Annotated in this window: 49 protein-coding genes and 1 pseudogene (2 of these 50 only partly in view); 28 read left to right on the top strand and 22 right to left on the bottom strand. The window is 71.6% G+C overall.

Annotated elements, in window-relative coordinates; translation table 11 throughout:
* The 4 genes in view from ACZ4MU_RS19400 to ACZ4MU_RS19385 are tightly spaced (each overlapping or abutting the next) and all read left to right on the top strand, a layout consistent with a single transcriptional unit that may run on beyond the window.
* Positions 1–655 carry the 3' portion of an ABC transporter substrate-binding protein gene (locus ACZ4MU_RS19400; RefSeq protein ID WP_467877827.1) on the top strand. The gene continues 638 nt to the left of window position 1, outside the view, so only the last 655 of its 1,293 coding nucleotides appear in the window; the start codon falls outside the window, past its left edge; its stop codon occupies positions 653–655.
* The gene (locus ACZ4MU_RS19395) at positions 652–1,548 is read left to right on the top strand and encodes a carbohydrate ABC transporter permease (protein ID WP_467877824.1); all 897 of its coding nucleotides are present in this window, start codon (positions 652–654) and stop codon (positions 1,546–1,548) included. The genes ACZ4MU_RS19400 and ACZ4MU_RS19395 overlap by 4 nt, the downstream gene beginning before the upstream one ends.
* The gene (locus ACZ4MU_RS19390) at positions 1,548–2,366 is read left to right on the top strand and encodes a carbohydrate ABC transporter permease (RefSeq protein ID WP_467877821.1); all 819 of its coding nucleotides are present in this window, start codon (positions 1,548–1,550) and stop codon (positions 2,364–2,366) included. The genes ACZ4MU_RS19395 and ACZ4MU_RS19390 overlap by 1 nt, the downstream gene beginning before the upstream one ends.
* Positions 2,363–4,762: a beta-xylosidase/alpha-l-arabinosidase gene (locus tag ACZ4MU_RS19385; protein ID WP_467877818.1), complete on the top strand. Its 2,400-nt coding sequence runs from the start codon at positions 2,363–2,365 to the stop codon at positions 4,760–4,762. Before ACZ4MU_RS19390 ends, ACZ4MU_RS19385 begins: the two co-directional genes overlap by 4 nt.
* A gap of 122 nt (positions 4,763–4,884) precedes the next feature.
* Here ACZ4MU_RS19385 and ACZ4MU_RS19380 read toward each other — a convergent pair whose 3' ends face one another.
* Positions 4,885–5,691 (bottom strand): GNAT family N-acetyltransferase, encoded by an 807-nt coding sequence (locus ACZ4MU_RS19380; RefSeq protein WP_467877816.1) that lies wholly within the window; start codon positions 5,689–5,691, stop codon positions 4,885–4,887.
* Between the two features lie 360 nt (positions 5,692–6,051).
* The gene (locus ACZ4MU_RS19375) at positions 6,052–6,525 is read right to left on the bottom strand and encodes a hemerythrin domain-containing protein (RefSeq protein ID WP_467877813.1); all 474 of its coding nucleotides are present in this window, start codon (positions 6,523–6,525) and stop codon (positions 6,052–6,054) included.
* A 297-nt stretch (positions 6,526–6,822) separates the two neighbouring features.
* Here ACZ4MU_RS19375 and ACZ4MU_RS19370 point away from each other — a divergent pair, with 297 nt between their 5' ends.
* Together ACZ4MU_RS19370 and ACZ4MU_RS19365 are read left to right on the top strand one after the other, a co-directional pair.
* Entirely contained in the window at positions 6,823–7,275 is a 453-nt protein-coding gene (locus ACZ4MU_RS19370; RefSeq protein WP_467877810.1) for a carboxymuconolactone decarboxylase family protein, read from the top strand.
* A gap of 56 nt (positions 7,276–7,331) precedes the next feature.
* Positions 7,332–8,612, top strand: coding sequence for an MFS transporter (locus tag ACZ4MU_RS19365; protein WP_467877807.1), 1,281 nt, complete (start codon positions 7,332–7,334; stop codon positions 8,610–8,612).
* Here the strand turns inward: ACZ4MU_RS19365 and ACZ4MU_RS19360 are convergent.
* Positions 8,503–10,992, bottom strand: coding sequence for a tetratricopeptide repeat protein (locus tag ACZ4MU_RS19360; RefSeq protein ID WP_467877804.1), 2,490 nt, complete (start codon positions 10,990–10,992; stop codon positions 8,503–8,505). The genes ACZ4MU_RS19365 and ACZ4MU_RS19360 overlap by 110 nt on opposite strands.
* 312 nt (positions 10,993–11,304) lie before the next feature.
* Between ACZ4MU_RS19360 and ACZ4MU_RS19355 the strand changes: the two genes are divergently transcribed.
* Together ACZ4MU_RS19355 and ACZ4MU_RS19350 are read left to right on the top strand one after the other, a co-directional pair.
* Positions 11,305–12,756 carry a phosphatidylinositol-specific phospholipase C domain-containing protein gene (locus tag ACZ4MU_RS19355; protein ID WP_467877802.1) on the top strand — a complete coding sequence of 484 codons (1,452 nt, stop codon included), beginning with the start codon at positions 11,305–11,307 and terminating at the stop codon, positions 12,754–12,756.
* 246 nt (positions 12,757–13,002) lie between these two features.
* Entirely contained in the window at positions 13,003–13,485 is a 483-nt protein-coding gene (locus ACZ4MU_RS19350) for a hypothetical protein (protein ID WP_467877800.1), read from the top strand.
* 120 nt (positions 13,486–13,605) lie between these two features.
* Here ACZ4MU_RS19350 and ACZ4MU_RS19345 read toward each other — a convergent pair whose 3' ends face one another.
* The 3 genes from ACZ4MU_RS19345 to ACZ4MU_RS19335 all read right to left on the bottom strand — a co-directional run bounded on the left by ACZ4MU_RS19345 (position 13,606) and on the right by ACZ4MU_RS19335 (position 16,165).
* Positions 13,606–14,481, bottom strand: a complete 876-nt coding sequence (locus tag ACZ4MU_RS19345; protein ID WP_467877796.1) for a tetratricopeptide repeat protein — start codon at positions 14,479–14,481, stop codon at positions 13,606–13,608.
* A gap of 278 nt (positions 14,482–14,759) precedes the next feature.
* On the bottom strand, positions 14,760–15,257 hold the full coding sequence (locus ACZ4MU_RS19340; protein ID WP_467877793.1) for a YbaK/EbsC family protein: 498 nt from the start codon (positions 15,255–15,257) through the stop codon (positions 14,760–14,762).
* Positions 15,227–16,165, bottom strand: coding sequence for a DMT family transporter (locus ACZ4MU_RS19335; protein WP_467877791.1), 939 nt, complete (start codon positions 16,163–16,165; stop codon positions 15,227–15,229). Before ACZ4MU_RS19335 ends, ACZ4MU_RS19340 begins: the two co-directional genes overlap by 31 nt.
* 65 nt (positions 16,166–16,230) lie before the next feature.
* Between ACZ4MU_RS19335 and ACZ4MU_RS19330 the strand changes: the two genes are divergently transcribed.
* The 3 genes from ACZ4MU_RS19330 to ACZ4MU_RS19320 all read left to right on the top strand — a co-directional run bounded on the left by ACZ4MU_RS19330 (position 16,231) and on the right by ACZ4MU_RS19320 (position 20,998).
* Positions 16,231–17,148 (top strand): LysR family transcriptional regulator, encoded by a 918-nt coding sequence (locus ACZ4MU_RS19330; RefSeq protein WP_467877788.1) that lies wholly within the window; start codon positions 16,231–16,233, stop codon positions 17,146–17,148.
* A gap of 68 nt (positions 17,149–17,216) precedes the next feature.
* Complete coding sequence (locus tag ACZ4MU_RS19325; protein WP_467877786.1) at positions 17,217–17,720, top strand: hypothetical protein; 504 nt, start codon at positions 17,217–17,219, stop codon at positions 17,718–17,720.
* A gap of 107 nt (positions 17,721–17,827) precedes the next feature.
* Positions 17,828–20,998: a tetratricopeptide repeat protein gene (locus tag ACZ4MU_RS19320; protein WP_467877784.1), complete on the top strand. Its 3,171-nt coding sequence runs from the start codon at positions 17,828–17,830 to the stop codon at positions 20,996–20,998.
* 69 nt (positions 20,999–21,067) lie between these two features.
* Here ACZ4MU_RS19320 and ACZ4MU_RS19315 read toward each other — a convergent pair whose 3' ends face one another.
* Complete coding sequence (locus ACZ4MU_RS19315) at positions 21,068–21,283, bottom strand: hypothetical protein (protein WP_467877782.1); 216 nt, start codon at positions 21,281–21,283, stop codon at positions 21,068–21,070.
* Positions 21,276–22,340 (bottom strand): hypothetical protein, encoded by a 1,065-nt coding sequence (locus ACZ4MU_RS19310; RefSeq protein ID WP_467877779.1) that lies wholly within the window; start codon positions 22,338–22,340, stop codon positions 21,276–21,278. The genes ACZ4MU_RS19315 and ACZ4MU_RS19310 overlap by 8 nt, the downstream gene beginning before the upstream one ends.
* Positions 22,341–22,508: 168 nt before the next feature.
* On the opposite strand from ACZ4MU_RS19310, the pseudogene ACZ4MU_RS19305 reads away from it, so the two are divergent.
* The 3 genes and pseudogenes from ACZ4MU_RS19305 to ACZ4MU_RS19295 form a co-directional block, all read left to right on the top strand.
* Positions 22,509–23,333 (top strand): annotated as a pseudogene (locus tag ACZ4MU_RS19305) (PP2C family protein-serine/threonine phosphatase); the annotation flags it as partial.
* Positions 23,334–23,668: 335 nt separating this feature from the next.
* Positions 23,669–24,880: a PP2C family protein-serine/threonine phosphatase gene (locus ACZ4MU_RS19300; RefSeq protein ID WP_467877777.1), complete on the top strand. Its 1,212-nt coding sequence runs from the start codon at positions 23,669–23,671 to the stop codon at positions 24,878–24,880.
* A 21-nt stretch (positions 24,881–24,901) separates the two neighbouring features.
* Positions 24,902–25,141 carry a MarR family transcriptional regulator gene (locus ACZ4MU_RS19295; protein ID WP_467877982.1) on the top strand — a complete coding sequence of 80 codons (240 nt, stop codon included), beginning with the start codon at positions 24,902–24,904 and terminating at the stop codon, positions 25,139–25,141.
* Between the two features lie 399 nt (positions 25,142–25,540).
* On the opposite strand, the gene ACZ4MU_RS19290 is transcribed toward ACZ4MU_RS19295, so the two are convergent.
* The 3 genes from ACZ4MU_RS19290 to ACZ4MU_RS19280 form a co-directional block, all read right to left on the bottom strand.
* Positions 25,541–25,912, bottom strand: a complete 372-nt coding sequence (locus ACZ4MU_RS19290) for an STAS domain-containing protein (protein WP_467877774.1) — start codon at positions 25,910–25,912, stop codon at positions 25,541–25,543.
* A complete protein-coding gene (locus tag ACZ4MU_RS19285; protein ID WP_467877771.1) occupies positions 25,909–27,279 on the bottom strand; it encodes a PP2C family protein-serine/threonine phosphatase in 1,371 nt (456 codons plus the stop codon). The genes ACZ4MU_RS19290 and ACZ4MU_RS19285 overlap by 4 nt, the downstream gene beginning before the upstream one ends.
* A 420-nt stretch (positions 27,280–27,699) precedes the next feature.
* A complete protein-coding gene (locus ACZ4MU_RS19280; RefSeq protein WP_467877768.1) occupies positions 27,700–28,089 on the bottom strand; it encodes an ATP-binding protein in 390 nt (129 codons plus the stop codon).
* A gap of 623 nt (positions 28,090–28,712) precedes the next feature.
* On the opposite strand from ACZ4MU_RS19280, the gene ACZ4MU_RS19275 reads away from it, so the two are divergent.
* Positions 28,713–28,853 (top strand): hypothetical protein, encoded by a 141-nt coding sequence (locus ACZ4MU_RS19275; protein WP_467877765.1) that lies wholly within the window; start codon positions 28,713–28,715, stop codon positions 28,851–28,853.
* Between the two features lie 51 nt (positions 28,854–28,904).
* Here the strand turns inward: ACZ4MU_RS19275 and ACZ4MU_RS19270 are convergent, their stop codons facing one another.
* The 3 genes from ACZ4MU_RS19270 to ACZ4MU_RS19260 form a co-directional block, all read right to left on the bottom strand.
* Entirely contained in the window at positions 28,905–30,086 is a 1,182-nt protein-coding gene (locus ACZ4MU_RS19270) for a spore photoproduct lyase family protein (protein WP_467877762.1), read from the bottom strand.
* A gap of 160 nt (positions 30,087–30,246) precedes the next feature.
* On the bottom strand, positions 30,247–30,420 hold the full coding sequence (locus tag ACZ4MU_RS19265; protein WP_467877760.1) for a CsbD family protein: 174 nt from the start codon (positions 30,418–30,420) through the stop codon (positions 30,247–30,249).
* Between the two features lie 90 nt (positions 30,421–30,510).
* A complete protein-coding gene (locus tag ACZ4MU_RS19260) occupies positions 30,511–31,578 on the bottom strand; it encodes a MerR family transcriptional regulator (protein WP_467877757.1) in 1,068 nt (355 codons plus the stop codon).
* 222 nt (positions 31,579–31,800) lie between these two features.
* On the opposite strand from ACZ4MU_RS19260, the gene ACZ4MU_RS19255 reads away from it, so the two are divergent.
* On the top strand, positions 31,801–32,385 hold the full coding sequence (locus ACZ4MU_RS19255; protein ID WP_467877979.1) for a sigma-70 family RNA polymerase sigma factor: 585 nt from the start codon (positions 31,801–31,803) through the stop codon (positions 32,383–32,385).
* 84 nt (positions 32,386–32,469) lie between these two features.
* Here ACZ4MU_RS19255 and ACZ4MU_RS19250 read toward each other — a convergent pair whose 3' ends face one another.
* The 3 genes from ACZ4MU_RS19250 to ACZ4MU_RS19240 are packed head-to-tail and all read right to left on the bottom strand — an operon-like array spanning position 32,470 to position 35,976.
* Entirely contained in the window at positions 32,470–34,029 is a 1,560-nt protein-coding gene (locus tag ACZ4MU_RS19250; RefSeq protein WP_467877755.1) for an FAD-dependent oxidoreductase, read from the bottom strand.
* Complete coding sequence (locus tag ACZ4MU_RS19245; protein WP_467877752.1) at positions 34,026–34,757, bottom strand: class I SAM-dependent methyltransferase; 732 nt, start codon at positions 34,755–34,757, stop codon at positions 34,026–34,028. The genes ACZ4MU_RS19250 and ACZ4MU_RS19245 overlap by 4 nt, the downstream gene beginning before the upstream one ends.
* A 25-nt stretch (positions 34,758–34,782) precedes the next feature.
* Positions 34,783–35,976 carry a lycopene cyclase family protein gene (locus ACZ4MU_RS19240; RefSeq protein ID WP_467877977.1) on the bottom strand — a complete coding sequence of 398 codons (1,194 nt, stop codon included), beginning with the start codon at positions 35,974–35,976 and terminating at the stop codon, positions 34,783–34,785.
* Positions 35,977–36,212: 236 nt separating this feature from the next.
* On the opposite strand from ACZ4MU_RS19240, the gene ACZ4MU_RS19235 reads away from it, so the two are divergent.
* The 11 genes from ACZ4MU_RS19235 to ACZ4MU_RS19185 all read left to right on the top strand — a co-directional run bounded on the left by ACZ4MU_RS19235 (position 36,213) and on the right by ACZ4MU_RS19185 (position 51,966).
* A complete protein-coding gene (locus ACZ4MU_RS19235) occupies positions 36,213–37,589 on the top strand; it encodes a polyprenyl synthetase family protein (RefSeq protein ID WP_467877749.1) in 1,377 nt (458 codons plus the stop codon).
* Complete coding sequence (gene crtI, locus ACZ4MU_RS19230) at positions 37,586–39,121, top strand: phytoene desaturase family protein (protein WP_467877747.1); 1,536 nt, start codon at positions 37,586–37,588, stop codon at positions 39,119–39,121. The genes ACZ4MU_RS19235 and crtI overlap by 4 nt, the downstream gene beginning before the upstream one ends.
* A complete protein-coding gene (locus tag ACZ4MU_RS19225) occupies positions 39,118–40,134 on the top strand; it encodes a phytoene/squalene synthase family protein (protein ID WP_467877745.1) in 1,017 nt (338 codons plus the stop codon). Before crtI ends, ACZ4MU_RS19225 begins: the two co-directional genes overlap by 4 nt.
* Entirely contained in the window at positions 40,131–41,147 is a 1,017-nt protein-coding gene (locus ACZ4MU_RS19220) for a DUF5914 domain-containing protein (RefSeq protein ID WP_467877742.1), read from the top strand. The genes ACZ4MU_RS19225 and ACZ4MU_RS19220 overlap by 4 nt, the downstream gene beginning before the upstream one ends.
* Positions 41,148–41,342: 195 nt before the next feature.
* Positions 41,343–41,687 carry an effector-associated constant component EACC1 gene (locus tag ACZ4MU_RS19215; RefSeq protein WP_467877739.1) on the top strand — a complete coding sequence of 115 codons (345 nt, stop codon included), beginning with the start codon at positions 41,343–41,345 and terminating at the stop codon, positions 41,685–41,687.
* A complete protein-coding gene (locus tag ACZ4MU_RS19210; RefSeq protein WP_467877737.1) occupies positions 41,684–44,305 on the top strand; it encodes a caspase, EACC1-associated type in 2,622 nt (873 codons plus the stop codon). Before ACZ4MU_RS19215 ends, ACZ4MU_RS19210 begins: the two co-directional genes overlap by 4 nt.
* A gap of 166 nt (positions 44,306–44,471) precedes the next feature.
* Positions 44,472–44,930, top strand: a complete 459-nt coding sequence (locus ACZ4MU_RS19205; protein WP_467877734.1) for a hypothetical protein — start codon at positions 44,472–44,474, stop codon at positions 44,928–44,930.
* A gap of 344 nt (positions 44,931–45,274) precedes the next feature.
* Positions 45,275–45,628, top strand: a complete 354-nt coding sequence (locus ACZ4MU_RS19200; protein ID WP_467877731.1) for a beta/gamma crystallin domain-containing protein — start codon at positions 45,275–45,277, stop codon at positions 45,626–45,628.
* Between the two features lie 303 nt (positions 45,629–45,931).
* A complete protein-coding gene (locus ACZ4MU_RS19195; protein ID WP_467877729.1) occupies positions 45,932–46,369 on the top strand; it encodes a VOC family protein in 438 nt (145 codons plus the stop codon).
* 519 nt (positions 46,370–46,888) lie between these two features.
* The gene (locus ACZ4MU_RS19190; protein ID WP_467877726.1) at positions 46,889–48,433 is read left to right on the top strand and encodes a tetratricopeptide repeat protein; all 1,545 of its coding nucleotides are present in this window, start codon (positions 46,889–46,891) and stop codon (positions 48,431–48,433) included.
* Between the two features lie 2 nt (positions 48,434–48,435).
* Positions 48,436–51,966, top strand: coding sequence for an ATP-binding cassette domain-containing protein (locus tag ACZ4MU_RS19185; RefSeq protein WP_467877974.1), 3,531 nt, complete (start codon positions 48,436–48,438; stop codon positions 51,964–51,966).
* Between the two features lie 6 nt (positions 51,967–51,972).
* Here ACZ4MU_RS19185 and ACZ4MU_RS19180 read toward each other — a convergent pair whose 3' ends face one another.
* On the bottom strand, positions 51,973–52,773 hold the full coding sequence (locus tag ACZ4MU_RS19180; protein WP_467877723.1) for an AfsR/SARP family transcriptional regulator: 801 nt from the start codon (positions 52,771–52,773) through the stop codon (positions 51,973–51,975).
* Between the two features lie 148 nt (positions 52,774–52,921).
* Positions 52,922–53,929: an ArsR/SmtB family transcription factor gene (locus tag ACZ4MU_RS19175; protein ID WP_467877720.1), complete on the bottom strand. Its 1,008-nt coding sequence runs from the start codon at positions 53,927–53,929 to the stop codon at positions 52,922–52,924.
* A 221-nt stretch (positions 53,930–54,150) separates the two neighbouring features.
* On the opposite strand from ACZ4MU_RS19175, the gene ACZ4MU_RS19170 reads away from it, so the two are divergent.
* Positions 54,151–54,978: a GNAT family N-acetyltransferase gene (locus ACZ4MU_RS19170; RefSeq protein WP_467877716.1), complete on the top strand. Its 828-nt coding sequence runs from the start codon at positions 54,151–54,153 to the stop codon at positions 54,976–54,978.
* On the opposite strand, the gene ACZ4MU_RS19165 is transcribed toward ACZ4MU_RS19170, so the two are convergent.
* The 3 genes from ACZ4MU_RS19165 to ACZ4MU_RS19155 all read right to left on the bottom strand — a co-directional run.
* On the bottom strand, positions 54,959–55,156 hold the full coding sequence (locus ACZ4MU_RS19165) for a hypothetical protein (RefSeq protein ID WP_467877713.1): 198 nt from the start codon (positions 55,154–55,156) through the stop codon (positions 54,959–54,961). The two genes, ACZ4MU_RS19170 and ACZ4MU_RS19165, sit on opposite strands and share 20 nt — an antisense overlap.
* A gap of 117 nt (positions 55,157–55,273) precedes the next feature.
* A complete protein-coding gene (locus ACZ4MU_RS19160; RefSeq protein ID WP_467877710.1) occupies positions 55,274–56,842 on the bottom strand; it encodes an alpha-L-arabinofuranosidase B in 1,569 nt (522 codons plus the stop codon).
* Between the two features lie 319 nt (positions 56,843–57,161).
* Positions 57,162–57,354, bottom strand: the end of a protein-coding gene (locus ACZ4MU_RS19155; protein ID WP_467877707.1) for an alpha/beta hydrolase family protein. 1,262 nt of this gene lie beyond the right edge of the window; the window shows 193 of its 1,455 coding nt (coding positions 1,263–1,455); the start codon falls outside the window, past its right edge; it ends in the stop codon at positions 57,162–57,164.

Raw genomic sequence — 57,354 nt, 5'->3', positions numbered from 1 at the left:
CCTGTTCTCCCGGGCCGTCAGCGGCGACCGGGCCGCCTGGGCGAGCGAGGACAGCCGCAGGGCACTGGCCGCCCTCCGGCAGCTGGCCGACTCCGGCGCCTTCGGCCGTACCTTCGACTCCGTGAAGTTCACCGACGGCGGCTCCCCGGCGCTGGTGGCCAGGGGCCGGGCCGCCTTCGAGCTGATGGGCTCCTGGTACTACTCCACCCAGCAGGACGCCAACCCGGACTTCGCCAGGACCGGCCTCGGCTACACCGGCTTCCCGGCCGTGAGCGGGGGCAAGGGCGACCCGGCCGACGTGGTGGGCAACACCAACAACTTCTACTCGATCCTGAAGAAGACCAAGCACCCGGAGGCCGCCGCCGCGTTCCTCAAACTGATGTACTCCGAGGAGTTCGTCAAAGCCCAGCTCGCCATCGGCAACCTGCCCACCACCGTCAACACCGTCGACTTCCTGGACAAGTCGGCCAGTCCCGCGTACTCCAAGTACCAGTACGAGCTGGTCAAGGCCGCCCCCGCGTTCCAGCTCTCCTGGGACCAGGCGTACCCGCCGAGCGCGTCCACCCCGATGCGCACCGCCGTCCAGCGGTTCTTCGACGGCAAGCTCGACGCCGACGGATTCATCAAGGCCATGCAGGCCTTGCCCGCTTCATGAGGGCCGCCGCGAAGGCCGGTACGGGCGTCAGCCGCCCCGGCTTCGTATGGGCGGCGCCCGCCGCGGTGTTCTTCCTGCTCTTCGCGATCCTGCCGCTCGTCCTGGTCGCCGTGCTCTCCTTCACCAGCTGGGACGGCATCAGCGATCCGCACTTCAACGGCCTGGCCAACTGGACCGCGCTGGTCCACGACCCGGTGATGACCCAGTCGGTCGGGACCACCCTGCTGCTCACCGGCCTCGGTGTGGTCACCCAGACGCCGGTCAGCCTGCTCCTCGGCGTCTGGGCCGCCGGACATCAGCGCAACCGGGCCGTGCTCTCCGCGATCTACTTCGTGCCGCTGCTGCTGTCGGCGACCGCCGTGTCCGTGGTGTGGCGCGCCGTCCTGGACCCCAACTTCGGCGTGCCCTCCCAGCTGACCTGGCTCTTCGGCGACGGCAACCTGCTCGGCAGCCGCAGCGGCGCCCTCGCGGTCCTCACCTTCGTGGGCGTGTGGCAGTTCACTCCCCTGCACGCCCTGATCTACCAGGGCGGCGCCCGCGCCATCCCCCAGGTCCTCTACCAGGCCGCCGCGGTCGACGGCGCGGGCACCGTACGGCAGTTCTTCCACATCACGCTGCCGCAACTGCGCAACAGCATCATCACCTCGACGGTCCTGATGGTCGTCGGCGGCCTCACCACCTTCGACACGGTGCTCATCATCACCCAGGGCGGCCCCGGCACCGACACCACGGTGAGCGCCTACTACATGTACCAAAAGGCCTTCAAGAGCTACGACTTCGGCGCCGCGTCGGCCATCGCCCTGGTTCTGGTCGCCGTCGCCACCCTCATCTCATTGGCCGTGGTCAAGTTCTCCGGCTACGACCGGATGCGCGGCACGACGGAGGGGCTGTGATGCGCGGGCGCCCCAACTACCTCGCCGGTCTGGGCTCGTTGGTCTGGTTGCTGCTGGTCGGCCTGCCGCTCTACGTGCTGGTACTCGCCACCGTGCGCACCCGCGCCGACTACTCCACCAAGGGCCCGCTCAGCACGCCCGACCAGTGGACCGTGCGCAACTACCTCACCGACCTGTCCAACGGCTTCGGCCAGGACTTCCTCAACACCTTCACCGTCACCGCCAGCGTGGTGGCGATCGTGCTCCTGGTCGTCCCCCCGCTCGCGTACGCCATCGTACGAGCCCGGGGCCGGGCCACCGGCTGGGTGTTCCGGCTGTTCCTGCTGGGCCTGGCGATCCCCGCCCAGGCGGTGATCGTGCCGATGTTCTACCTGATCAGCAAGGCCGGGCTGTACGACCACCTCATCGGCGTCATCCTGCCGACCGCCGCCTTCTGCCTCCCGGTCTGCACCCTCGTCCTCACCGGGTCGATGCGTGACATCGGCCCCGAGCTGTACGAGGCGATGGCGATGGACGGGGCCTCACCGGCCCGGGTCTTCCGGCAGCTGGTGCTGCCGCTGTCCAGGGGCGGCCTGTCCTCCATCGTGGTCTTCGCCGCCCTCCAGGCGTGGAACGGCTTCCTGTTCCCGCTGATCCTCACGCAGTCCGAATCCACCAAGGTCATCACCCTCGGCCTGTACGAGTTCCAGACCGAGCACGGCGTCGACGTACCCGGACTGCTCAGCGCCGTGGTGCTGTCCATGCTTCCCATCTTCGTCGTCTACCTGTTCGCCCGCCGCGCCCTGGTCCAGGGTCTGACGGGCGTGGGAGGAAAATGAGCGGCACCCTGAACCCCGACCGCGACACCACCGCGACAGCCGCCCCGGACGGCGTTCCCGCCTGGCGGGACACCGGGCTCGGCCCGGAGGCCCGGGCCGACGCCCTCATCGCGGCGATGACCCTGCCGGAGAAGGCCGCCCAGCTGGTCGGCGTCTGGGCGGGCGCGAGCGACGAGGGCGGCGACGTCGCCCCGCACCAGCACGAGATGGAGGAGCCGCCCGACCTCGACGCACTGCTGCCCTACGGGCTCGGACAGGTGACCCGGCCGTTCGGCACGGCGCCGGTCGACCCGGCGCTGGGCGCGCTCTCGCTGCTGCGCTCGCAGCGCCGGATCGCCGCCGCCAACCGTTTCGGCATCCCCGCCCTCGCCCACGAGGAGTGCCTGGCGGGCTTCGCCGCCTGGGGCGCCACCGCCTACCCCGTACCCCTCTCCTGGGGCGCCGCCTTCGACCCGGCGCTGGTGCGCCGGATGGCCGCCGCGATCGGCCGCGACCTGCGGGCCGTCGGCGTGCACCAGGGTCTTGCGCCCGTCCTCGACGTGGTGCGCGACGCCCGCTGGGGGCGGGTGGAGGAGACCATCGGCGAGGACCCGTACCTGGTCGGCACCATCGCCACCGCCTACGTACAGGGTCTGGAGTCGGCCGGCGTCGTCGCCACCCTCAAGCACTTCGCCGGGTACTCCGCCTCCCGCGCCGGACGCAACCTCGCCCCCGTCGGCATGGGTCCGCGCGAGCGCGCCGACGTCATCCTGCCGCCCTTCGAGATGGCACTGCGCGAAGGCCGCCCCGGCTCGGTCATGCACGCCTACACCGACACCGACGGTATCCCCGCTGCCGCCGACGAGGCCCTGCTCACGGGCCTGCTCCGGGACACCTGGGACTTCGACGGAACGGTCGTCGCCGACTACTTCGGCATCGCCTTCCTCAAGACCCTGCACGGCGTGGCCGAGGACTGGTCGCAGGCCGCCGCCCTGGCACTCGGCAGCGGCGTCGACGTCGAACTGCCGACCGTGAAGACCTTCGGGCAGCCCCTGCTCGACGCCGTCGCCTCCGGTCTCGTACCGGAGCGGCTGGTCGACCGGGCGCTGCGCCGGGTGCTGGTCCAGAAGATCCGGCTCGGGCTGCTGGACCCGGACTGGGACCCCGTTCCCGACGCCCTCGCCGACGCCGATCCGAGCACCCCCGAAACGCTGCGCGGCCTCGTCGACCTCGACCCGCCCGCCAACCGCGCACTCGCCGCCGAACTCGCCGAAGAGGCCGTGGTGCTGCTGCGCAACGACGGTGTACTGCCCCTGGGCCGCCCCGCCCGGATCGCGGTGATCGGCCCCAACGCCGACGAGCCCACCGCGGTACTGGGCTGCTACGCCTTTCCCGTACACGTGGGGAGCCAGCATCCGAAGGTGCCGCTCGGCATCGAACTGCCCACCCTGCGCGAGGCGTTGCGGGCGGAGTTTCCCAACTGCGAGCTGCGGACGGTACGCGGCGTGGGGATCGACGACGAGGACGCGAGCGGCATCGACGAGGCCGTCCGGGTCGCGGACGGGGCAGAGGTGGTGGTGCTGGCCCTGGGAGACCGGGCCGGGCTCTTCGGCCGCGGCACCAGCGGCGAAGGCTGCGACGCCGAGTCCCTGGAACTCCCGGGCCGACAGCGCGAGTTGCTGGACGCCCTGCTGGACCGTGGCGCCCCCGTCGTGGTCGTCCTGCTGGCGGGTCGGCCGTACGCGCTGGGGCGGGCGGTGGGCGAGGCGGCGGCGATCGTGCAGTGCTTCTTCCCGGGGGAGGCGGGCACCCAGGCCGTGGCGGGCGTGCTCAGCGGGCGGGTCAACCCGTCCGGGCGGCTGCCGGTCAGTATCCCCGCACACCCCTGCGTACAGCCCTCGACGTATCTCGCCGCGCGGCTCGCCCAGGCGAGCGAGGTCTCCAGCACCGACCCGACCGCCGCCTATGCCTTCGGGCACGGACTCGGCTACAGCGAGTTCACGTGGTGGGGGCTGGAAGTCGAGACCGCGGAAACCGGTACGGACGGAGCGTTCCGGCTCGCCTTCGACCTGCGGAACACGGGGGACCGGACCGGCAGCGAGGTCGTCCAGCTCTACCTCCACGATCCGGTGGCCACCGTGGTGCAGCCGGTGCAGCGGCTGGTCGGCTACCGCCGTATCGCACTGGAGGCGGGCGCGGGGTGCCGAGTGGAACTCGTGCTCCCCGCCGACCTGGCCTCCTTCACCGGTCGCGAGGGCCACCGGATCGTGGAGCCTGGCGCGCTGGAACTGCGGATCGCCGCCTCCAGCACCGACGCCCGCTTCCGCGTACCGCTGCGCCTGACCGGCCCCGTACGGCCAGTCGACCACACCCGCCGGCTCCACCCGGCCATCACCGTACGGGCCACTCCGCCATGAACGGCTCTCGACGGGCGCGGGAAGCGGCGTCGCCGTTCGCGGAGGGGATGAACCAGGAGGAGTAGCACCTGGTGCGCCGCCCGGGACGGCAGCGGCCCGCGACGGTCACGCCCCGGCGGTGGTCAGTGGGAGGACGACCACCAGGTCGAGGAGGTGACGGCGGTGAAGCCCAGCGACTCGTACAGCGGACGTCCGAGCCGTGAGGCGGTGAGCGTCACCGGCAGGTGGGCCATGGGCGCCAACGATCCGAGCATGATGGCGCGCCCGGCGCCGCGGGAGCGCTGGGTCGGCGGCGTGGCGACCCAGTAGTGGCTGCCGAACCCGTCGTGAACGACGGTGACACCGGCTCCGACCGTCTCACCGTCCAGGACGGCGAGGTACACGTCCACGCCCGGCTGCTCGGTCAGTGTCGTGGGGAACAGCTCGCCGGGACGGTAGGGGGTGAATCTGGTCAGCTCGAATCCCGCGATCACGATCCGCTCGGCAGTCTCCAGTTCCCGCGCCCCCTCGGCCCGGACCACCTCGATCGCGGGGGCGGGGACGGGACCGGGCGGGCGCACCATGATCGGCATCTGCCAGTTGCGCATGCCCAGATGGTTCAAGTCGGTGGAGCTGAACGGGTCCTCGGCATCCACCGGTCCGCTCGCCCGACGGGCCAGCTCGGTCAGCTCGCCGACCTCGTGCGCGTCGAGGCCGGGTTCCTGGATCAGGAACCGCGTCCCGGCACGCTCGTCGCCGAGTACGGCGAGGAAACCGCGCCGCTGAATCACCTCGTGGCCACGGGACTTTCCGGTCGCCGCCCAGAACGCGGCGGAGTTGCGGGCCTGGTGTATCGCGGCGTCACCGGGGGCTCCGCGATGCCCTGGACCGTCCTGCCCGATCTGCTCCTCGGCGCGGGGGCGGGGGTGGGCCTGCGAGATTTCGCCCATGGGTGGCTCCTGTTCGGTCGTGGTGCGGCGGTCCGGGCAAGGGGTGTGCGATGCCCGGAAAGTCGCCCGGGGCTTACGCCATGCCTCCAACCCAACAGCGCAATGTCCCGCACAACTGGACCGATCTCAACCGAGTTTCGTCGGAGCAGGGTGGGGCGGCAGGGGGCGACCGGCTCTACGGAACGGCGCTGGCTGTCAGCAGCCAGGTCCGGGGTCGCCCCCCCGGCTACGGTCCCTACGCCTCCGGCCCCTCCCGCGCAAGGATGGGCATCTCCGCAGGCTCCCCCGTCGTGGCCTCATCGCCTGGCGCGTGCCTGCGGCGCTTCAGCGGATGAGGCCGTTCGGCTTGCTTCGGGAGGGCTACTCGGTGGCGCTCGGAACGTCGAGCGGGTTGGCGGGGGCCTTCTTCTTGGCGGTCTGCATCTGCTCGCCGAGCTCGGTGAGGCGGTTGCGCCCCATGGCCTTGCGGACGTCGGGGAACCAGTCGTCCTCTTCCTCTTCGACGTGGTGGCGAACGTTCTCGATGAGGACGGTCATCTTGGCCTTGAAGCGCTCGTCGGACGGATCCATCTTCTTGAGCTCGGCCAGCATCCACACGACGGCATGGTGTTCCTCGACGCTTTCGAGGATGTGGTCGGTGGTGTCGGGGGCGGACTCGCGGGCGGCGGGGTAGAAGATCTCTTCCTCGATGTACGCGTGAGCGGTCAGTTCTTCGATGATCTTGTCCGCGAGCTCGCGGCGTTCGGCGTGATCGTCGTCGCCGGTCTTCTCGAACTGCTTGAACAGCTTCTCTACGTTCTTGTGGTCCTCACGCAGCAGCACGATGGCGTCCATGAAGGAGCTTCCCTTTCCTGTTCTGGCCCCGGTCGCGATTCCGACCCCGGTTCCATTCGCTTCCGGTGTTCTGTGAGGAGTCCGGTTCCCCGGTTGCGGACATTGATGCGCCGGACGTGGTGGGGTCACCCTCATGCGTTGATCCGGGCCGGAGCCGATGGCTCCACGGAGTGGGCGCGTCGATCGGTCGCACTCACCCTCCAGCGGACAGGCCACGCCCGTCGGCAGAATTGACCCAAGGATTCGACGTGAGAATGCACCACGCCGAGGGGCTAATCCGTTCCTAGGGTTCTTGGCATGACAACAGTTCACATCCCCCAGCGCATGAACTTCGCCGCCGTCGCTCCCAAGGTCTTCAAGGCCGTCCTCGCCCTGGACGCCGCCGCCCGCCAGGGCCTCGACCCCGTGCTGGTCGAGCTCGTACAGATCCGTGCCTCCCAGATCAACCGGTGCGCGTACTGCATCGACTACCACACGCGTGACGCCCGCCAGGCAGGAGAGAGCGAGGACCGCATCCACCAGCTCAACGGGTGGGCCGAGTCCAGCCGCTACACGGCCAGGGAGCGCGCCGCGCTCGCGCTGACCGAAGCGGTCACCCGGTTGCCCGACGGGGTTCCGGACGCCGTGTACGACGAGGCCGCCCAGCACTTCGCGGAGCAGGAGCTGGCCCAGCTCATCGCGCTCGTCTTCACGGTCAACGCGTGGAACCGGATGAACGTCACCACGCGCAAGACCCCGGGTACCGAGTAACCCCCGTTCCCGTACCCGTATCCACACCCTCGCCCGGAAGGACGGCCGACACCGTCATGGCCTCCACCGCCCTCAACCCGCCCCTGACGCCGCGGCGTTCACCCCTGCGGGGGTGGCTCGCCGTTCTCGCCGTGACCTTGGGCATCTTCTCGCTGATGACCTCCGAGCTGCTTCCGGTGGGCCTGCTCACCCCGGTCGGCAGCGACCTGGACGTGTCCGCGGGCACGGCCGGACTCATGGTGACCGTGCCGGGGCTGGTGGCCGCGGTCTCGGCGCCGCTGGTCACCGTCGCCACCGGCCGCTTCGACCGCCGCCTGGTGCTGGTCCTCCTCGTCGGGCTCGTCGGGGCGGCGAACCTCGCGTCCGCGTTCGCCACCGACTTCACCCTGGTCCTCCTGGCCCGCTTCCTGATCGGCATCAGTGTGGGCGGTTTCTGGTCGCTGGCCGGAGGTATCGCCCTGCGGCTCGTCCCGGAAGACCAGGTCCCACGGGCAACCGCGGTGATCTTCGGCGGTGTGGAGACCGCCTCCGTCCTCGGCGTGCCCACCGGCACCTTCATAGGCGACCTCACGGGGTGGCGCGCCGCCTTCGCGGCCGTCGGTGCGCTGGGGCTGCTGGCCCTCGTCTGCATGGTCCTTCTGCTGCCCGAGCTGCCGCCGCAGCGCACCCTCGCACTCCGTGACCTGCCGGCGGTGTTCAAGGCCAACTCCGGTGTACGCGTGGGCATCGCTCTGACATTCCTGATCATCACGGGACACTTCATCGCGTACACGTTCGTCCGCCCCCTGCTGCATGAGCGTGGCGTCGGTGACAGCAGGACCAGCCTGCTCCTGCTGGTCTTCGGGCTGGCCGGAATATGCGGCAACTTCGCCGCGGGCGCCCTGGTCACCAGGCATCTGCGGCAGACCCTCGCCGCCGTGGCCGTACTCCTGACCACGGCCATGGCGCTGCTCGCCCTGACGTCCGCCGGTGCGCTGGTCTCCATGGCAGCGCTCGTGCTGTGGGGCCTCGGTTATGGCGCCGTCCCGGTCACGCTCCAGACGTGGATTCTCAACGCCGAGCCCCGCTCGACGGAGGCCGTGTCCTCGCTCTTCGTCTCGGTGTTCAACCTCTCCATCGCGCTGGGGGCGCTGCTCGGGGGAGTGGTGGTCGAGTCGCTGGCGGTCACGAGCGTGCTGTGGATCGGCTGCGGCCTCTCACTGCTCGCTCTGGCCATGGGCCCGTGGCCTAGGGACCTGCTGACCCGGCGCGCGGCTTCGACGCGTCGGGTCGGGTCCGCGTCACTGCCGCCAGGGTGTGGAGTTCGCCGGCGGCCTCCAGCCGGCGGGGGTTGTTGAGGTGGACGAGGGCGTCGTGGGCGGCCGTCAGAGCGATGTGGGCCTCGTCGTGGCGGGCCAGGTGGCGCAGGACGATGCCCAGGTCGAGCCGGGCAGGTTCGCTCCAGGCGGGCATCCGGGCCGCCTCGAAGTGGCTCAGCGCGTAGCGCAGGGGGGCTTCGGCCTCGGTCCAGCGGCCGAGCGCCGCCAGGTCGTTGCCGATGTGCTGGCGCACCGACGCGAGATAGACGCCGATCAGCTCTGGTGACTCGCCGGGGACGCCGGCGCGGCAGACGGCTTCGCTGCGCCGGTGGATGGTCAGGGCCTCCGAGGCGCGGCCCACCTGGCGCAGCAGCTCACCCAGCACGCTGAGGGAGGTGAGTTCGGCCAGGCGGCTCGGGGCGCAGGCCTGGCGCGCCAGGTGGTCGGCTGCTTCCCGGAACCCGTCGAGGGCTTCGTCGATCCGTCCGAGCCGGCGCAGTGCTCCGGCCGCGTAGCCCAGGGCCCAGCCGACCTGGAGCTCGTCGCCGACCTCGCGCGCGATGTCCAGGGCGGCGCGGGCGGTGGTGAGCGCGGCGGCGTGATCGTACAGGCACAGGTTGTAGGCCCAGGAGAGGTAGTTCAGGTGAACGGCCTCGTCTCTCCGGCTGCCCAGGGCGCGCGCGGAGTCGACGGCGCCCTGGAACACCTCGGCCCACACCTCCCAGTGCTGGGTACGGTCGGAGAACCAGTGCATGGCCTCGGCGGCGTCGATGACCTGTTGGTGCTCGCCGAGGAACTGGGCCCGGCGCAGGGCCGCGAGCCACTGGGCGCGTTCGCTCTCCAGCCAGGCGTGGGCCTGTTCGGGGTTGGTGGGCGCGGTGGCCGGGTCCGGGTCGCCGCCCGGTGCGCCGGAGCCGGAGGTGCTGCGGTCGGCGTCGAAGTGGAGCGCGGCGGCGGTGGCCCGGCGCAGGGTCCAGCGGGCGGCCCGGTCCTCGGCCGCGGCGATCTCGCGCGGGTCGTCCTCCTCGGCGAGTTGCTCTGCGGCGTACAGGGCGAGCAGGTCGTGGTAGCGGTAGCGGTCGGCGCTGGGGTGGGGCTGGAGCAGGCCGGCGTCGGTCAGGTCCTGGGCGCAGCGGGCGGCCTGGCGTCGGGGCAGGTCGGCCAGGAGGGCGGCGGTCTCGGGGCTGAAGTCGGGACCGGCGGCGAGGCAGGCGCGGCGGAAGACGGTACGGGTCTGGGGGCTGAGCCGGCGGTAGGACAGCGCGAAGGCGGCCCGGACCTCCAGCGAACCGGCCCGCAGGGTGTCCAGGCGGCCGCCCTGTTCGGTGAGCTGGGTGACGAGCTTGGCGATGCGGTCGCCGGACCGGGCGGCGAGGCGCTGTCCGGCGATGCGTACGGCCAGGGGGAGGTGGCCGCAGAGTCCGGCGAGGTCGCGGGCGGCCTGGGCCTCCCGGCCGACCCGCTCGGCGCCGATGATGCGGGTGAGGAGTTCGACGGCTTCCTCGCGGCGGAGCAGGGCCAGTTCGGTGCGGTGCACGGATTCGAGACCGGCCAGAGTCTGGCGGCTGGTGATGAGGGTGAGCGAGGCGCCCTGGCCGGGGAGCAGGGGGCGTACCTGGTCCTCGTCGACGGCGTTGTCCAGCAGGAGCAGTACGCGCCGGTCGCGCAGGACGGACCGGAGCAGGCCGCTGCGGTCCTCGGTGGTGGCGGGTACGGCACCGTCGGCGACGCCGAGGGCGCGCAGCAGACGGGCGAGTGCGTCGCGCGGGAGTGTCGGTTGCGCGTCCATGCCGCGCAGGTCGAGGGCGAACTGCCCGTCGGGGAAGTGCGGGGCGAGGCGGTGGGCGGCGTGCACGGCGAAGGCGGTCTTGCCGAGGCCGGGCTGCCCGCTGATCACGGCGACCGGCGGATGGACGGGGCCGGGGTGTGCGGCCAGGGCCGTCAGCCGGGCCAGGGCGGGGCCACGGGCGGTGAAGTCGTGCAGGTCGCGGGGGAGGGTGAGGGTGTGGTGCGGGGGGTTCGCCCGGGGCGGGCCGCCGGTCGGTCCGGGGTGGTCGTGCGCGTCTTCCTCGGCTGCCGGTGGAACGTTCGGGCCGGCATCCGGTTCTTGGGGCTGCGGCTGCGGCTGCGGCTGCGGCTGCGTGTCGGCCGGTCCGGCGGTGCGACGCGTACGGGGCCGGCCGAGGCTGGCGGCCCGTTCCAGCTTGTGGGTGCCGATGGAGTCCAGGGCGAGTGCCGCGGCCAGGGCCGCCACGGTACGGCGTTGCGGCCCCCGGGAGCGGCCGCGTTCCATGTCCGACAGGGCGCGCACGCTCACCCCCGCAGCATGCGCGAGCTCCTCCTGGCTGAGCCCGGCGTCCGTGCGGAGGCGCAGCAGGCGTTCGCCGAAGCCGCCAGTGGCCGGTGTGTCGGTCCCCATGCCTGTACGTCCCCCGTGCCGCGCGTCCGGCACCGGCGCCGAATCGTTCCGGCAGAAGTATGCCGGACGTTACTTCTGCCGGTGGAACTTCCTGGCCCGCTCCTCCTTCCCCACGGTTGGCTAGGGGCACCCGAGCCGGAGGCCTGACCAGCTTTCGGCGGAACGGTCCGTCGCCGCCACGCAGCGCCTTCGCGCGCGGTCGTCGTGTCGGGCCGGGGAGCAGCTCCGTACATCCGGTCGCCGCCGTACCGCGCAGACGGGCGCCGGTGCCCGCTCTTCATCAGGGGAATTGACATGAGATCCAGAGGTGCTGTGCCTCGCCCGGGAGCCGGCCGCCGCGCTCGGTGGCTGCGGCGGTTCGCCCTGCCGTTGCTCCCGTTCGCCGTCCTGGCGTCGGTGCTGACGGCGCCCACGACGGCGGTGGCGGGCGACAGCCAGTACGGGAACGCGCGCTACCACCAGTGGTCGTGGGTGACCACTCACAACTCCTTCGCCAACAGCTGGATGCAGGCGCCGCTGCCGCCGAACCAGTCGCGGAGCATCAAGGAGCAGCTCGACGACGGGGTACGGGGGCTGATGCTCGACACCTACGACCCCAAGGGCACCGGCCCCGTCGAGCTCTGCCACGGTGGCACCTCCCTGTGTTACGAGGAGTTCAAGTCGGCGCTGCTGACCATCGTGAACTTCCTGCAGAAGAACCCGCAGGAAGTGGTGACGGTCTTCCTGGAGAACTACGCCAGCCAGCAGACGCTCAGCAAGACGATCACCGACATGCTGAACGCCAAGAACGCCGGCGGGCTGCTGTTCAACGCGAACAAGTACGGCATCAACAGCAACAACTGGCCGCGTCTGCGGGACATGGTCTCCGACGGTCAGCGTCTGGTGATGTTCCAGGACAGCTGGAGCGACATCGGTGTCGGCTCAGGAACCCTGATGAACACCTGGACGCACACGGTGGAGACCAAGTACAGCTACGGCCAGGACGCTCCGTCAGGCTGTGAGCCCCGTGGCGAGAGCAGGCAGCTGAACCAGAATCCGATGCCGGGGACGAGCAACCTCACCCCGCTGTTCACCATGAACCAGTTCAGCTCGGACAACATCGACCCCGAGGGTTCTTCCAAGGTCGTCAACGGGGCCCGGCTCAAGAGCCGTATCGAGAAGGAGTGCAAGTCCGCCGCGTGGCGGAACCCCAACTTCGTCGCGGTCAACTATTACCAGAACAGCGACAAGTCGGGCATGACCCCGCTGTCGGTGGTCGCCGACCTCAACCGGGACGGCTACATCTCCGAGTCCGACCCGGCGGTGTGGATCGTCAATGACAGCAAGCAGTACGTCAGCACCTACGGCAACAACCGCTGCATGGTGCGCGGTGACGAGTTCCCCGACGGCACGGGCGGTGTGGTGACCCAGCGGGCATGCGCGACCCCGGCCCCCAGCAGCCACCAGTGGACGGCCACCAAGCCCTCCTACGACGGCAAGGGCTACTACTGGATCAAGGCGGCCAACGGCAACTGCCTCACCGTTCCGTACAACAACGGCACGCCCCCGGGGAACGGCACCCAGCTCTTCTGGTGGCCGTGCGAGACCCGGTGGACCTCCGGCAGCCAGCTGTGGAACGTCATGCCGATCAAGGTCGACAGCACGGGTGACATGCGCGGCTACTACTTCGTCAACCAGTGGACCGGCAAGTGCCTGACGCTGGATCCCTCGACGGCGACCGCCAAGGCCGGCAAGGTCACCCAGTCCACCTGCCCGAAGCGCTGAGCGACACCGGCCCCCACCACGGGACCCACCGAGCGGTACGCCCGACGGGCGTACCGCTCGGCTCGTTCTTCTCCGTCCGCGCTTGCGGTGGATGTCGGCCAACTGTGCGCACGTGGACGCCTCTTGGGAGGAATGGTCTGGACTTTTCGATCAATGAGGGGTGAGTATTGATCGACCGACAAACCGTGCTCTCCGACACCGAAGCAGCCTCGACAGGTGGAGGAAAGCTCGACGGAAGGATCGTTCGTGCGGAAGCTCGCAGTCCAGAAGAAGGTCCAGACGAAGTCGTGGTCAGTCGTCGGCGTGGCGACAGCCGCCCTGCTGGTCTCCTTCACCGCCCTGAGCAGCCCGGCCGGCGCGGCCACCCCCGCCGACGAGGGGGCGACGGTGGTCGGTGTCGCCAGCTCGGCGACCGATTCCCAGGCCGCGGCCCTGCCCTGCATCACCAGTTACGGCGTCATCACGTGTTTCGACAAGGCCGGGGACAAGGTGCTGGTCAAGGACACCGAGGCGGACCACAAGTCGGCCGTGGGACTCTCCCGGTACAACTACAGCCGTCCCGCCGACGGTTGTCGCAACGCACTGGGCCACGGCAAGTGGGCGGAGTGCAACTACAACATGCGCGAAGAGGGATACGTCCAACTCGAGAACGCCAGGTATGACGGCGACACCGGCAAGTGGTACTACCCCGACCCGCGCGTGCTCTCCATCTGGCTCCCCATCGGCTGACGGCCCGACGGCCTGACGAGTCCCCGAAAGCGGGGCCAGGCCCGAAGCAGTGCCCTGCCGACCGCACAGTCCGCTACGGAACGACCGGGCGCGGGCGATTCGTACGGTCGGCACCGGGGGTCAGTCGCCGGTGTCCCCTTCGGCGGCCGGGTCCTCGGCCATGAGGCGGGCCAGGAGCGCCCGGGCCTCCCGTAGACGCGGGTGGTCGGGGTGGAGGGACTGCTCGCAGGCGGCCACGGCGCGGCGGGCAGCGTCCTCCGCCTCCTGGCGGCGGCCCAGATGATGCAGCGCGGTGGCCGTGACGATGTCCGAGGCTCCGCTGGAGGCCCGGCTCCCGGTCGCGGGGAGCGGGCGGGCCTCGGCCAGGGCTTCCTCGTAGCGGCCCTGCCCGTTCAGGCAGGCCGCCAGAAGGCGGCGGAGCGCGGCCGCTCCGGGGCCGTCCGCCCGCGGCAGGTTCCCGCGGGCGATGGCCTCCGCTTCCTCGTGGCGGCCCTGCCCGTTCAGCGCCGCGCCCAGCTTGGCCAGGGTGAGCAGTTCGGTCTCCCACACCTGCGTCAGGTGCGCGAGGCGGACGGCGGCGCGCAGGATGTCCCGCGCTTCGGACTCCGCTTCCCCGTACCGCTCCTGCTGGACAAGGATCTCCGCACGGCTCGCCCGGATGGCCAGCAGGAGCGCCCGCAGGGCCGGGCTCGCACCCGCGGCCCGGTCCACGTCCGTGATCAGAGCGTCCACCTCGGGCAGCACTGCGAGGCCCCGTCCGTGCGCGACGGCCGCGCTCGCGGCGAAGGCCCTGGCCAGCAGGGCCGAGAGCTCGGAATCCGCACCCCGGACGGGCGGCATCGTCGCGAGAAACCGTGCGCCCTCTTCGGCCTGCTCGAACTCTTCCACCGAGTACAGCTCCTGGACCCGCTCCAGGACGGCGCCGTGGGGCGGCGCCAGTTTGCCCTCGATGCGCCGGTGCCGCAGACGGCTCCACTCGGCTCGTATACCTCTCACACCGGGTGAGGCTACGCGATGAGGGGGTGACGCGCGGTACGGAAAGTACCGTTGAGCTTGGTCTCGGTCCGCCAGGAGCCCCCACGGGGGCAACCCCCTGGGCAACGGCGTCTGGCTGACCCTGTGGACCCGGGGAAGCCCCAGGCCCGAGGCCAGGACTGGGTGGTGAAGGGCTTCCAGTCCCCTGGCTCACTCGCCCGTTCGCCCGCGGAATGCCGGTGCATCCCGCGGGCGAACGCGCGTGACCACCCGGCGCACCCCTACCGGGCACGCCGACGTCACTCCGTTACGGGAGCGGCGATGCGCTCGATACGCGGCCGGGCGACCTCGGCGTAATCCGCGCCGGAGACCATCAACGACCGGTCCAGGCGCGCGGCGTTGAAGTAGAGGCGGGGCCGGGCGACGACGTCCGGGTCCGCGATGAGTTCGAGTTCGGGTTCGAAGCTGAAGGGCAGGACGGTGCCGGGGACGGCGTGGGCCAGTCGCTCCGCGGTGGCCGCGTCACAGAAACCGACATAGCGGGCCGAGAACAGCGTGCGGACGGCGCCGAGGTCCACCCGCCGGTCACCGGGGACGACCGCGAGCACATAACGGGTGACCCGCCGGTCGACCTTGACGATGAGGACGAGGCACTTCGCCGCTTCCGACACGGGGTGCCCGCGCAGTGCGCTGACCGTCTCGGTCGTGCCCTCCGGTTCGTGGTCGATGACCTTGTACCCGGTTGCCGTGCTGTCGAGCAGGTCGATCAGACGCCGGTAGGTGCCGTTGTCCGGCATGGTGACTCCTCTTGTCGAATGGTGCGATGGGTGCGTTCGATGCTCTGGCCCCAGTACGTTCCGGTGACCATGAGCGCCGCCCCGAGACCGGCCAGGGCGGTGACCTTCTCGCCGCCGAGGGCGATGCCCACCGCGACGGCCCAGACCGGCTCGGTGCCCAGGAGCAGACTGGCCCGGCTCGCGGAGCTCTTCTGGACCGCCCAGGTCTGGGCGAGGAAGGCGAACACGCTGCAGAACAGGGCCAGATAGACCAGCTGGCCCCAGGCCGCGGCATCGGTCTGCGCCAGCCTCGGCAGGCCGGTGGAGGCCGGCACGGCCAACAGCACCGAGCCGAGGACCGTCTGGACGGCCGTGAGCTGCGAGGGCCGGACGGCACGGCCCTTCGTCAGACGCCCCACGAGGGCGACGTGGACGGCACGCACCACCGCGGCGGCCAGCATCAGCAGGTCGCCGAGGCGGGGCAGGTGGAAGCCGCTGCCGGACATCAGCAGCGTGACGGCCAGCAGGCACACACCGGTGGCGGCGAAGAAACGCGGAGGCAGGGGCCCGTAGCCGCCCGTGCGGTCCAGCAGGGGGGTCAGCACGATGGTGAGGCTGATGATCAGGCCGGCGTTGGCCGCGCTGGTGTGCGCGACCCCGTACGTCTCCAGAACCAGGACAGCCGCCTGGGTGACCCCCAGGAAGGACCCGACACGCACCTCGTCACGCGTCCAGCGCCGCTCCCGCCGGGCGGCGACGAGGACGAGGCAGGCCGCCCCGGAGATCGCGTACCGTGCGAACAGCACCACCAGGACGGGCAGCGCGGAGGTGGCCGTCTTCGCGGCCAGATAGCTGGAGCCCCAGACGACGGCGACCAGGAGGAGCACTGCGTCAGTGCGGCGGGTGTGGAGCACGCCCCTACGCTGCATCGCTTCCACCGTGAAGCCAAGACCATGACTCTTAATAGATCTTGAAGTATCCCTACACTGTGAGGGTGAACGAACGGCAGTTGCAGATCCTGCGGGAGCTCGGCGAACTGGGAAGCGTCACGGCGACCGCCGAGGCGCTGTTGATGACTCCCTCGGCCGTCTCCCAACAACTGCGGCTGCTGCAACGCTCGATCCCCGTCCCCCTCACCGAGCGCGACGGCCGGCGGCTGGTGCTCACCGACGCCGGCAACGCCCTGGCCGCCGCGGCCATCGAGGTGGAGAGCGCGCTGGCCCGGGCACGGCACACCATCGAGGAGTTCGTCGACCGGCCCGACGCGGGGGTGTCCGTGGCGGCCTTCCACAGTGCGGCCTCCGCGTTCTTCCCCCTGCTGCTGGGCGGCCGGACCGGCTCCGGGCACCCCGAGCTCTCGTTCGCCGACGAGGACGTCGAGCAGGACCACTTCCCGCGCCTGACCCGCCACTACGATCTCGTTCTCGCCCACCGCCTCGAACAGGCGCCGCCCTGGCCCGCCACGGTCACGGCCGGCACGCTGCTGCGCGAACCCCTCGACGTCGCCCTGCCGGCCGACCACCCTCTCGCGGCCAAACGACGCCTCACGCCGCGAGACGTCGCCGACCAGCCCTGGATCACCGTCCATGACGGCTTCCCGCTGATGGCGACCATCGAGGCCATCGCGAACGCCGCGAACCGGCGGCTCGACATCGTCCATCGCATCAACGAATTCACCGTGGTGGCCGAAGTCGTGGCGGCCGGGGGCGGCCTGGCGCTGATGCCGCGCTGGACCACACGCCCGCACCCGGCACTGGTCTTCCGGCCGCTCAGCGGCGTGCACGCCCGACGCCACATCGATGTGCTCCACCGCCCCGAACGCTCCGCACGACGAGCCGTACGCACGGTGCTCGGCGAACTCCACCGTGCGGCCGAGACGATCCAGAAACGAGACCCGGCTCATCCGGCCTGATTCGGGGCCCAGTTGCTGTACGTTGCGAGTAATCGAGTCCAGACGACGTGAGGGGCAGGTGGGGGACGTTGCTGGTCGAGACTCTGACCGCGCTCGCCGCGGCGAGCGGCGGTGCGGTGGTCCAGGCCGCGGGGACCGACGCGTGGCACGCGGTCCGTGAGCGGGTCGCCGAACTCTTCGGCCGTGGTGACGCGGAGCGCGGGCGGGCCGAACTGGAGCGCTTGGACCGCACCGCCCGGGCGCTGGAACCGGGCGCCGCGGCAGACCCCGACCGGGAGATCCTGCGTCAAGAAGGGGCGTGGCAGGAGCGGTTCGAGGCGCTGCTGGAGTCCTTGGACGCGCACGATCAGGAACGAACGGCCCAGGACCTGCGCGCCCTGTTGGCCTTCGTCGCCGGCCCGGGGGACGATGTGGCCCTGGCGACGGGCAATGCCGAGGCGCGAGACGGGGGCAGTGCGGTGACAGGGATCAAGCGGGTGGACGGCGGGCGGCCGGCCCGAGCGGTGAACACCGGGGACGCGCAGGCCACCGGCGCGGGATCCAGCGCCGTCACCGGCATCGTGGCCGAGTAGGCGACCGGGGGAGCGCGATGGCCAAGTGGCGGTGGGGCAGAAGGTATGACCCGGGCAAACGCACGCTTGCCGGGGGCACGGTCGGTGGGGATGTGCCGGAGCAGCAGGTGTCCGGAAGCGGGAACGCGATCGCGTCGAACGGCGGTATCGCGGTCTCCGGCATCTACAACGACCACTCCAGTGTGGTGCTGCCGCCGGAGGCCGTACGGCCCGTCAACGAGCTGAGGGCGCGGCCGGGACTGGACAACCTCCCCTATCGGACCGCCCACTTCGTAGGACGCGCCGCCGAACTCGACCTCCTCGACGCCTCCATGAAGAAACCCGGCGGGGTGTGGCTCCATGCCGTGCACGGTCTCGGGGGAGTGGGCAAGAGCACCCTGGCCGTGCACTGGGCGGCCACCCGGGCCCGCAAGCACGGTCTGACGCCCGTCCGGTGGATAGCCGCCGACAGCGCGGCGAGCGTGCAACAGGGCCTCGCGGCCCTGGCCACGTCCCTCCAGCCCGCCGCTTCCAAGGCGATGACCGTGGAAGCCCTGGCCGAGAACGGGATGCAGTGGCTGGCCGCGCACAGCGGCTGGCTGCTCATCCTCGACAACGTCAACCACCTCGCGGACATCGCCCCGCTGCTGGCCCGCGCGCCCAAGGGCCGCTTCCTGATCACCAGCAGACTCGCCACCGTGTGGCACGACGCCACGGCCGTCATCCGGCTCGACGCCCTGCAACCGGCCGAATCACTGGCCCTGCTCACCCATATCACCGGGACCTCGGGCTCCAGGGACCTGACCGGAGCGGCCGAACTCTGCGCGGAGCTGGGCCATCTCCCGCTGGCCGTCGAGCAAGCCGCCGCCTTCCTCGCCCAGAACCCGCTGCTGACCCCGCGCACGTACCTGGAACTGCTCCAGCAGGACCCCGCCCCGCTGTACGGGCAGGGCGGCGAGGGCTTCACCGTCGCCGAACGCACCATCGCCCGCATCTGGCGGGTGACGATGGACCGCGTCGGGGAACTCCAGCCGCTGGCAGCCGACATGTTGCGCACCCTCGCCTGGTACGCCCCCGACGGCATCCCCGCCGGCCTCGTGGACGACGCGGGCAGACCGGTCGAGGTCGCGGGCGCCATCGGTGTCCTGAACGCGTACAGCATGATCACCGTGGACCCCGCCACACGCGTCCTGTCCCTGCACCGGTTGCTCCAGTCCGTCGCTCGCACCGCCGACCCGGCGGACCCGCACCGCGCACCCCACCTCCTCACCGAGGCCCGTGGCCGCGCCACGGCCGCCCTGGAGTCCCTCCTGCGTCCGACCGACTGGCAGGACCCCGCCACCTGGCCCTTCGGGCGGGCCGTCCTTCCGCACATGGACGCCCTGGCCGACCACACACCGGCGTCCGCCGACACCAGCACCACGGCACGCCTCCTCAACCACGCCGGTGTCTTCCTCCTCAGCCAGGGGCTGGCCGTCCGAGGCGGCGCGCACCTTCGTCGCGCCCTCGACCACCACGAGCGGGAACTGGGCCCCGACGACATCAACACACTCTCCTGCCGGCACAACCTGGCGCACGCCTACGAGGCCGCAGGGCATCTGAGGCGAGCCGTCCCCCTGTACGAGCGGGCCCTCGTCGACGAGGAACGTGTACTGGGGCCCACCCACCCCCTCACCCTCGCCAGCCGTATCAACCTCGCTGCGGCCCACCAGGCGGCAGGAGACCCGGACAAGGCTCTCGCCCTGCTGGAGGAGAGCCCGGGCGACGGCCCCCTGTCCGACACACCCGCGGGGGAGGAGGACCTGGTCTCCCTCATCGCGCGCAACACCCTGGCCCGTACACGGCAGGAGGCGGGAGACCCCGCCGAAGCCATGCGCCTGTTCGCAGAGAACCTCACGGCATGCGTGCGCGTACTCGGCGAGGAACATCAGCTCACCCTGGTGACGCGGAACAATCTGACGGCCACGCGCACCATGATGTCGCAGCCGCAGGACCAGTCCGTCTCCCGCTTCGAGGCGATCCTCCGTGACATGGAACGGGCCCTGGGCGAGGAGCACCCCGACACCCTTCTCGCCCGGGCCAACCTGGCGGGCGCCTACCGGGACACGGGCGACCTGGACCGGGCCGTGGGACTGTTCGAGGAGGTCCTGCCCGACCTGGAGCGGGTACTGGGCGAGCACCACGGCATCACGCGTACCACCCGGATCGCCCTCGCCCGCGCCTACCACTCCGCGGGCGACCTCGACGGGATCGCTCGCCTCGGCACCCCACCACAGCAGCCCTCGGACCGCACCGCAGCGTCGGCGTCCGCTCCTGCGGGCGGCACCGCCTCCGGCGCGCTGAAGGACCCGTGGGAGGAGGAACACCGCGATACCCGCAGCGCCGACATCGGCTACGGCTTCCTGTCCGTCGGCGACGGGACACGTGCCGTCCCGCTGTTCGAGCAGTCTGTCCACGACAGCCAAAGCCGACTGGGCCCGGATTACCCCGGCGCGCTCACCGACCAGCACAATCTGGCGGTCGCCCACCTCATGGCGGGCGCTCCCGAGCGCGCCCGCCCCCTCTTCCAGCAGATCCTGGAGACCCGCGAGAACACCCTGGGGGCGGACCACCCCGACACGGTCAACAGCCGTCGGCACCTCGCGGACGCCCACCGCGCAGCGGGCGACCTGGACCGGGCCATAGCGCTGTACGACCAGACGTACCGCACGCGGACACGCGACCTCGGCGCCCACGACCCGGACACCCTGGCGGTCCTCGGCCTCCTGGCGTACACCCACCAGCTCGCGGGCAGACCGGACCGCGCCACGCCCCTGTTCGAGCGGGCGCTCAGGGGCATGGAGGAGGTGCTGGGCCACGACGACGCCGGCACACTCACCGTCCGCAACGGTCTCGCCGGGACGTACATGGCGGCAGGTGACCACCACCGGGCGGTGCTGCTCTACGAGGTCAACCTCACCGCCTTCACCGAGACCCTGGGGGAGAACCACGTACACACCCTCACCGCCGCCCGGAACCTGGCCGTCGCCCACGCCACGGCAGGCGACTTCCGCCAGGCCCTTCCCCTGTTCTGGAACACACTGCGCCGCCAGAAGAAGGTACTGGGCGCGGCCCACCCCGACACCCTCGCCAGCCAGATCAGCCTGGCAGGGGTCTATCGGGGCGTGGGAGCGGGACACAAGGCCCACCGCCTGTGCAACCGGACCCTCTCCACGTGCCTGCGCACGCTCGGCGAGGACCACCCCCTGACGCGCGACGCCCGTAAGCAACTGTCGGCCATGGAGCGGGCGGGACGCTGAGATACGGCCCGAGGGCGGTGAAACCCCTCACCCGCGGGCGGGGCCACTCATCGGGGTTCCCCCAGGACCTCAGTCGCAGGGGCGGATGACCTGCCAGTCCCTGGCCGGATCTCCCGTACGCAGGAACTCACTCAGGTGCAGGTCGGTCTCCCCGGTGATGTCGTCCCCGCCGGGCCAGACCGACTCGCATTCCCGGCACAGGAAGAAGAACTGACCGGTGTCCTCACGCCGATACCGCCGCACCCAGTCCTGACCGCACTGGACGCAGGCGACTTCCTCAGTCACCGCCGCCGTCTCCACCACCGCCGTCCCCGCCGCCTCCATCGCCACCGCCCCCGTCTCCACCGTCTCCGCCGTCGGTGCCCCAGCCGTCCGAGCCGCCCGGTTCGTTGTCGTCGCCGCCGCTGCCGAGGTTGCTGAACCAGGGGCGGTCCCAGGCGTCGTCGGGGGCGACCGGCTCGCCGGCTCTGGCGGGCTGGCGCTGCAGACGGAAGCGGGCCGTGCCCGTGGTGTCGCCCAGGCCGAAGGCGACCGCGAACACGTGGGCCATGACAGCGTCCAGCGGGTCCGAGCTCTCGTAGTGCACCGGTGCCAGGGGCAGCAGCACTGTGCCGGGGTCGAGGTCGGGGCGACGCGGCGGTCGCTCAATCAGGGCGACCCGCCGCTCGTCGCGCAGCACCCAGGAGCTCGTGGAGCTCGCCCGTCGCACCTCCCAGAGCCCCTGGGGAAGCCGCGCCTGTACGTAGCTCTTGGACTTGCGCAGCTTCTTCTTCAGGACGAGGGCGGCCGGTACGTCCCCCACCGTCATCCGCAGCCCCTGCGCCTGGTCAGAGGCGCTGCTCAGGAAGCCGTGCGGTGCCCGTATCCGTACCGGGGGAGCGCCCGGCCCCCACACGTCGACGCGTACCAGTCGGCGGTCCACCGCCACGCACACCTGGCCTGCGGGTCCGTGGGCGTACCGTCGGGCCATCCACAACGGCACACCCTCCATGCGCGCCCGCTCGGCCAGGGCGTTCAGCTGTGCGGGGCCGCCACAGTGCCGTACCGCCAACTCACCCATCACCTGAGCGAATTCGGCTGCCTGGCGTACCTTCACGGGAGTGGTGGTGCCCGTGACGCGGGTGACCGGGATGATGCCGCTGCCCGCGGTCAACCGGTCCAGCGGACGTTCCGTGCCGCCGCCCCCGAGCCACTGGCCGCGCTGGAACGCCTCGGCCATGGCGGGCAGGTTCAACTCGCTCAGCGGTGTGACCCTGCCGCCGCGACGCAGCTCTTCCTCCGTCAGTTCAACGGTCCGCGCCAGTGGATTCCACGACCGTTCCGTATAGAGCGCCTGGCTCATGCCATCTCCCCCGTGTCCGTGCAGTACAGCGACCGAGCCTACCGAGCTTCAGGACGCGCTCGAACAGCGTCCGGTTTCCGGGGTGTGCGGATCCGGGTGGGCTGGCCTCGGTGACGCCCGAGTCCGTGGTCGGCGGTGGCACGGCGAGGTGAGTCGCCTCCGTCGGCTGCACGCGGCTACCTGCGGGAGCTTGCGGAGATCGTCAACCTGTTCGGGCACGAGGGGGTCGTGGCCGAACGGGATACGGACCTCTACCTGCAGGCGCGGCGCAAGGACCGGCTGACGCTGGCCGTCGGGATGCGGTGGCAGCTGCTTCCGGGGCGCTCCTGTGCCAGCCCGGAGTACGAGCTGGGCGCAGCTGGAACCCGCGTACGCGATCTTCGGTGACAACTTCGACTGGTCGGCGACCGCGGACCGGCTGATGCTGTAGGTCTCCAACGGGATGGGAGAGGGCACAGAAGCCTCCCTGCCGACGAACCTGGCCGTCAACGCCCTGCGCAACGACCGGCGGGCCGGGATCCCCTTGGCAGACCAGGCCGCCCTCGCCGACCAGGCCGTCTACGCCCACTACCGGGGCCACTGCTACCTGTCCGTGCTCACGTTCGACTTCGGCCCTGTCGGCGGGCGGGCCCAGGTCGTGGATGCCGGGTCCCCGCAGATGCTGCGCCTGCGCAACGGGGCGGTCGAACGCGTCACTTTCGAGGCCCACTGCCGCTGGGCATGTTCGAGGAGACCGACTACACGGCGCAGGACTCCGAGGTCGAGCCGGGTGACCGCCTCGTCTTCGTCAGCGACGGGGTCTGCGCGGTCGCTTCCCCGGGCGGTGAGGCGTGCGGGGATGTGGCCCCGGCCCGGGCGATCATGTCCACCCGGCTGCTTCCCGCCGCCGAGGTCGCCCGGGCCGTTCCGCGGGAGCTGACGGGGCACCGCGGCCAGGCCCTGCCGAACGACGACGCGCTGGTGGTCTGCCTGGACTGGCGCGGCAGGGCGTGAAGGCCCACACGTGAGACACCCCGCAGGTTAGGGAACCGGCCTACGGATCGGCGGCGCGGCGGGTGGGCGCGTTCCTCGACGGACGCCAGGAGCGAATCGCTCAGCGATGGGCCGATGCGCCCCTGTTCCGGATGGTCTTCACGCCCTCCCGGGACGAGGCGGTGGAGGACGGTGGCCGCGCCCCGGCTGATGCCCCGGCCTCCAGGACGGCATGGCGGGCGCGCACACCCCGCCCGCAAACCGGGCGCATCTCTCCGTCGTTCGCTCCGCACCCCCTGGTAGCAGGGCTCCACACAGCGATAGCGTGGAAGCCACAAGGGGAGAGGGTCTACACCGTGAACACATCTGAACCGGCCCCGTCCGCGGAAAGCCAACTACGCGCCACCCCGCCCCACGAACTGGTCGCCACCGCCCGACGCCTGCTGACCGACCGCGTCAGGGCCACCGGGGTGACCCTGTTCCTGGCCGACTACGGGCTGAGTGTCCTGCAACCGGTCACCCACCTCCCGCACACGGGCGAGCCCATCGCCGCCCACGACGGACCCGCCGGACGCGCCTTCATCAGCCAGGCCCCCGTCGTCGAAGTACCCAACGGCCCCACACCCACGCACCTCGTCCATCTGCCTCTCACCGTCCGCGGGGACCGGCTGGGAGTGCTGTCCGTCCGCCTGCCCAACAGCGCGACCGACCCCGCCACAGTGCTCCGGCTCACCGACTTCGCCACCGCCCTGGCCCACGAGATCATCACCGCAGGCCGCGACACCGACCTGTACCTGCAGGCCCGTCGCACCCGACGCCTTACCCTCGCCGCCGAAATGCAGTGGCAGCTGCTGCCCGGGCGCGGCTGCGCCCGTCAGGAGTACGTCATCGGCGCCCACCTGGAGCCCGCCTACGCCATCGGCGGAGACAACTTCGACTGGTCGACCAGCGCTGACCACCTCACCTTGACCGTCACCGACGGCATGGGCCAGGGCATCGACGCCTCCCTGCTCACCCACCTCACCGTCGGCGCCCTGCGCAACGCACGCCGCGCCGGGATAGGACTGGCCGACCAGGCATGCCTCGCCGACCAGGCCCTCTTCGCCCAGTACGGCGGCAAGATGTACGCCTCGACCCTCCTGCTGGACTTCGATCTGGACACCGGCATCGTGCACGCCGTCGACGCCGGCTCCCCCCAGCTCTACCGCCAGCGCGGCGACACCCTGGAGCAGATCGAACTCGAAGCACAGCTCCCGCTCGGCATGTTCGAAGAGACCCTCTATGAGGAGCAGACTTTCCGGGTCGAACCAGGCGACCGGCTGATCGTCGTCAGTACTGGCGTGCACGGCGCACGCGCCGCCGACGGCGGATCCTTCGGCGAACGAGCCCTGCGCCAGACGCTCAGCGCCACACGCCGGGAACCTCCGCACGAGGCCGCACGCGCCACGGTCTCCGGTCTGATCGAGCACTTCGGCAGCCGACACCTCGCCGCTGACGCCGCGGTCGTGTGCCTGGACTGGCAAGGCCGAAAGACCCGAGCGTCACGGCACACCGCCCCAACCCCCTGACCCCCGTCATTCACACTCTCGATCAGCAGACCGCGACAGCGCGGCAGCCTGCGCACCGAGAAAGGCCTTCAGCCCCCGGCTCAACGCGGCCCGCTGGGCCGGGTCCATCCCCCTCAACACCTTCGCCAGAGCCCGGCCCTCGCGGAGCGGCTGGGCCTCGCACTACCTGCGGCCAGTCGGCTGTGTGACCGCCTCGAGGCGGCCGGCTTGCTGGTGCGTGCTTACCATCCGCGCGGGCGCCGTGAGGTGCAGTTGGCCTGACCGCGCCTGGTCGCCAGGTGCTCAGTGACGTGGTGGAACATCGAAGGCCGCTGGTGTGTGCGATCGCCGACTATGCCCTTCGGTATCTGCCCCGAGGCCACACGCGGGGGAGGAACCGCCTTCGCGGAAAGCTGAGGCCGAGCCGTGGCGCCGCCGTCGACACGGGATTCAACCGCCAACCCGGGGGACCCTCTCCTCCAGTGTCTACCTGGCCCGCTCGGATACACCCGAGGGTGCGCTGGGCGTGGTGCTTTTGGTGCTGGCTCTCGCCGCCATCGTCATTCCCCTCATCATCGCGCGGAGCAAGCGCCGGTGAACGGCGCAGCGCTGTTCTCTCCCTAATGGCGCCATCCCTCACGGCTGCGGTGGCCGAGTTTTTCCCGACGGCCACCGCAGGGGCTACGCGGGGGAGGTGTTTTGGCTGGGGGTGTGCGCGACGAGGGCGTGGGCGGCGGTGGGGTGGGCGGGCAGCAGGGTGCTGATGCCGGTGAGGTCCAGCAGCCGCTCAAGGCGGTCGGGGACGGCAGCGAGGACCAGCGTGCCGTCGGCGGCCTTGGCGCAGCGGAGGATGCCGACCAGGGCGTTGAAGCCGGAAGAGTCGCAGAAGGTGACGGACCCGAGGTCCAGGATCAGGTGGCGGTGGCCTCGTTCGATCAGGGCCAGTGCCTGGGCGCGCAGGTGGGGGGCGGTGGCTACGTCGAGTTCCCCGGCGACGTGGGCCAGGGCAAGGTCGCCGTCGATGTGCTGTGCGGTGAGGCGGAAGTCGGTCACGATCTGCTCTCCGGCATCTCGCCGGCGGGGGCGACGGTGTGGGCGGTGGCGGCCGCGGTGAGGCCGTCCGCGGCGTCGGCGAGGGGGACGGAGAGCGCCAGCAGGGCGACGTCGTCACCGGCCCCGTGGGGCATGGCCTCGATGAGGTCGACGGTGTCCTCTATGAGAGCCGCCGCGCTGACGGGCCCGGTGCGCGTGGAAAGGAAACGGGTCAGACCCTCCTCTCCGATCATTTCACCACCAAGGGTGCGGGCCTCGGTCAGCCCATCGGTGTAGAGGAGCAGTCCTTCGCCAGGGGCGAGGTGGATGCTGTGGGAGGCGAAGTGTGCGCCGTCGAGCGCGCCGATGAGCATGCCGCCCTTGGGCTGCACCGCTTCTACCGCCCCGGAGTCGCGCAGGTGGTAGGCCGGGGGGTGCCCGCCGGTGGCCACCGTGATGGTGAACCCTTCCCTCTCGTGCGGTTCAAGGACGCCGAAGACAGCGGTGCAGAACCGGGTGCCGACAGCCGGGTCCAGCAGCAGCGCGGTGTTGAGCGAGGTCAGGACCACGTCGGGGTCGGGGTCGATCAGGGCCGCGGCGCGCAGCGTGTAGCGGGTCAGGGAGGTCAGGGCGGCGGCTTCTGGGCCCTTGCCGCACACGTCTCCGAGGAAGAACGCCCACCGCTTCCCGCCCAGGGGGAAGACGTCGTAGAAGTCGCCGCCCACGTTCTGCGGAGAGGCGGTGGCGTAGTGGCAGGCCAGCTCCAGCCCCGGCACCACCGGCAGCGCCGGCGGCAGCAGAGTGCGCTGGAGGGTGGACGCGAACGCCTGGATGGCGTTCTTGTCCCGGTCCGCGCGCTGCCGGGCCTCCTCCTGCTCGATGCGCCGCTCCTGCTCGGTGCGCAGGGCGTTCAGCGCCGCCAGGCGCATCTCCAGCTCGTCGAGCACGATCGCGGCCAGGTCCGCGAGGGTGGCGGTGTCGTCCTCGGTGATCAGGCGGGGCTTGGTGTCGAGGATGTTGACGGTGCCCAGCCGGTGCCCGTCGTGCGTGATGATTGGCGCGGCGGCATAGAAGCGGACGCCCATCGGCCCGGTGACCAGGCCGTTGTTGAAGGCGACGGGGTCGGTGAGTGTGTCCGGGATCACCAGTGTTTCGTCGGTGAGGATCGCCGAGCCGCACAGGCCCGGCTCCCGGCCGATCTCGCTGACGCCTTCAAGGCCGTGGGCGGCCTTGAACCAGATCCGGTCCTCGTCCACGATCGTCACGCTCGCCACCGGCACCTTGCACAGGCGGGCCGCCATCGCCGCGACGCGGTCGAACGCGCCGTCCGGAGGGGTGTCGAGGATGTCGTAGCGGCGCACCGCGTCCATCCGCGCCGCTTCTTGCACGGCACTGAGTGTCCGCCGCCCCGGCGTGCCCGCCGGGCTGGTCGCGGGTCCCGCTTGCGGCATCGTCTGTCTCTCCTTGCCGCGCCGGCCTCGGTGCCGACGACGACGGCAGCCTAGACCAGCCTCCCGACGTCAAGAAAACCGATCCGCAGCGGGGAAGACGGCCGCGCAGCGGGAGAGCCGGATGCAGCGCCTGGTGCGGGCCACCCGCGCGTACAGCCGGAGGCGAGCCGACGAGCGAGGCCCTGGCGGCTGCCTGCTCGCCGGGGAGGCGAGACGCGCTGGCACCTCGTCCGCCGTACGACGGACGGCTTCGGCACCTGCGGCTTCAGGCCACCGGGCTCGCCCAGCCGGTCCCGGTCGACGTCATGTCCCGCGCGCTCACCGCCCAGGAGGACCATCTGCGCCGGCACCTCGGCGTCAGCGGGGGAAGAGGGCGCTGACGGTCTTGCCGCCGGTCGCCTTGCGGGTCACGGCGGTGGCGCGGGCGAGATGGTTGACCATGGGCCAGCCGAAGCCCCCGGTGCCGCCGTTCAGGTCGGGGGTGCGCATGCGCGGGACCTGGGGGCTGGGGTCGTGTACGGCCACTTCGACGCTGTCCCGGTGCGCGACCAGATCCAGGGTGCAGGTGCCGCCGCCGTGGCGCAGGGCGTTGGTGACGAGCTCCGAAACGACGAGGATCACGGTTTCGGTGGTCTCGGATGCGAGCGTCGGTTGCAGCCCACCGAGAAATTCCCGGGCGTTGTCGCGTGCGCCGGCGACGGACGTTGTCGAGCGGAGGGCGGCGACGGTGACGACAGCGCTGTCCATCAGGACCTCCGGTCTTCGTCGATGTCCAGTCCTGTCTGCCCGGGGCTTGTGCCCCGGCTGCGGCCCGTCAACCTTGCCTGCTCCCGCGCCCGCCGCTGTCCGAGGGCGGTTACCTCGTTGTCGAACAGGCGGACATCCATCCTGGGCAGAGCGGACATGTGCGTGCCACCACGGGCCTCCGGCGAGCACGGCACCCACCGGCGCCAGGGCGGTCGCCACATGGTTTGGCGCATCGGACGTCCTCGTCACTGCCTCGCCACATACTCGTCGAGCGTCTCCACCGCACCCCAGGCGCGGTCGAACATCGACGCGAAGTGGGACAGGGCTCGGCGGCGAACCGCTGCACGGGTGGCGGTGACCCGCGTGAGTGGTCCTCCACCTCGCCTCCAGCGCCCCGACCCGAACCAGGATGGCCGCGATACTCGCATCCCGGACACCCCTGCTGGGAACTGCACCGAAATCCGCTGAAGAAGAGCGAACTTCCGACCCCTTTCCCGGTCTCTCGAAGCTCATGGGATTCCGTGGACGAGCGGCCACTCCGGCCGGTGACATAGGGGACATCTCGGCTCAACAGCCCCAGGAAGGCGAGATTCACATGACCAACGACCTCGCGGGGTCACTCCGTGACGGGCGTCTTCCTGATCTTCGCCTGCGGTGGCACATCGCCCTCCACGGCGATCTGCCTGAACGGCGTGTTCGGTGTGGCCGGCCTGATCAGCGCGTACGCCCTCGCTCCAGCGGCAGTACCGGCCGTCAAGCCCTGAGAGGAGGACCCGTTCTCCCACGCGATGCGTGATCCCCGACGCTCGCGGGGTTCAGAAGGCGTAGCGCACCCGTAGCCAGGGGGTCCGGGTCTCGATCATGCGGGTCAGGGTTGCCACCGCCTCATGCTTGACGCCGGTGCGGTAGCGCACGTTCCATGCGCCGTTCTCGGACCGCTTGGGCTGCTGGAGGTCCTCCCGCCACAGGACGTCCTCGGCCCGGGGATGCCAGCCGAGGTTCACCTCGTGCAGGTCCTGGTTGTGGGTGAGCATGATGATCTCCGCCGCGCTCTGGTCCTTCACCCGCCGCGGCAGTACGTCGTCCATCATGCGCAGCAGGTCGTCCCAGTCCTGCTCCCACCCGGACCGGATCACCACCGGGGAAAGGTTGAAGTGCACCTCGTATCCCGCGTCCAGGAAGTCCGCCGCGGCCTCGACGCGGGCGGGCACGGGACTGGTCCGGATGTCGAGGAGGCGGGAGTCCTTGGGCGGCATGAGAGAGAACCGGATCCGGGTGCGGCCCCGCGGGTCGAGCCGCAGGAGGTCCGGGTTGACCAGCTTGGTCGCGAAGGAGGCCTTCGCCGTGGGCCAACGCCGGAAGGCGTGGACGAGGTCGGCGGTGTTGTCGCTGATCAGGTCGTCCACCGAGCAGTCGCCGTTCTCTCCGATGTCGTAGACCCAGGCGTGCTCGTCGCACTGGTTGGGTTCCCTCTTGGGGCCCGCGGCCGTGATGTGGCGACGCAGGGCGCCGAGGACGCGGTCGACGTTGGTGAACACGGTGATCGGGTTGGCGAACCCCTTGCGACGCGGTACGTAGCAGTACGCACAGGCCATGGCGCAGCCGTTGGACAGGCCGGGGGCGATCCAGTCGGCGGAGCGGCCGTTCGGCCGGACGGTGAGGGAGGTGCGTTCGCCCAGCACCAGCGTCTCCCGCTTGATCCGCACCCAGCGCTCCACGTTTCCCTCGTTGCCGTGCAGGTGGGGAATGCGCCAGTGGGAGTCCGTCTCGACGAGCCGGGCGTCCGGGAAGCGGGCGATGATCTGCCGGCCCCGCCAGGACGCGGCGGCAGCGGGCTCCGCGTGGATCTCCGTCACCCGCAGGAGCCGACGTGCCTCCGGGCCGTCGCGGAACGGTCGCGCCGGTTCCGTGTCCGACGGCGAGGCCGCGGCCATGAGCTCCTCCATGCCGAACAGCCCATCGGCTCCATCGCCCGGCTCGTGGGGGCGCCGTCGCATCTCCACTCCGTTCCGCTTGCCTGTGTTCCTCGTGCCCCGCTCCTCCACGGTAGCGAAACCTGAGGCACGGACTCGACGGACGCGCGTCCAGGGCGGGACGCGGCGGGGCCCCGACCCGAGGGAGTGGGTCGGGGCCCCGCATACCGGCGTGCGGGCCGTCTCAGTGGCGGAACGCGTCCTTGGTCGACTCCTTGGCCTGGCGGGCATCGCCCTTGGCCTGGTCGGCGCGGCCCTCGGCGGTCATGCGCTCGTTGCCCGTGGCGCGGCCGACGGTCTCCTTGACCTTGCCCTTGGCCTGCTCGGCGTGGGCCTTGGTCTTCTCCTCGCCCGACATTGCGGACCTCCTCGTCATAGAACCGGATGGTCGTATTCGCCCTGCTGCTCGCATCGGCGGCCCGTAAACCCCGTGACCCGTCGACGTCCGTCACGGGGTGGGTTTCCGCACCCGGGACAGCATGGTGAGCGCCTCGCCGAGGCCGCGCGGGCGCAGCAGGCCCCGGGTGGGTGCGCGGTGGCCCCAGCCCGGGCCCGCGAGCAGGACGACGGGGCTGCGCCGCGCGCCTCGCATCCCCCAGTGCGTCCCGGCGACGTGCTGGGCGAGGGGGAGGCTGGCGGTCGAGCGGGTCTGTGACCACAGCACCACCGCCTCCGGACCGGTACGGCGCACCGCGGCCGTCAGCGCTTCGGTGGGAACGGCGCCGCCGAGGATACGGACCGCGGCGCCGCGTACGCGCAACGCCGCCTCCAGTGCTTCCAGCGGCAGGGTGTGCTGCTCGTCGGGGAGACAGGCGAGCAGGGCGGGAGGAGCGTCGCGCGGCGGCTGGGGGCAGGGCAGCAGGAGCGGGACGCTGCGCAGGGCGGTGGAGATGAGCCAGGACAGCATGTGCTCGACTTCCACGTAACGGTCGCCGCCGGACTCCCACTTGCGGCCCACCGCGTACAGGGTGGGCATCATCATCTCCTCCCACGCCGCGACCACCCCGTGTTCCTGGAGGAACGCGTTGAGGCTTGCCTGTACGGCGGGTGCGTCCAGGCGTACGGACGCGCGGGCCAGGCCGCGGGTCTCCGGGCGAACGGTGCCGAGGGGGAGCGGGCTGTCACGTGCCGGTGCGGGCTGTGGGACGGGCGCGGGCCCCGGATCCGGAGCGCCCGCGGGCCGGGGCGGTAAGTCGCCCGGGTCGGCGTCCGGGTGTGCGGACCGGGCGGGGTTCGGGATCGCGCGATCGGGCCAAGTGGCCGTTTTGGCGGCGCGGGCCGCCTCGGCGGGAGGTATGCCGAGCGCCGTCAGACGGCACATCTCCTCGACGAGCGCGATGTCCCGGGCCCGCCAGCGGCGGTGACGGCCGCCCTGGTGCTCTGCGGGCCCGAGGCCGTAACGGCGGTCCCAGGAACGGATGGTCATCGGTGAGACGCCGAGCCGCTGCGCGAGGACGCCGGTGGTGATGCCGAGGTCTTCGAAACGGACCGTCCCGAGCGTGTGGTCGGTGCTCACGACCGCACTATACGACGCACATCCGATGCGAGTTGAGCCCTTCGGCAGGTCTTTGCAGGCTGGGGGAGCGGTCACCGCAAACGGGCGGATGCCGTACCACCGGTCTGCCTGTCGGCTGCCGTCCGGGGCGCGCTCCGGACGCGTCGGAACGGCTGAGGAGGAGCACCGATCATGACCGCACCGTGGGCCACTTGTCCGGGTACCGTCGGCGCCGACAGCGGTATGTCATGGCCGCCATCGGGCGCGGTGACCCAGGGGGCGCTCGGCGACGAGGAGTTGGCCGAGGGGTTCGCCCGGGGCGAGGAGGCGTGCCTCGTCGCCGCGCATCAGCGCTGGAGCGCCCTGGTCTACACGCTGGCGCAGCGGGCGCTGGACGACGCGCGCGAGGCGGAGGACGTCACCCAGTCCGTATTCCTGGCCGCCTGGCGCGGCCGCTCCACGTACGCACCCGGGCGGGGCGTCCTGGCGGGCTGGCTGGTCGGTATCGCCCGGCGCAAGATCGCGGACACGCTGTCCGCCCGGACGCGCCGTGCCGAGCTGGTCAGGGCGGCGGGTGCCGCCGTACTCGTCGACCAGGAGCGGGACGTGGAGCCCGAAGCCGTGCTCGACCGGGTGCTGGTCAGGCAGGAACTGGCGAAGCTCCCCGCGACGCAGCGCCGCGTGCTCGGGCTCGCCTACTACGACGACCTCACGCACACTCAGATCGCCCAGGTGACGGGGTGGCCGCTGGGTACGGTCAAGAGCCACGCCCGCCGAGGTCTGCACACGCTCGCCCGCGGTCTGCGGGAGCGGGGTGCTCCGGCTTGAGGGTCCACCGATGCGCGTTCGACGCGTCGCCGGGAGTGTGGCCGGAGCGGAGACCGCCCGGCACCCACGCAGCCGAGAGACGCCCTAACGTCCGCCCCATCCGCCCAGCGTCCGCAGGAAGGGCCCACGTCCCCGGTCGGGGACGGTCCACAGGGGCTCGCCGCGTACGTTCCACTGGGCCAGGAGGGCGTTGGCGGCGAGGAAGCCGGTGGTCGCCGCCCGCTCCATGAGGGCCACGGGCAGGTCCACGCGCACCAGGTCCCCGGCCATCACCAGACGCGGGTCGGGGGTGTGCACCGGTGGGCGGTCGGCGTGCGCGCCGACCGGGAACAGGGGGCAGTCGGCGCGCCACTCGTGGCGGACATCGACGATCCCGGCGGCGCGGGTCTCCGGATAGACCAGGTGGAGCTGGTCGATCAGGCGCTTCTGCTCCACGTCCTGCGACCGGCCGGGGCCCAGCGCGTAGGCGTGGAGTTCGACGACGGACCCGCCGGTGCGGGCTGCCCACCGGGCCGCCTCGCCGTCCCAGCGGTCCAGCACGCTGACGTTGTCGAGGTTCGCGTAGCCGCTGGTGCCCAGGAAGCCCGGCCGGTCGCGGGCGACGGGCCGGTCCAGCCACAGCCGGGTGACCAGGAAGGGCGGGGCGTTGCGCAGCCCGGCGACGCGTTCGCGCCACGCCGCGTCGCCCAGCCGGTCGCAGCGGCCCACCAACGAGCGCAGCCCGCCCGCGTCCAGGGCCAGGACGACGGCGTCGTGCCGCTTCTGGTCCCCGACGCCGCTGGTCACCTCGTAACCGCCGCCGGGCAGGGGAGCGATGTGCTCCACGGGGCTGGAGGGGCGTACGTGGGCGCCGTGGCGCTCCAGATGGGCGGCGAGCGGGTCCCACAGGGCCTGCGAGAAAGGGGCGTCGGGCACGTCGAAGAGCAGGCCCTCGGAGGAGCCCAGGAAGTAGATGTGGAACATCAGCGCCATCTCGGCCGCCGACAGCCCGCGCGGGTCGGCGAAGAAGCTGCGGGAGAACACCTCGAAGGCCAGATGGCGGGCGTCGGGCGGGAAGCGGATGTGCTCCAGGAAGTCGTGCGCGCTGGTGCGGTCGAGGCGCCGGTAGATGTCGGGGACGCGGACGTCGAGGAGCGGCAGGGCGGCGGCCGGGTTCATCCGGCGCAGGTCGCGCAGGCCGAAGGAGGGGCTGAGCGCGGCGAATCCCAGGGCGCTCCAGGGCGGTGTGCGCGGGACGTGGCGGAAGCTGTCCCGCATCCCGTCGCGGTGCCGCAGCGGGTAGTCCGGCAGAGAGGTGAGCCGGGCGAGGGAGGGGTCGGCGCGCCGCAGCAGGCTCCGCAGGTTGTAGTACTGGCGGAAGAAGGCGTGGAAACCGCGGCTCATGGTGGCCCGCGTCCCGTCCCGCAGCTGTGTGGGCCATGCCCCGACCCGGCCGCCGAGATAGGGCTCCCGTTCGTACAACGTCACGGCCACGCCCCGCTCGGCCAGCGCGGTCGCCGCCGCCAGGCCCGCGATGCCGCCCCCCACCACCGCGGTGCTCGGCCGGTCGCCCCGGACGCGCGCGGACCCGTCCGGAGGCGGGAGCGCACGGGCCCGGCGGTCCCGGCCGGGAAGCGGGGCCGCGTGCCGGCGCGGGCGGGTCATCGCACTCCTTGGGCGGGGGCGTCGGCGCGGCGGGCGACGAAGGTGTGGGTGATGCCGGTCTGCCAGCCGGGCAGGGGCAGCACGCGCACCGGGTCGAATCCGGCGGTGCGCAGACGGGCGGCGAAGCGGTCCGCGGTGTCGAAGTCCACGACGCTGCGCCACAGATGACGGTAGAGCTCCCCGTCTCCCAGCGCCCCGGCCAGGGGCTGGACGAGGCCGCGGCACACCACGCTCCACACCGCCCGGTCCGTACGGCGGCCGCTGAGGGTGTACTCGTGCACGCCGAGCCGGCCGGACGGGGAGAGCAGGCGGTGTACGGCGTCGAGCACGGGCCCGGGGTCGGCGAGGTTGCGGAAGAGGTAGGCGGCGAACACGGCGTCGAACGGCCCCTGGACACCGGCCCGGTCGAGCCGCTCGGCCGGTGCGTGGACGAAGGTGACGTGGGAGGGCCAGGGTTTGGCGGCGGCACGCCGGAGCATGCCGGCGGAGGCGTCCACGGCCGTGATGGCCGCGTCCGGAAGGACGGTGTGCAGGGCGGCGGTGGAGGCGCCGGTGCCGCAGCCGAGATCCAGGACGCGCAGGCCCCGGCCGCCTCCGGTGAATCCCAGACGGCGCACCGAGCGCCGCAGATGGGAGTGGTAGCCGGGGTTGACGGCCACCAGGGCGTCATAGCTGCGGGCGGCGTGGTCGAACGCGAGGGCCAGGTCCTGGTCGCGCAGCAAGGTCATGCGGTCTCCCGTGAGCGGTGTGCGGTCAGGTGCGGTCGTGGGGGCGTCGGGGCAGGAAGGGCAGCTCCAGGGCCGAGCGCAGCATGGGTGCCACGGGGGTGCGCAGCCCGATGGCGAGGTCCTGGTGGAGCCGGGTGCGCCCGTCCAGGAACCGCAGGAGCCGTCCCAGCGGCACCTCGGCGAACAGACGGGCGAAGAGCTCCGGCCCCTCGACCCGGCCGCTGTCCAGGGCGCGCAGCAGCACGGCGTCCATGGCGCGGGAGCGGGCGGAGTGGGCGGGTGGCGGCACGGGTCTGCGGCCCTGGTGCAGGGCAGCGGACACCGCGCGGGTCTGGCGTTGCAGTCCGGCGAAGGTGTAGCCGGTCGCCGGGCGGGTCGCGCCGCCCGCGGCGCCGATGCGGAACACGGACGCGCCGGTCTGGCGGGTCAGCGGGGCGTCGGTCATCGGGATGACGCCGGTCTCGGTGGAGACCACTTCCACCTCGCCGAGGCGCAGCACCTCGGTGGTGTAGTGGTGTACCGCCACCTCGTACTGGGCGGGTGTCAGCACCTGGGGCGAGAACTCGGTGTACTCCACCAGGGCCTCGTGCGGGGTGAGGGGCAGTACGTAGCCGAAGGACAGGCCTTGTGCGGGCTGCGGGGTGCGGAAGTCCATCAGGTCGGCGGTGGCGGGGTCGAAGGCGGGGCGTGAGGTGCGGACGAAGCAACCGTGGAAGTGCTGGAGCAGGGTGGTGCGGGCGGCGGGCAGGCTGTCCGGAGGTCGGGAGTCGAACACCCAGCGGGCGCGCAGCACGCGCGGGCGGTCCTGGGCGTCCCGCAGATGGACGCGGGCCCCGAGGTGGCCGTCGTCCACCGCCTCGACGGTGGCTTCCAGGCGCCGGACGGCCGGGTGGTGGGCCAGCCGCTCGGCCACCAGCGCCTCGAACGCGTCCGACCTGATCATCTTGTAGCGCAGGGGGGCGATGTCGCCCTCGACGGGTGCGCCGGTGCGCGGTCGGGCGCGTAACCGCTGCCACGACGCGGTGACCGCGGCGTCGAAGCGGCCGGGGCCCGCCTCCCAGAAGCACCAGGTCCGGCGCGGTGGACGCAGCGGGCCGGGCGGCGCGTCGATGAGGGCGACCGTGCACGGGCGCGCCCGGAAGCGGGGCCCGGACAGCCGGTGCGCCAGGGAGAGTCCGGCGGCGCCCGCGCCGATGATGGCGACATCCGCCTCGTACACGGCGGCCTCCTTCTTCCAGCTCTTCTTCCAGCTCTTCACGACGTCCCCTCCCCAGCATTCCTGTCCGGGGGCCCGATCGGATGCAGGCCACTCGCCCGGGTGACTGTGCCGCGGCGGCGCGCGAACCGGCCGGGGGCGGGAAAACATGCGCCAGGGTCCTTGGCGTATGTCGCCCCTTGTGCATCCATCCCCCTCGTTCGGCCCGTAGTGAGGGGGGACGCAGCGATGCACGCACCATGACGAGAGGAACCGGGATGCGCCGCTCACCGGCGACCGATCACACCACGGACGGTCCGCTGTCCGTGCCGCGCGGCACAGCGGTGCCGGCTTCCACCGCATGGGTGCGGCCATCCGGCCGTACCGCCCTGCCGACGGGCCACACGCGTCGCGCCGGCGCGCAGTCGCCGTGCGCGGCGGCCGCGGCGGCCCACCGGGTGGACCAGGACGTGCGGGCGGCCGTGGGGGGCGTGCTGGAGCAGGTGCTGGGCGACCGGGTCGCGCGGGCACGGGCACTGGATCCGCTCTTCGCCGCGGACGTCGCCGACCGGGTCGCGCGCTTCAGCCGGGGCGGCGGCCGAACCCGTTCCCAACTGCTGTGGTGGTCACTGCGGGCGTGCCGCGGCGCGGAGGGGGTGCCGGTCGCGGCCGCACTGAGGATCGGCGCCGCCCTGGAACTGCTGCAGACCTGTGCGCTCATCCACGACGACGTCATCGACGGATCCACCCTGCGCCGCGGGCGGCCGACCCTGCACGCCGACGTGCGCGAGCAGTACGCCCACGCCGTCCCGTCCGCACGTCTCGCCTCCTTCGCCGGTGCCTCCGCGATCCTCGCCGGGGACCTGGCGCTGTCCTGGGCGGACGACCTGCTGGCCGAGACACCGCTGGTGTCCGGGACCGCCGCGGTGGTGCGTCGGCTGTGGAGCGACATACGGACGGAGATGGTGGCCGGACAGTACCTGGACGTCCAGGGCCAGGCCACGGCTACGCACTCGATGCCCCGCGCGCAGCGGACCGCCTGCCTCAAGAGCGCCCGCTACTCCGTCGAACGGCCGCTCGCGCTCGGCGCCGCCCTGGCACGCGCGGACGAGGCCACCCGGCGGGAGCTGTGCCGCGCCGGTCAGCGCGTCGGGATGGCCTTCCAGCTGCGCGACGACCTCAATGACGTCTTCGGCGACCCCCGGACCACGGGCAAGCCCGCCGGCGGCGACATCCGCGAGGGCAAACCGACCTATCTGATCGCCCTGGCCCGGGAACGGCTCGAAACCGCCGGTGACCGGCACGCCCTGGCCGTGCTCGAACGCGCGGTCGGCCGACCGGATCTGACGCGGGACCACATCGAGGAGGTCCGCGAGATCCTGACGGCGACGGGGGCCAGGGACAGCACCGAGGCCCGGATCGAGGAGCTCGTGGCCCAGGGACTGCGCCACCTCGACAGCGCCGCTCTGGACCGGGCCGCCGGGCGGCGACTGGGCGAGCTGCTGCACTCCGTGGCCGGTGCGGGAGGCGGTGGCGGCTCGGCGGGAGGGGACGGTCCCGGCGGCGGCCGTCCGGGGCCGGTCGAGCACCGTGGTGAAGCGGCCCTGGAGGGCCGGCGCGAGAGGGCGCGTTCGTGATGCGCGCGGTGCCGGGACGCACCGACCACGTGGTGGTCGTGGGAGCCGGGCTGGCCGGGCTGTCCGCCGCCCTGCACCTGCTGGGCGCCGGACGGCGCGTCACGGTCGTCGAACGCGACACGCTGCCCGGCGGCCGCGCCGGACGCCTCGACCTCGGCGGCTACCGGCTCGACACCGGGCCCACCGTCCTGACCATGCCCGACCTCGCCGACGAGGCGTTCGCCGCGGTGGGGGACAGCCTGTACCGACGCGTCGACCTCATCGCGCTCCACCCCGCCTACCGCGCCGCCTTCGCCGACGGCAGCGGTCTCGACGTGCACACCGACGCGCAGGCGATGAGCGCGGAGGTCGAGCGTTTCGCCGGGGCCCGTGAGGCCGCGGGCTACCGCGACCTGCGCCGGTGGCTCCACCGCGTCCACCGCGCGCAGATGCGCCGCTTCATCGACGCGAACTTCGACTCGCCGCTGAGCCTGCTCACCCCCGACCTGGCGCGGCTGGCCGTCCTCGGGGGGTTCGGGCGCCTCGACGCCCGCATCGGGCGCTTCCTCAAGGACGAGCGGCTGCGCCGCGTCTTCACCTTTCAGTCCCTGTACGCCGGAGTCCCCCCGGCCCGGGCCCTCGCCGCGTACGCGGTCATCGCCTACATGGACACCGTCGCCGGGGTGTACTTTCCCCGCGGCGGTATGCACGCCCTGCCCCGGGCCATGGCGGCGGCCGCGACGGACGCGGGCGCCGAACTGCGCCTGGGCCAGGAGGTGGTGCGCCTGGAACGCTCCGGCAGCACCGTCACCGCCGTCGTCACCGACCACGAGCGCATCCCCTGCGACGCCGTCGTCCTCACCACCGAACTGCCCCTCGCCTACCGGCTCCTGGGCCGTGCTCCCCGGCGGCCGTTGAAGCTGCGGCACTCGCCGTCCGCGGTGGTGCTGCACCTGGGCACCGACCGCACCTGGCCACAGCTGGCGCACCACACCATCTCCTTCGGCGCGGCCTGGCACAGCACCTTCGACGAACTCACCCGCACCGGACACCTGATGAGCGACCCCTCCCTGCTGATCACCCGGCCCACCGCCTCCGACCCTGCCCTTGCCCCGCCCGGCCGGCACCTGCACTACATCCTCGCGCCGTGCCCCAACACCGACATCGGCCCCGATGCCACCGCCTGGAGCGGCCTCGCGCCGCGCTACCGCGACAGCCTCCTGCGGGAGCTGGCGCGGCGCGGCCTCGACGGCATCGCATCGTCCATCGAGGAGGAGTGCCTGGTCACCCCGGCCTCCTGGCACGCGCGGGGACACGCCGCGGGCACGCCCTTCTCCGCGGCCCACACCCTCACCCAGACCGGCCCCTTCCGGCCCCGCAACCTGCTCCGCGGCACCGACAACGCCGTCCTCGCGGGCTGCGGCACCACACCCGGCGTCGGTGTGCCGACCGTGCTGCTCTCGGGCAAGCTCGCGGCGGCGCGCATCACCGGGGCCACCCCCCGCGCACACCGGAAGGGTCCCCGCGTCCGCCCCCAGGAGAGCCCCGCATGACCGATCGCGAACTCGACGCCGCCGGCATCACCGATCCCGCGCTGCGCCAGGCCTACCGCCAGTGCCGCGAGCTCAACGCCCGTCACGGCAGGACCTACTTCCTCGCCACCCGGCTGCTCCCGGTCGAGCACCGGGCGGCCGTGCACGCCCTCTACGGATTCGCGCGCTGGGCCGACGACATCGTCGACACCCTCGACCCCGCCGTCAGCGTCGGCGACCGCGACGCCGCCCTGCGCGCCCTGCGCCGCACGCTGGCCGAGGGCCTGCGGGGGAGCGGCGGCGACGAACCGGTGGTGCTGGCCCTGGCCGACACGGCACGCCGTTATGCCATCGACCACCAGCTGTTCGCCGACTTCATGGCGGCCATGCAGGCGGACCTGTCGGTCACCGGCTACGCCACCTACGCCGATCTGCGCGCCTATATGCACGGTTCCGCGGCCGTGATCGGACTCCAGATGCTGCCCGTCCTGGGCACGGTGGCGCCCCGGGAGGCGGCCGCGCCGCACGCCGCCGCGCTCGGCGTCGCCTTCCAGCTCACCAACTTCCTGCGCGACGTGGGCGAGGACCTCGACCGCGGCCGGGTCTACCTGCCCGCCGACCTGCTCGCGGCGCACGGCGCCGACCGGCCGCTGCTGCGGTGGAGCCGCGCGACGGGCCTGCGCGACCGGCGCATCACGGCCGCGCTGCGCGAGTTCGAAGCCCTGACCCGCGGTGTCTACCGTCAGGCGGTGCCCGGGATCCCCATGCTCGCCGACGTCTCGCGACCGTGCATCCGTACCGCCTGCGTGCTGTACGGGGGCATCCTGGACGCCGTGGCCGAGGACGGATACGCGGTGGTGCACCGGCGCGCGGCCGTGCCCCGCAGAAGGCGCGCCGCGGTCGCCGCGGACGGGCTCGTGCGCGTGGCGGCGGCACGGTTGCGCGTACGCGGGCGATACCCGGACGCGGACGTACCGCCGCTCTCTTCACCCGAAAGCGCGCTCCGCCCGGTTCAGGAGGAGGTCGTCGCATGAAGCCCGACCCCGCGCCCCGGCGCGCCCGGCTGCCGCTGTCCCTGCGCAGGCGAGCGCTTCCCTGGGCGCAGCAGCGCCCCACCTGGCGCGACGCGAAGCCGGGTGCGATCGCGGCGGCCGTCAAGCGGGCCCAGGCGCGTCCGTCGGGGAACTGGTACGTCGTGGGCGCCTCGCACGGTTTGGACGGCGGTCGGCCGCTGGCGCGGACCGTGGCCGGGCACGAGGTCGTCGTCTGGCGCGACGCCCAGGGCCGCGCGGTGGGAGGGCCCGGCATCTGCCCGCACCTGGGCGCCCCGCTGAAGGACAGCCCCGTACGCTGCGGACGTCTGGTGTGCCACTGGCACGGACTCGCCCTGGAGGGCGCCCCGTACGCGGGCTGGAACCCGTGGCCGGTACATGACGACGGGGTGCTGGTGTGGGTCCGCCTCGACGACGTCGGAGGCGAGCCGCCGCTGGACACCCCCGTCGTCCCCGTCCGCCCCGCACCGGCCGGGGCCGTGTCCGCCGTCTACACGGGTGTGGGGACGTGCGAGCCGGAAGACGTCCTGGCCAATCGCCTGGACCCCTGGCACGGCGCGTGGTTCCACCCCTACTCGTTCGTCGATCTCACGGTGCTGGACACACCCGGACGCGCCGCCGACGAGGACGGCGACGGCTTCACCGTGGACGTCTCGTTCAAGGTCGCCGGACGGCTGGTCGTACCGGTGCGGGCGGTGTTCACCGCGCCGGAACCGCGCACGGTGGTCATGCGCATCACGCGGGGCGAGGGCGCCGGCAGCGTCGTGGAGACACACGCCACGCCCCTGGGTCCCGATGAACGGGGCCGCCCGCGCACCGCGGTCGTCGAGGCGGTCGTCGCGTCCTCCGACCGCGCGGGTTTCGCCCTGGCGCGCCGGGCCGCCCCCGTGCTGCGCCCCCTGATCCGCGCGGCCGCGGGACGGCTCTGGCGCGACGACCTCGCCTATGCCGAACGACGCTGGCACCTGCGCTCCACGGGCCGCTTCCCGGGCTGAACGTCCGTACAGCCGGCAACCTCGCGCGGGGGAGACCGAGACCGACGACAGCGCGGCAACGTGGGCGCTGCCTGACGGGAACTCCCTGTCCTCCTGCGGGGGAAAGGCCGGGGAAGTCTTCCCATGCGCCGACCGGAGCTGGAATCCTGACCCTGCCGAGCTGTTGCTGGTCACATGAGCCACGGGGGGAGCCGGATGGCGGAGGTACGGATCAGTGCGGGCAGCGCCGCGAGTGCCACGGCCCTGGCCGGGTGGCTGCGCCGCGACCCGTCCGTGACGCGGGCCGGCATCACCATCAGGTCCACGGACGCCCCCGCCTCACCGGTCACGACCATGGGGTCCGTGGACACGATCACCGCCGTGGCGAACAGTGCGGTCGGCCTGATCGGGCTGCTCGTCACCACGGCCGCCTGGCGACGCCCCCGAGGCGTGCGGACGCCGACCGTGCGGATCACCGAGAGCGACGGGACCGTCCTGGAGGGGACGGCGGAGGATGTGCTGCGCGTCCTGCAAGCCCGGCGGGAGCCGTCCGACACATGACGGCTCTGCTGTCCGACCCGGCGGCCTCCCGGGCGGTCCTGGTCGGCGTGCCCCGCTACGCCGCAGCCGGGCGGCTCGGCCAACTTCCCGCCGTGGAACGGAACATCGCCGCGCTGCGGGACGCGCTGTGCGACGACTCCGTATGGGGTCTGGCCCCGGCGAGCTGCCGCGTACTGGACGGCGAGGCCGACGGCGCTGACGTCATGCGCGCCATCTCCGCCGCGGTGGGCGAAGCCACCGACACGCTGCTGGTCTACTACGCCGGGCACGGACTGCTGCACCCCGACCGGCCCACCGAACTCCATCTCGCCCTGCACGACTCCAACGAACAGCAGATGTGGCGTGCCCTGCCCTACGCGCACATCCGTGACGAAGTACGGTCGGCACACCGGCGCCACGGCCTCAAGTGCGCCATGGTCCTCGACTGCTGCTTCAGCGGAGCCGCCGTGGAAGGAGGCATGAGCGCCCCCGAAACCGTGCTGCGACAGGCCGCCGACATCGACGGCGTCTGCGTCCTCACCTCGAGCGCGGCCACCGAGGTCGCCTACTGCCTGGCCGACGAGGAGTTGTCCGCCTTCACCGGAGCCATGCTCACACTGCTGCGCACAGGCGTACCCGAAGCCGGACCGGTGCTCGACTTCGGCACCCTCCACGCCCGGCTGCACCAGACCCTCAGTACGCGCGAACATCCCCAGCACCCCCAGATCGGCGCCCACAACTCCGGCGAGCGGATCGCCATCTTCCACAACCCCGCGTTCACCGCACCGGCCCCGCACGAAACCGGCCGTGGCACCGAAGCGGCGCGACCGCTGCCCGCCACCCGGCTGTTCGGGCGGGAGCGCGAGCTGCGGGAGCTCGCGACGCTGGCGGCCGAGGGACCGGGCGTCCTTGTCGTCCACGGGCCTCCCGGGGTGGGCAAGACAGCGCTCGCGGCAGAGCTGTACCGGCAGCTCGCCGACGGCCGCGGGCAACCCGGAACCGCTGGTGTCCCCGTCGTCCTGCTCGACGACATCGCGGGGCCCGCCGACCTCTCCCGGACGGACGCGGCGCCGCACGAGGCGCTGATCGTGGTCACCAGCCGTGCCTCGCTCACCGAAGCGCTGGCGCCGCACCAGGTGCGCCACCACGCCCTGGCCCCGCTGCGGATGGCCGACGCGGTGGCCCTGCTCCAGGACATCAGCGGGCTCATCGGCCACGACCGCGAACTCGCCGAGATCGCCGAGTTGCTGAGCTGCTTCCCGCTCGCGCTGCGCCCCATCGCCGCCCGGCTCCGCCGCACCCCGCCCGACCTGCTCCTCGACGCGATGCGGGAGTCGGACCGGCCGCTGCAACACCTGCACGACGACGACGATCGCGTCCGTACGGCCTTCACCGTGTCGTACGAGGCGCTCAGCGCTCAGCAGAAGCAGGTGCTCCAGGAGTGTGCCGCTCATCCGGGGCCGGACTTCGACCGCCGCTCCGCCGCGGCGCTGTGCCGACTGTCCCCCGGCATCTGCGGGCTGATGCTGGAAGAGCTGGTCGATGTCGGCCTCCTCCAGCGCGCGGGCGACCGCTACGCCTTCCACGACCTCTACCGCGGCTATGCGCGCACCACGCCCGCGGTGGAGGTCCAGCGCAGAGCCGCTCTGTACGCACATCTGCGCCGGCGCCTGGGGGCTGAACACGACGACAGCGCTCGTCCCTGGCGCGCCGCCGCACTCGACGAGTTGCGCTCGGCGGCACGGGCGGCGCGCGAGGACCGGTGGAGCCTGGCGGCCGAGCTGACCTGTGACGTGGCCGACGCCCTGCACGCGGAGGAAAGGCCCGACGAGGCCAGGGAAGAAGCCGAGGCCGCCCATCGGTACGCCACGAGCACCAGCGAGAACACCGGGGCAACCCGCGCCCGGGCCGCACTGACCCGACTGGGTACCCAACCCCGCCCCACGCGAGCCCCGTTGACAGCGGCCGACCCCTCGGCCACCCGCCAGGAGGTGGCCGCCTCCCTGCTTCGCGCGGCCGCCCGGGCACCACGGGGCGCCGCCGCGCACGGCAGGCACCTCATGGCCCTCGCCGAACGGGCGCTGGCCGCCGATCTCGTCGACGAGGCCCTGCGGTTCCAGACCGAGGCACGTTCCCACGCGGAGGAGAGCGGGGAGCAGGGGCTGCTCGCCGAGTGTCTCGTGGGCGAGGCGGCCCTGCGCATCCATGCCGGGCAGCATCGACAGGCGGTGGAACCGGCCCGACGAGCGGCCCTGCTGCTGCACGAGCGGGGCGATCAGGAAGGGGCCGCGCACGCGTTCGCGACGGTGGCCGAGGCGCTCCGCAAGACGGGAGAGTTCAAGGAGGCACAGCCCCATGCGCGCCTGGCCCTGGACCGGTTCGAGGCGATCGACGATCCCGCCGCACTCAGCTACGCGTACCGCCTCCTCGCCAAGGTCGAATGGGCCCTGGAGAACCACGCGTACGCACGCCGGCTGATGGAGCGGGCACACCAGTTGCGGCACGGCCCCGGTATTGAGGAGGGCCCGTCGACGAGGGCCATAGCCCATCCGTCGTCCCGGGCGGTCCGTATGGGGCGCACCCCCGGCTTCTCGGAGCCTTCAGCCCCTCTCGGCCTGACGGAGCCTCAACTGCCCTAGACGGTCCACCGTTCACCCTTTGCGGTGTGCCTCGGGAGCGTAGCCTGCTGCGCGGCGCGAGCGGCAAGAACGCCGCGTGCGCGATCCGATCCCGCACCAGGAGAGCTCAACCATGCGCATACCCGGACCCAGACCCTCTCGTTCGCGACGCGGCAGAGCCGCTTGGGTGGGCGCGGCCCTGGCGGCCGCTCTGACACTCGCGGGCTGCCAGGACAGCGGCTCCACCGCGACCTCACCCCCGTCCTCGATCACCGCCGCGGCCACCGCCACCAGCACGCCGCCTTCCGCGTCCCCGTCTCCTTCTCCCTCCTCTTCGGCCACGGCTCCCGCCGGCTCCTCCGCTCCGGCGCCCACACCGAGCCGTGCGAGCGCGAAGCCGCACACCCCGGCACCCACACCGACCAGGACGCGCACCCAGAAACCCCCGGCGCCGGGCAGCCACCCCAGTGCGAAGACCACGAGCGCCGCCCAGTCCGGCAATTGCGAGATCGTCTCCAACGCCGGCAACTGCTACAACGCCGGCCAGTTCTGCCGCAAAGCCGACCTCGGGCGGTCCACGCATGCGGCCAACGGGAGGACGATCTACTGCCGGATGGTGAGCGGCCGCCCCCACTGGCAGTACTGATGGAGGCAGCCCGCTGCTGACATCGGGGCGCTGGCCCCCGGCTGCACCGACGGGCAGTAATGGTGCCCGCCGCACTGCCCGTTCAGCCCTTTCCTATAAAGGTGCATGGCCTGTAAAAGGAGTAAGGGAAGCGGTGGGTATCCAGACATTCAGGAGGGGTATTCCGGACCGGAAAGTCATGGATGATTGCCATGTGCAGCTGCCTTGGGTGATATTCGTCGGGCAAGACCGAGAGACGAGACGACGCAAGGGTCGCGCGAGGTAAGCGGATATTTTTCCGCGAGCCTTTGTCGGTGCGACCGTTGCGCTGCCTCCCCGTTCGAGCATCGAATGAAGGAGAACTTGTGATCTCAAAGACGAAGAGGGTCGCCCGTTCCGTGGTCGTGGCGATGGCAGCCGCCACGGCGATGACGGTGGCCCTGCCCACGGGCAACGCGTTCGCCATCAACCACGTCGAGTGCCGTGGTGGGGAGAACTTCCTGAAGATCTACTCCCACCTGAACGGGGCCAGCAGCGTGGACTGCTACGCCAACAAGGGCCGGATGTCCTTCGGCAGCTGGTGGGTCGACCGCATCTCGACGGGCAACAACGATCTGATCTACTACGACGTCAACGGCGACTCGGTCCGTATCAACCGGTGGACGGACATCACTTTCCCGAACCGTCCCCCGCGGGTGAAGGACATCGAAATCCTCTGACACACGAGCGGACACGCCCCGGACAGGATGTGCCGACTCGCCGGTGCGTATTCTCGGCAGGTTTTTCACCTCATCTCTACGGGAATTGAATTGCTCGTCGAGATGAATGCGCTCCTGCCCGGCTGATGGATGCAGGCCACGTATATTCTGCGTGGCCTGCATCGGCAGTCCAAAATGTTTTCGGTGTTCAGGGCCGCACGCGCCTCGCACTGGGCACGGTCGACCTCGACGGTGCTTGCCGCGCGCCTGTGTGCTTGCGGGAAGCACCAGATTCGCCCGGACCGGCTCGGTAGCATGCACCGCATGGCCATCAGACTTGAGAATGTCGGCATCGCCGTTCGCGATCTCGACGCAACGATCTCCTTCTTCACCGACCTCGGCCTCACGGTCGTCGGCCGTGACACGGTCAGTGGTGAGTGGACCGACACCGCCGTCGGTCTCGACGGCAACCACGCCAAGATCGCGATGCTCCAGACGCCGGACGGGCACGGCCGCCTTGAGCTCTTCGAGTACATCTATCCCGACGCGATCGAGTCGGAGCCCACTCTTCCCAACGAGATCGGCATGCACCGCGTCGCCTTCTCGGTCGACGACCTCGACAAAGCCCTTGAGACCGCCGCGAAGCACGGATGCCATCCGCTGCGCGGCGTGGCGACCTACGAGGACGTCTACAGGCTCACGTACCTTCGCGGCCCCAGCGGCATCCTCGTGATGCTCGCCGAGGAGTTGAAGAAGAACTGACGGCGAAGGGCCGTCGCCCCGTCGTCTGCCGCGGGTTGCCCGCCGCGCCGTGGCGTTCCCGGCCCGTGTCCAGCAGGGTGAACGCCTCCGCCCCGTAACCCGCTGAGAACAACGGCCGCGTTGCAGCCCCCCGTGTGGATCGCGCCCCGCCCTCTCGTCGCCATACGGCGGAGGCCGGTTGAGACGCAACGGCGTCGACCGTCGGCGGTCGGCGCCGTCCGCCGTGCACGCGCCGTGCGGGAAAAGTGCAATGCCCCGGCACGATCTGCTGCGTTGTCGCGTGCGGCGATCCCGTCGTGGGTGGCTTCGTCCATGACCGAGACGTGTCTTTGCGGGGGGAGGTGTATGCAGTCATGAAGATGATCAAGGGTACGGCAAGGCCTCCCGTTGTCCTTCGCAGTGACGCCACGTACAAGCACTGCGCCTGACGCCCCAGTTGTGTGCGCGGCAGCGGCGCGACTGCTGCCGCGCACACAGCGGTTGCCACGCTCGGCAAGTCGATGCGAAGGAGACGTGAAGGTGACACGCGATCGGATCGTGGTGCCGGGTGAGACGACACCTTTCAGCTCTGCCCGGGCGTTCCTGCGGCACATTCCGGTGGAGGCGGACTCCGCGTCGGCGCACGCGGTTCGGTTCGTCAGCCATGCCCCCGCGGCTGCCACGGCGAGCCTGAACGAGCGGCAGAACGCCAAGGGGCAGATCCGGTGGCGCGGCCGTGAGGGCTGCCTCGCCGGGCTCCGGCAGTTCGGGTGGGTGGTGAGGGAACGGTTCCCCGAGGGGGTCGAGGTGGTGGTGGCCGGTGACCTCGGTCGGGCTGACCACGACTTCTTCAGCGTGCTCGCCAAGGTGGCGCCGATCTCGGTGACCTTCGCTTCGTGGGCCTTCGCGTCGTGGGCGGGCGTGGGTGCGGCCCCCGCTGACGAGGAGCGGCCCGACGAGGAAACCGTTCGTGTACTCGGTGACCATTCCTGGGTCCGCACCGGTCTGACGGCGTCGGGGGACTGGGGAGAATTCCGGGAGCGTGTGCTGCGCTATCTGACCTGCGGGGACACCTGGACCGCGGCATGGCTGGCGGACCGTGCCCTGGAGACGGGGCTCCAGCCGTCCGCGGCGGCCGCGGACGTGATGGCCATGGCCTACCGGGGCCAGCACCGGTTCGGGACGGCGGAGATCTGTCTGCGGATCGCCCACGCCGACACCGGCCTGGCCGGCATCCAGGCCGCCTACAGCTTGTCACTGCTCTATTCACGCAATTACGCGTTGAGCCTTCGCAGCATGACGCGTGCGGAGGAGATTCTGAACGATGCGTGGCGGCGCATCGAGACCAGCGACGTCGCTGCCGGTGAAGTGCTGGAGAAGGCGATGAACCGCAACGCTCTCGCCTTCGTTCTCTCCCTGACGAGGCGTGAGGACGAGGCCGTGCGCACCTTGCGTACGGTGATCGGGCAGCTCGGCTCGGACCGGGAGGCCCACCGGATTCCCCTGTCCATCCTCTGCAACAACCTGGGCAGGGTCCTCTCCAGGATGCCGGACTCGGTCGCGGGCGCCGAGGAGATGCTCGAGGAAGCGACCGAACTGGATCCGCGGTATCCCGACTTCTGGTTCGATCTGGCGAAACTGCTCATCGACCACGGTGAGCCGAAGCGGGCCCTGGCCGTGGTCCGTCGGGGGATCAGCCAGTGCCTGGACACACCGGCCCTCCATGCGCTCGCCGGATACGTACTGCTCGGCCTGGAACAGCACGACGCCGCGTACGAGCACTACGCCAGGGCGGCAGCGCTGGACCCGTTGGAGCAGGACACCGTACTCACCTGCGCCCGGACCGCCTGCCTGGCAGAGCGGTACGACGACGCCCTGACGTGGCTGGACCAATTGGCGTCGTCCGCGATGAACGACGACATCGCTCCCGAGGCGGAGCTGCTGCGGATCGAGGCCGAGTCCTTCGTGCACGGGCATCCCACCGCGGACACCGTCAAACGGGTGCTCGCTCTGGGCGAGCGCTACCCCGACTCCGCTCTCGTTCAGGCGAACGTCGTCGCGGTACGAGAAGGATGCGCCAGTTGAGCGTGTTCGGGAGCCTGCGGCATGCCTACCGGCGCGCGCACGCCGACCCCGGAGACCTGTGTCCCGACGAGGCCGCGGAGGCGGGGCTGGACGTACGGGACCAGATCGAGGCGCTGGCGACCCACATCGAGGCACGCGGGTTGTGGCTCGGACTGCTGCGGCACTTCCGGCGGGGCATGACCGGATATCTGCTGCTCGGAATCGGCGTGGTCACGGCCGGGCTTCTGGTGCCGTGGGCGATCGACCGGACCCTGTCTCCCCTGGAGCACGGCGAGTCGGCGCTCCTGCCCCCGGTCCTGCTCAGCTTCGTCGCGGCGGCCTTCACCCTGCTGCGCTGGACCAGTACCTGGCAGGTGCGCAGACTGGTGTACCGGGTGGATCTGTCGGTCCAGCGACTGATCTTCCGGCGGTTGCAGTGCACCGACCCGCGATGGCTGGCCACGCAGGGCAAGTCGTCGACCACATTCCTGCTGGAGTACCCGCAGCAGCTCTCACAGGCGGCGTTCGTCGCCGAGTTCGTCGTCTACAGCACGCTGATCGCGGCCTACCTGGTCTGCCTGCTGGTGTTGTACGGGGTGATCGGGCTCGGTGTGGCCGTCACGGCGGCGATCGCGGTCCTGGCGGCCCGGGCTCCGGTGGACCGGATGACCGCGACCGCCAAGGAGTACCTCACCGGTGACCACCGGCGGGCCGCGCTGATCGACGCGCTGGTACCGGCCCTGCGGATGGGGCGCAGGCAGCAGCTGGAGCCGGTCGTCACAACAGCGTTCGCCTCGGTCAGGGACAGGCAGAAGGCCGACCTGGTGCGGCGCGCCCGGCACAACGCGTGGGTGGGTGCGCTCCAGCAGGCGCTTCCGCAGGTGGTGGTCTGGTCGGCACTGCTCCTGGGGGTGGTGTTCACGACGGGACTGGCCGCGGGGGAGGGCGTCACGCTGCTGGTTCTGGTCCGCATGCTCCTGTCGGCCGTCGACGAGAACCTCGCGACGTACGTCAACCTCCGGATGGCCTGGTCGATGGGCCGGGACGTCACCGCTCTGCTGTCCGAGGCGCCGAAGGTCATCTCCACCACACCGACAGCGTCCACGCTCCCTCCGGGCACGGTTGTGCTCGCCCCTGCCGGGGCGGAGCCAGGCGGTGGGTTCACGGTGTCGCCCGGTGAGCGCGTACTCGTGTGCGGACCGGAGCAGGGACGACTGAGGAGTCTGCTGGAAGGGATCGCCGGAGTGCCGGGGCACGAGTCCTGGTGGAGCGTCGCGCACGGTGGGGACTCCGTCCTGGTGACACGCGGCCAGCCGCTGTTCGACGGCCCGATCGCCGAGGCGGTCACGCTGTGGCAGCGCCCGGTGGACCGGAGCCGGTACAGCGCGAGCCTGGTACGCAGCGGCCTGACCGACGACCTCGCGGGCCGCCCCGGAGGCGACAGTGCGGAACTGAGCGCGTCGACGGCGCGGCTGTCGGACGGCCAGATCGTGCGGGTCAGCCTGGCGCAGGCGCTGTACGCGGAGCCGGATGTGCTCCTTCTCGACGATGTCTTCGCGCCGCTCGATCCGTGCGGCGCGGCGAAGATCGCCGCCGCGGTGCTGGACGACGATCCACGTCTGGGCACCCGGTTCTACACGACCACCCGCCACGAGGCCCTGCGGTTCGCCGACCGGATCCTCGTCGTCGCGGACGACGAGGTCATATGGCTCGGCCCCGAGGAGCTGCCGGGACAGAGCGCACGATTGCGCCAACTCCTGGGCCCTGCCCTGGCCGCTGACCTCCTGGCGGCCCATGCACCGGACAGCCGCGCCCCCTCCCTCGCGCCCGGGCGACGCGCAGAGCAGCCGCCTGAGGGACTGCGCTACACCTTCCCGCACCGCTACGTCCCCCCGCACCACACCGCTTTCGACACCCCCACCCCACCACCGCGGATCATCGACCTCTGGCGCGACGTACGGGGCATGTTCTCCGCGGCCACGATCGCCGCCGTCGTGCTGTCCCTCTCCGCGCTCGTCACCGTCGAGTACGGTCTGGTGTACCGGGTGGACCGCGGGGTGACCGGCACCGGTGATCTGTGGTGGCTCTCCGCGCTGGTCGCGGTCGGGGTGGCCGTGGCCTGGCTGCGTTCCTGGCTGCCGCTGCGCGCACCGATCGGCGCGATCGACCGGGTGCACACCGCCCTGGTACGCGCTCTGCTCTCCGGCCGGCTCGACGAGCGCAGCGGTGTGTTGACGGGACGGCTCAGCCGCGATTTCTTCACGCTTGAGCTCCGGGTGCCGTTCCAGATGTCAGGATTCGCCGCGGCGTGGGTGGCGGTGCTCGCGGCTACGGTGACGGTGCTCGCCGCCGGCTGGTGGACGCTGCTTCCGCTGGCCCTGATCGCGGTTCTCGGTGTGCGCACCTACCGCAGGAGCCGTGCGGCACTGACCGCCGCGACCTATCTGTCCGCCGCGTGCCGAGGACCGCTGCTCAACTTCGCCCGCGGGGCGCTGGGAACGCCGGGATATCACACCTCCGTGCCGCTGCGGCGGGCGTTGTCGGCGCGTTTCGACGACCTCGGCGCTATCCGGGCGGCGGGCATGCTCCGCAGATCCTGGGTGCAGCTGCGCACCCTGCTGACCGTCGAGCTACTCGGCCTGGGCGTCTTCCTCGTCGCCCTGTGGGCCGTCGTGGCCGCCCATGAAACGACCACGCCGGCCGCCGGGGTCATCGTCTACGCGGCCTATACGTTCGCGCAGCGTACGGCGGTCCTGGTGGAGGGCATGCAGGAGATGGACGGTACGGTCCTCGCCATCGGCCGCGTGGCGGAGCTGCTGGGCGCACCGAGCCTTCCGCCCCGGAGCCGGCTGCGGCGGGGCCTGCCGCGAAACGTAGAGGATCTGGCGAAGGGGTTCGCTGACGGAGAAGGCCCTGCTCCAACCGGTGCCGGTCCTCCGCTGCAGGCCGTGGGGGTGCGCTCCCGCATGCCTGACGGGTTGCCGCAGCCGGAACCGTTCACCCTGACGGCTGCTCCCGGATCGCTGACCTTCCTCACCGGGCCCTCCGGTGTCGGGAAGAGCACCCTGCTGAGGACGCTCGCGGGAGCGCACGAGGCGGCGAGCGGGACCGTCCTGATCGGCGGGGTGCCCCCGTCGGCGCTGAGCGACCGGGCTCGCGCGCTCGTGCGCTTCGCCGACGCCGACGTCCCTTCCTTGCCGGTGCCGGTGCGCGCTCTCCTCCAAGAACGGACCAGCACGCTCGCACTCCTTGACCACCTGTGCGCCGCGACCGCGACCCCACCGCCCCCGCCGGACCGCGTCCTGTGGGAACTCACCCCGGCGCAACGGCAGATGGTGAACCTCGCCCGTGTGTTCGCGGACCGGCCGAGCGTGGTGTTCCTCGACGAAGCGACGTCCGCGTTGGACGCGCGAGCCGAACGCGCCGCGATCCTCACGGTCCGCGCGGCCGCACCCGCGACGGCCGTCATCGCCGTGGTCCACCGCACCGCCAACCAGGATCTCGCCGACCACCGGATCGCCCTCCGCGCGGCACAGCCCGTTCCGCTCACGTGAAGACCGTCAGGACACGCCCGTCACTTCGCGCCGGACGATGTCGAAGACGCGTCCGTCGTCCCGGTTCAGTACCGCTTGATGGAGACCCGCGACGCTCGCCGGAACAGGGATCCCCAGCGTGCGGGCGAAATGGGTACGACATCGCCGGAACGTGGACAGGGCACGCGCGGAGTCGCCCGAGAGCTGCTGCGCGGCCATCAGCAACAACCATGCCCGGTCACGGAAGGGCTCCTCGGCAAGGAACCCCTCCACATCGTGGCCGAGCCGGCTGTGGTCACCCAGCAGCAGTCGGGTGGCATACAGGTTCTCGACGACCTCGAGAAAGACACCGGCCAGCCCCGCCGCGTGAGCCGCCAGCCACCGCGTAGCAGGCAGCCCCGTTCCGAAGGGGCCACGCCACAGCGCCAGCGCCTGCTGGCACTCGGCATGTGCCGTGCCTGTGCTCCCCGCTTTCAGACTCCGGTGCGCGGAAGTCGCGAGGCGGAGGAAGTCGGTGACGTCCAGCTCCCCGGGGTCCACGTGAAGCCGATAACCCGCCCCCCGGACCGTGGTGAGCCGATCCGACAACTCGGGCCCCGCCCCTTCCAGGTCCTCCCGCAGGCACGCGATATGGGTGCGTAGATTCGCCATCGCCGAAGCGGGCGCCTCGTCCCACAATGCCGTCAGGAGCTTACTCACCGGTACGAGACGGTTGCTCTCGATCGTCAGAACCGCCAACACCGCTGCCCGGAGCGGGATCCGTCCCGCCCACACGCCCCTGGAGCCGATCACCTCGACCGGGCCGAGAATCCGAAACCGCATGTCCATCGCCCGATACGCTCCTCACCGTAGTTTCAGGCGTGCTCGTGCACGCCCTTCGATACGCCGGAACGCCCTGAATGCTCGATGCCGCGGACACCCGCGGCCACGCCCTTAAGTCATGGCTTAAGGGGTCCGCGGTCACATCGCGCGGCCCCTATGAATTCGCCGCCAGCAGTTCCCGTCCCAGTTCGGTGGCCATGTGCAGGACGGAACCGCCCTGCCGGCCGGTGGTGATGAGGCGGGCATCGCGCAAGGCCTTGGCGTGCTGGCTGGCCGCGGGCAGGGAGACGCCCAGTCGCGCGGCCAGTTCCGTGGTGCTGCATCCGTGGGCGGCCACCCGCAGCGCGGCGGCCCTGGTGCGTCCGAGCAAGGCGCCCAGCGGATCGTCGGCCACAGGGCCCCCGGGGCGCCACAGGGCCGCGCCGGTGGCTGGATCGGTCACCACGGGTATGGTCAGCCGGGGCACCCAATCGTCGTCGTACGGGTCGTACAGCAGGCTGAACTCGCGCCACGAGAACAGCGTCGGCACCAGGATCAGTCCTCTGCCGCCCAGATGGACCTCTACCTGCCGGGGATAGCGCACCTCCAGCACTGGCGGGCGCCAGCGCACGGACGCAGGACACAAGTCCGCCAGCAGAGCGTCCACCCCGCCGTGCAGAAACGTACGGGCGTACTGCGCGCGTACGGCGTCCACCCGCAACCGCGAAGCCGCCCAGTACGGCGCGACGGCCACCCGATGGCAGGCCACGAGCCCGGCAGCCAGCTTCCGCCGGGCATCGGTGCCACCCTCGGCCACGGCCCGCGCCCACGACATGTGGGCGGGGCCGACGGCGACGGGTTCCACCTCGCGGCGGATACGGGTGCGGGGCGCGCGCAGCAGAGTCTCCACCGCGTGGTCGATGTCGGGCGAGTCACCGGCCAGCGCCAGCAGATCGAGGCCCGGACCTCCGGCGGGCAGCAGAGTGGTGAGCGGCCCGGCCTCTCTGCCCAGCCGACCGGCCACGGTCGCGCGCCATCGCTGGAAGGGGAGCGGCAGGGAACGGCGGTGCAGCAGCTCCAGGCTGTAATACGTCTCCGCAGCGGCCCCGATGGTACTGGCCACCCGGGTGCGGGCGAGATCGTCCGCGGTGAAATGAATGCGCAGCACCACAGCTCCCGTCATGGAGCGGGAACACCTCGGGCGGGGCGCCAAATCCCGACCACCGCCTCCCACGACGGCCGTCGCATTGTCGAACGCCATGAGCGGGGCCCGCAATGGCCTTTTCGGACCTGAGGCGGGGAAGGGGTCGAGAGGGTGATCGCCCTTGTGCCTTGACGATCGCACGCAGGGGGATTGTCAGGAAATCGGGTGCGACCGGGGCCCGCGCTGTATGAAGATCGGGTATGACCTGGCATATCACTGACGACGTCGAAGCCTTCCTGGCGGCCGCGGATCCGCTCCTCGCCGCCGACCCGGCCCGCAACACGGTGCTCCTCACCCTCGCCGCGGGGGCGCGCGAAGGCCACTGGCCGGGCGCCCGGTTCGGCTGGTGGACCGGTCCGGAGCAGGAGCAGGAGGTGGGCGGGGCGTTCGTCCAGACCCCGGGGATGCCTCCTGTGCTGGGCACGATGCCGGAGGGGGCGGCCCGAGAACTCGCCGGGGCGCTGCGCGGCGAGGCGCTGGTCGGGGTGAACGGCACCACCGCCACCGCCCGCGCCTTCGGCGACGCCTGGGGGCCCTACCGGGTGGACCGGGAAGAGCGGCTGTTCGAGCTGGCCGCACTCGCCGAGCCGGCGCCGGTCGCCGGCCGCGCCCGTATCGCGACCGAGGCGGACCTGCCGGTGGTCACGGCATGGATGACCGCGTTCCTCGACGAGGTGGCGCTGCCGGCCGCGCTCGGGGCCGCCGCTGCCGCCGCCCGGCGCACCGCGGCCGGGCAGATGGTTCTGTGGGAGACGGAGGAGGGCCCGGTGTCGCTGGCCGCCGCCTCGGGGGTGCTGGCCGGCCAGTCCCGTATCGGCCCGGTCTACACCCCGCCCGCACAGCGCGGCCACGGCTACGCGGCCGTCGCCACGGCGGCCGCCACCAGGCTGGCGCTGGGGTGGGGAGCGGCGCGGGTGGTGCTGTTCACGGACCTGGCCAACCCGACGAGCAACGCGCTGTACCAGCGGCTGGGGTACCGCCGGGTCCAGGACCACCTGGTGCTGGACTTCACGGGCGGAGGCGCCTGAGGGGAGCCCTGCCCTTGGGCCGTGAACACCGCTCCAGCCCGTCCCTGACGATGGAGATGAACCCCTTCTTCCGTACCGACCACTCCTTTTGGACGACGGCGGTCTCCTCCAAGGGAGCCAACGGAGCCAACGAGGTCAGCGAGGTCAGCGGAGCCAGCGGGATGGTGGCGATCGCCAAGGCATGGACGGGACCGGTTGGGGCGGGGCCCTGGGACGCGCCGGGGCAGTGGGGCGGCAGCTGGACCCCAGTCCGCCGGCAGAGCGCCGATGGGGTCCAGCTGCCGCCCGGGAGGTGTCAGGCCCAGGGCGAGGTCACGAGCCAGCTCGTGTCATCGGCCCAGGCCGTGGCGCTGTCCCAGGCGTTCGGCCCGCCGTGCCCCGCGATGTAGGCGGCGTGGTTGAAGTGCCGGACGAAGTCGCTCGGGTAGTTGGCGGACCGCAGCGAGATCCCCTGGCCGTGGTGCCCGGCCTGCGGACAGAACGTGGCGTCCTGCCGGGACAGGCCGTCGCCGATGCTGTCGACGCGCAGCCGGTAGTCGTAGTGGCGCAGGTACTGTCCCGGCCTGTCGGCGGACTCGAAGGAGACGCACGAGGCGTCGCCCAGGCCGGCGCGTACGATCCAGGTGGCCGCGGCCTTGTCGGCGGCCGGACTGGACGACGAAGTCGCCGCGATGGCGGCGTTGTTGTCGGCGGTGTTGTGCCGGAGGTAGTCGTTGGTGCAGCAGGGGGTGGTGGCGCGCAGCGAGACCCTGGAGCCCGGGGTGGGCGCGCCCGCCACGGGGGACGTGGCGTACCCGGCCGCGTTGATGCCGGCCTGTACGGCGTTCTCGGTCGCGGCGGTCGGATAGCCGGAGGTCATGACGCCCTCGTAGAAGGTACCGGCGGAGCCGTTGCTGTTGTCGCCGCCGATGCCGAGGATGATCGCCCCCTCCTTCTTCATCGGGTTGTACCCGTCGGCATTGGGGCGCGGCCCGTCGTACGAAGTGGACAGGCTGCCCGACTGGGCGTTTCCGGACCGTATCGCCCAGTGGTTCGGTTCGCCCTTGACGACGGCGGTCAGGAACCGGTGGCCGACGCTGGGGTTGTTCGCGTTGTAGCCGCGGTTGACTCCGGAGAACAGGCCGTTCTCGAGGTCGGCCATGACCCAGGGGCCGTTGCCCGTGCCGTAGCCCCAGCTCTTGCTGTTGCCGAAGTAGATCGTCTCCATCGTGCCGTTGCCGTTGTCCCGGCTGTTGGTCTCGGCGTTTCCGTAGTCGAAGCAGCAACCGCCGTTGTAGTGCGTGCCGTCGAGGACCGCGTACATGCCTTCCGGCCGGTCTCCGGTCGCGATGCCGCTGGTGTTGTTGTTGCGGTACCCGGTGCCGGGGGCGATGAAGACGCCGTACGCCTTGTGGCCGCCCACGGTGACGGGTGCGGCGGAGGCTTCCGCGAGGTTGTCGTACCCGCCCGCCGCGGGGCCCCGGAATCCTCCGGGCGGCGCCTGGGTGAGGTGGTTGCCGCGGCCGGACTGGTCGTAAAGGACGGTGATGAGGCAGCTCGTCCCCGCGCAGAACGCGTCCTGTGCGGCGGCGTCGGCGTAACCGCCCGCGCCGAGCGCGCCGATGTCCCGCACGGAACCGTCCGAAGCGCGCTTGACCTGGTACAGGCGGCCACTGTAGGCGGAGTACAGGGCACGGGTCGTGCTGTGCGCGGCCACGCAGGGCGTACCGCCGGCGGCGTACAGGTCACAGGGCAGCGAACCGGCGGCCGCGGCCCTGCTGCCCGCGGACACCTGCCCGCCGAGCAGAGCCGCGGCCATGGCCAGTATGAGCGCCAGCAGGCCGAGCGGCCTGGTCGATCTTGAGCGAACCGATCCCACAGACATGGTTTCTCTCCCGGGAGTGGGTGAGGGCGGCGGCTTCACCGGTGACGGCGAAGGCGCCTGAAAGTCATGCACATGACACCAAGCTGTTCGAAGTTTCGAACGATGGTCGCAATTACGGACGAGGTTCGATGATAGGTAACTCCCCAGGGCTGTCAACACCTTGCACACGCCGAGCCACTGGCGACCCGCCGCCCGGTTCCGACGAGCCCCGCTTCACCGGCCTGCCCTCCCGCCACGCAACCCGCAGGTGTCTGGTTGCTCAGCAGCCCGTCGGACAGCGGGCGACCGGTGGCGACCGCGTCACCTGGAGCACGGTGGATCAGCGGCTGTTGCCCGGGCGGTAGACGCTGAGACCGCCGTGGGCCGACAGGGCGGCGGCCACATCACCGGGTTGGTGCCGCAGGGTGGCGTCGAGGAAGGCGAGAGTGGTCGCGGCGACCATGCGCGGGCTCCGGGTGCGGCCCAGGGTGCCGACCATCGAGGGCACGGGCGGCAGGTACAGGGGTGCGTCC

This window comes from Streptomyces sp. NPDC026377 (assembly GCF_055567715.1).
The sequence above is the reverse complement of the archived record's forward strand: the minus strand, read 5'-3'. Positions and strand labels throughout refer to the sequence as shown.

Bases quoted from the DNA above. Each gene is read 5' to 3' on its own strand.
- ACZ4MU_RS19195 (WP_467877729.1), top strand. From the start codon at position 45,932: ATGGCCATCAGACTTGAGAATGTCGGCATCGCCGTTCGCGATCTCGAC.
- ACZ4MU_RS19280 (WP_467877768.1), bottom strand. From the start codon at position 28,089: ATGGACAGCGCTGTCGTCACCGTCGCCGCCCTCCGCTCGACAACGTCC.
- ACZ4MU_RS19340 (WP_467877793.1), bottom strand. From the start codon at position 15,257: ATGCCGGACAACGGCACCTACCGGCGTCTGATCGACCTGCTCGACAGC.
- ACZ4MU_RS19255 (WP_467877979.1), top strand. From the start codon at position 31,801: ATGTCATGGCCGCCATCGGGCGCGGTGACCCAGGGGGCGCTCGGCGAC.
- ACZ4MU_RS19390 (WP_467877821.1), top strand. From the start codon at position 1,548: ATGCGCGGGCGCCCCAACTACCTCGCCGGTCTGGGCTCGTTGGTCTGG.
- ACZ4MU_RS19395 (WP_467877824.1), top strand. From the start codon at position 652: ATGAGGGCCGCCGCGAAGGCCGGTACGGGCGTCAGCCGCCCCGGCTTC.
- ACZ4MU_RS19375 (WP_467877813.1), bottom strand. From the start codon at position 6,525: ATGGACGCCATCGTGCTGCTGCGTGAGGACCACAAGAACGTAGAGAAG.
- ACZ4MU_RS19210 (WP_467877737.1), top strand. From the start codon at position 41,684: ATGACGGCTCTGCTGTCCGACCCGGCGGCCTCCCGGGCGGTCCTGGTC.
- ACZ4MU_RS19220 (WP_467877742.1), top strand. From the start codon at position 40,131: ATGAAGCCCGACCCCGCGCCCCGGCGCGCCCGGCTGCCGCTGTCCCTG.
- ACZ4MU_RS19365 (WP_467877807.1), top strand. From the start codon at position 7,332: ATGGCCTCCACCGCCCTCAACCCGCCCCTGACGCCGCGGCGTTCACCC.
- ACZ4MU_RS19250 (WP_467877755.1), bottom strand. From the start codon at position 34,029: ATGACCCGCCCGCGCCGGCACGCGGCCCCGCTTCCCGGCCGGGACCGC.
- ACZ4MU_RS19360 (WP_467877804.1), bottom strand. From the start codon at position 10,992: ATGGGGACCGACACACCGGCCACTGGCGGCTTCGGCGAACGCCTGCTG.
- ACZ4MU_RS19310 (WP_467877779.1), bottom strand. From the start codon at position 22,340: ATGAGCCAGGCGCTCTATACGGAACGGTCGTGGAATCCACTGGCGCGG.
- ACZ4MU_RS19235 (WP_467877749.1), top strand. From the start codon at position 36,213: ATGACGAGAGGAACCGGGATGCGCCGCTCACCGGCGACCGATCACACC.
- ACZ4MU_RS19225 (WP_467877745.1), top strand. From the start codon at position 39,118: ATGACCGATCGCGAACTCGACGCCGCCGGCATCACCGATCCCGCGCTG.
- ACZ4MU_RS19380 (WP_467877816.1), bottom strand. From the start codon at position 5,691: ATGGGCGAAATCTCGCAGGCCCACCCCCGCCCCCGCGCCGAGGAGCAG.
- ACZ4MU_RS19265 (WP_467877760.1), bottom strand. From the start codon at position 30,420: ATGTCGGGCGAGGAGAAGACCAAGGCCCACGCCGAGCAGGCCAAGGGC.
- ACZ4MU_RS19180 (WP_467877723.1), bottom strand. From the start codon at position 52,773: ATGGACATGCGGTTTCGGATTCTCGGCCCGGTCGAGGTGATCGGCTCC.
- ACZ4MU_RS19215 (WP_467877739.1), top strand. From the start codon at position 41,343: ATGGCGGAGGTACGGATCAGTGCGGGCAGCGCCGCGAGTGCCACGGCC.
- ACZ4MU_RS19270 (WP_467877762.1), bottom strand. From the start codon at position 30,086: ATGCGACGGCGCCCCCACGAGCCGGGCGATGGAGCCGATGGGCTGTTC.
- ACZ4MU_RS19175 (WP_467877720.1), bottom strand. From the start codon at position 53,929: ATGACGGGAGCTGTGGTGCTGCGCATTCATTTCACCGCGGACGATCTC.
- ACZ4MU_RS19370 (WP_467877810.1), top strand. From the start codon at position 6,823: ATGACAACAGTTCACATCCCCCAGCGCATGAACTTCGCCGCCGTCGCT.
- ACZ4MU_RS19245 (WP_467877752.1), bottom strand. From the start codon at position 34,757: ATGACCTTGCTGCGCGACCAGGACCTGGCCCTCGCGTTCGACCACGCC.
- ACZ4MU_RS19335 (WP_467877791.1), bottom strand. From the start codon at position 16,165: ATGCAGCGTAGGGGCGTGCTCCACACCCGCCGCACTGACGCAGTGCTC.
- ACZ4MU_RS19170 (WP_467877716.1), top strand. From the start codon at position 54,151: ATGACCTGGCATATCACTGACGACGTCGAAGCCTTCCTGGCGGCCGCG.
- ACZ4MU_RS19385 (WP_467877818.1), top strand. From the start codon at position 2,363: ATGAGCGGCACCCTGAACCCCGACCGCGACACCACCGCGACAGCCGCC.
- ACZ4MU_RS19160 (WP_467877710.1), bottom strand. From the start codon at position 56,842: ATGTCTGTGGGATCGGTTCGCTCAAGATCGACCAGGCCGCTCGGCCTG.